The organism is Planococcus sp. NCCP-2050, assembly GCF_023708025.1.
Lineage (GTDB): Bacteria > Bacillota > Bacilli > Bacillales_A > Planococcaceae > Planococcus.
The window spans coordinates 1-57,671 of record NZ_BRCX01000001.1 but is presented as its reverse complement, the minus strand read 5'-3'; the positions used below and the strand labels follow the sequence as shown (position 1 = coordinate 57,671).

The following is a 57,671-nucleotide window of genomic DNA, read 5'->3' as shown; positions in this document are numbered from 1 at the left end:
TCTGTCCTGGAACCTGAAAGTTTACCTTTACGGCTTTCCTCTTTGGTAGCTGCATGCAGCATTCTCCAGAGATGCGTCCCGTACGAGTCTTTTTGCCTGAGAGATTCACGACATATTGTCATTTGCTCCTTCGGCGACGCTTTCGCGTTCTCTCCCCGTACAATCATCCGCCCAAATCAATTTGATTGGTCCAAAACGTTATACTGAATAGTACAACTTTGACTATATCCTAACATTGAAATGGCGTAAGCGCAAACTTTTTTCCATTGAGTTGTTAAAAACGAACATTTTAGATATAAACATTCGAATTATTCGCCTTTCAAGCGATTTGCTTGAAAGGCTGCATATTGCGTAATTTGCCGCAACGTACGAAATTCTGTGCGGATGGTGATGTGGGCAGCGGCTTTGTATGTCCGGTAACGCGATTTGAACATCGCTTCAATTTCTTCTCTTGTGGAATCCCTGACAACCGGACGGTTCGGATCTTTGTGAATCCGCCGCCAGATTTCCCGAAAAGGGGCATCCAAAAACAAGACGAGGCCGGTTTCCCGCATGATCTTGCGATTGCGTTCTCTCATAGCCACACCGCCGCCCGTCGAAATGATGCATCTGTTATGGTTGAAGTTCTGCAAAAACTCTGTTTCCAAATCCCTAAAATGCTCTTCTCCGTACTGGTCGAAGATTTCAGGAATCGTTTTTCCTGTTTGCCGTACAATTTCTTTATCCATGTCGTAGAAAGGCAGCTTCATTAAAAAGCTGAGCCTTCTGCCAACAGCGCTTTTGCCGCAGCCCATGAATCCGATCAAATAAATTCTTTTCATCCTACCACCCAATGCCACCCTACTGTTCAGGTATTTTATTTTTCTGAATTTCCATTAGTAGTTGTATAGTAGCATGTCTATGCATATTTTCCAATCCGTCATATGTTTTATAATGGACGGTATATAAAGAAAGACCATGGGAAAGCAGGATTAAAGCCGACATAAAAAACACAAGTGAAATCGGATACAATGCCCCTTTTTCATTTTTCAGCGTACGTGTAAACATATTCTACCTCCATCGAACGGCCATTTGCGAATTCTGCAAAAATCGTTAAGATTGTGCCTTCAATTTGAAAAGAGCAGGAATCCAATTTAGTAGCCATCACTTCATGCCCTTGCTTAAATTTCTGCTTTCGGATTAAATTCCCGTACAGTTCGATATCGTATTCCACTTCTTCCTGCATCACTCTTATTCCGCTGCCATTGTTGATCACTTTAATTGAATCGACTTTTGTTAAATAACTCTGCAGTTCGTAAGAAAACAAATGCCATTCCGCATTGCCGGCATCGGTTTCTTTTTCAAAAGCGATCATCAAACTGAAAAAAATGACGATCAATGGAAGAAACACCATCAGAATAACGAGCTCGAAAAGCGATCCGAGAAAAGTAAAGCCGTTTTCATTGAACCAATTTAATTTAAGCATACGGTCTGCTGTTGTTCTTTGTAATTTTCATAGCTGACGCATAAATCTCCTGAGAACTCCCATCGATAAAGGGTGCCGTCCACTTTTCTTTGGCCCGACACTGCCCCATTAGCTAGTTGTTTCGCCCCTTCATGCATCGTCTCATAAGCGATCATCTTTTCTTTTTTCAAATGCATGGCTTGCTGTGTGTATTGGAATGTCGGCAAGAGCGTTCCAAATACGATAAAAAACAGGAACAGGCTGAGCATCGTCTCCGCCCAGGAGACCCCTTTTTCATTCAGAAAAAACCACCCTCCCTTTGCCCAAATGGACGACTATGGATTTATCTCCCGCACTCGTTTCAAAATTCAACGTACCGGACCCGGAAATCGAACCGTTTCCGGTAAAGTGAATTTCTTTAAGGTTGCTGGATTTTTTCAATTGGATGCTTTTCGGCATTTTTCTCGACGAAAGCGCCCCTCTAAAAGTTTGCACAACTTCGCTTGAATGGCTGACTTCCCTGAAAACGACCGTGATCGGCATTTGGGAGCGGTAGCTTTCACTCTGGGCAAAGTAAATATCCTGCTGCAGCAATTCGAAATAACGCTGTTCATCCCTCTCTGTTTCAAACGCCCGGTAACTTGGAATCGCAATGCCTGTTACAGTCATTAGCACGAGCAGCACCAACAGCATTTCAATCAACGTAAAGCCCTGTTCGCCTTTGATTATGGCGTTCCTTTTTTAGATGTCGTCACGACGCCAGCCGTTGAAATGGAAACCGGGTCGCCGTTCGGGCAGCTTGTCTCGTTTTCTTTTAAATAGCCTTTTTCCACAAGGTTCGGCATTGTCGGCACCGCCTTCTCATCCATGCGGTAAGACTCGACTTGGCCTTGGACCATATGCACGTAAGCTTTGCAGCCTTTATCTTCAACCGCAGAAGTCTGCTTCGTTACATTCGGTATGGCAATTGCGATTAATACAGTGATGATCAGCATAACAATCAGCATTTCAATTAATGTAAACCCTTTTTGATTTTTTAATCGTTTCATTATTCTCCCCCTCAGATTGTATGGACTAAATTGTACATGGGCAGTAAAATCGCCAAATAAGCGCCGACAATGCAGCAAGCGATAATGACAAAAAAGGCAGGCTGAATAATTTTCAGCATTGCTTGGGATTTCTTCTCGATCCGCTCCATCAGCACTTCGCTATATAAAATCAATTCTTTCCCGAGATGTCCAGTCAATTCCCCGTGCTGGACGAATGACGCCATGTCGCCTGCAAAAAAGGACTGGCGGGAAAGCGCAACCGATAGATTTTGGCCGCTGATGATTTCTTCGCGGCAAGCATTGGCCATAAACTGGATGATCGAGTGGTAGGTCTGTTCTTGGAGCAATTGCAAGGATTGCTGCAAAGAGATGCCGCTATGCAATAAGGTTCCGAGTTCCCGGGCAAAGAGATGGGACCAGTAAAGCCTCATATAGCTTCGCAGCACAGGGAGTTTTAAGATCCAATGGATTTGGATCGGGACTTTCTGTTTGTTTAAGATCAGCCAAAAGCTGGCTGCCGCTAAACTAAACAAGGCAAAGATGCCGATGAAAACATCCGGCAAATTCAATAAATAAGTAGGCACTCCGGACGTTTCTTCGCCGGATTGCAGCGATTCCATGAGTTCCGTTAAATTTGGCACGTAGTTTGTCCGAAAAAACAAAAACAGCATAGAAGTGAAAAGCAGCAAAGACACCGGATAAATCAAGATATTCTTTAATTTTTTCTGAACTTGTTCCGTCCGTGAAAAACTTTTGGCGATGCTTTCAATCGACTCGGGCAAGCGGCCATGGAATTCAGCGATTTCCACCGGAAACAACACTTGATCTTTAAAGCCAAGAAATTTCAAAATTTCCGCCGCTGTACCTCCGCCTTTCAAAATGATGGTGATGCCAGATAGCGCCTCTTCCAGTTTTTTCGTATGCACCGGAAGCAGCAGCTGCAATGCCGTCGGCAGCAAATAGCCTTCTTTCATTAGCATGGACAGCCGGCTTAGGAAATGCTCCCGGTCATGAATAGGGATTGCTTTCGGCTTCAAGACCCGCTTCAATCGCACCGATCCTCACTCCTTCCCGGATCTGTCCGCCAAACGACAAATGTTCCGGTAGCCTATACAGTTTCTTTTCTTTTGCCGAATCCACGGCTTCGATCAGCCGTTCCCCATGTAAAATTTCATATAATGCACGATAGGACGTTTCTAGTTGATCCATTTCGCTGTAGACGGGAATGATTTTCTGCGCTGATATGGCAATCAGGGTCTGTGCCATATCTTCATAGGAAACGCCAAGGTCATAAAGGCGATGGAGGCATCCGACAGAGTGCCGGGCATGGATCGTCGATAGCACCAAATGGCCCGTCAAAGCCGCGCGAACGGCAATTTGCGCAGTTTCGGCATCGCGGATTTCGCCTATCATAATGATATCGGGATCATGCCTCAAAATTGCTTTCAGTCCTGCCGCATAACTTAGCCCCGCTTTTTCATTGACCTGGATTTGCAGAATCGACTGGTTTTTCCGCTCTACTGGATCTTCCAGCGTAATGATATTGCGGTTTAACTGCTCTGCACAGTGTTTCAAGAGCGAATACAAGGTGGTTGATTTTCCGCATCCGGTGGGACCCGTAAACAACAATAAGCCTTGGGGTGCGCCCGATAATTTCTCCAACAAATAAGCGGAGTCTCGAAATGCGGCAAGTGAATGGATTGAATCTGCTACATCATCTGCCATAATCCGGATCACAATGCTTTCTTTTGTTAAAACGGATGGTAAAGTTGATATTCTAAAATAATAAGGATGGTTTTCAATTGGAAGTTGGAATGAGCCTGTTTGAGGTTTTCGCTTTTCACTCATATCCAGAAGGGAAAGGTATTTAAAATACGCAATCATGCGATTGCCTAATTCAAGGGGGATTTTGGTTACTTGCTTTAAAGCTTGAAATGAACGGAATGAAATGGAATAACTATCTTGCTCAGGTTTTATATGGATATCGGTTGTGGCGCATTCCACTGCCTGGCTCAGCAGATCTGCACACCTGCGTTCGATTATCTCCTGCATAGCCACCTCCTATTAGTAGTTGAATAAAGGACGCCTCTCTATTCCCCCACAGTATAACCGCCTCAATTTGCTTTGGGAATACTTTCATTCAAAATAAATATTTGATCGCCCTATAGAGGTGAAATCTCATTTTTGAACATAGTTTAGCCGGTCTGGTTTTAGCAGTTTTCCTCTTTCCTTTTCCTCAGCAATTGCAATAAACCATTTCTTAAGGTAAGCTCACTTTCATAGCGACCAGGAAAAACATCGATTGTTTAGTCTGCTTGGCAACAATACACCTGTTTGTCACAAAGAAAGAACAACTCGCTGTTTACACAATCGCTTTGTTTCCTATATAATAAATAGGAGATTATTGTGTTGTGGCAAAGGAGGGATTACCCATGGATAAGATGTTCAAATTAATGGGATGGTGGACTGGGATATTCGCAGTTCTTTTTTACGTAGGTGATATGGTAGAAGTATCATTAATAATGGTAGCTAATACTGGATTTTTCGTTCTTCTTGGATTCTTAAACATTTCCGAACGCATGTACTTGTACATTTTCGGAGCTTACTTAACCGTATTCTTCGTAGGCTTCACTTACTACACAACGTTCATCCATATTCCCGGAGCTGGACATTAATCAAGAAATCAAAAAAGAAAAGCGGCCCATTGCGGCCGCTTTTTTAATCTCCTCTTTTCAACGCTGCTGTTGCAAAAAAGGATTCGACTTTTTTTCTTCAGATGGCGTCGTTTCCGGCCCATGTCCCGGATATAAGATCATATGCTCGGGCATCGTCAGTAAAGATTCTTTAATCGATTGCAGCAATTTCGCTTCAGAGCCATCGATTAAATCCGTTCTTCCGATGCTTCCCCGAAACAGCGTATCCCCCACAATCGCAAACCCTTCTTTTCCAAAAGAAAAAACGACACTTCCAGGCGAGTGGCCCGGTGTATGGAACAATTCCATTTTGAAGCTGCTGATTTCAAGCGACTTTTCCTGATCCAGTAATCTATCCGCTTCCCGCATCCGATAATCCGGCAAGGAAGGGTACTTTCCAGAGCCATTGAGATTTGGACGGCCAAGCCAGTCTTTTTCCAAGCGATGCAAGTAAACCGGAATGTCGAACTGGTCCCGCAAATCGTCAATCGCCCCAATATGGTCGAAATGGGCATGCGTTAATAAAATCGCAAGCGGCTTCAACTTTTTCTTTTTCAGGAATTCAACCACTCTTTTGCTTTCTTCCCCAGGATCAAAAATCAAGCACTCAGCCAAATCGTTGGAAATGATATAGCAATTCGTTTGTACTGGCCCTAATTCCATTTGATTGATTTTCAACATGTATATTTCACCTCTTTCAAATTATAGCATCTCAAGTGTTCAACGGAATGACAATATTATCTCTCGACAAACATCTTGTTATTCATTACAATAATAAGAGAACACGGCGGCACTGGCTGTTAATGTTGAAGGGAGTGTCATAGATGAACTTGCTTATGGTTATATTTGGGCTGATTGCTATTTTAGCAGCAGTAGGCACTGTACAAACCTTGAAAAACAAACAATTTTTAGGATTAATTTTCAACTTCGGTACGTTTGTAATTTTCGGCGGTTTCACGATCGCGACGATCATTACACAAGGATATCCACCAAGCCTACATTAATCCAAAAAAGCTGATGCCTTCATGGCATCAGCTTTTTTTATTGCTTTAAGAATAAAAGCGGATGCTCTAATAGCATCCGCTTTTCCTTATTGCTGGGGCACAGCTTCAATTGCTTCTTTTTCTTGCTGCTCTTTTTCTAATTTTTCCAGTTCTTTTTCTGAAAGGATCAATTGGCCATTGTCCTCATCGTAAAATCTAAGAAGATCTCCGTTGATAATCGACTCGGAATATTCAAGCTCAGTAAATGCAGGCTCGATATACGGTTCACAAGCTGCCTGGCCGATTTCTACGCCGGTTTCGCTATCATAACAAGTATTTCCTGCAAAAACGCTGTCTTTGGTAATGAAGCGTCCGTCGCGGAACACAACAAACTCTTCATGTTCTTCCGAGAATAGATCGCCGCCGAACTGGATGTCTTCCTTCGTTTCCACACCCATCAAATGCATAATGGTTGGGCGGATATCCACTTGTCCGCCGATTTCTTCATCGACATGCCCCTGACCATATCCTGGGATATGGATAAAGAAAGGCACTTTCTGCAGCTGCGCCGTCTCATATGGTGTAATTTCTTTTCCAAGATACTGCTCCATCGCGGCATTATGGTTTTCTGAAATTCCATAATGGTCACCGTACATCACAATAACCGAATTTTCATAGAGCCCTTGCTGTTTCAATTCATCGAATAATACTTTAACCGATTCATCTAAATAACGGGCCGTTTGGAAATATCGGTTTAAGGTGCCCGAATTGGAATCAAATTCATCAATCATTTTGTCTTCCTCATCCAAATAGAAAGGATGGTGGTTCGTCAAGGTCAATAAACGGGTGTAAAACGGCTCAGGCAATTTCGTCATATGCTCTACAGACTGCTCCATGAACGGGATGTCTTTCATCCCCCAGTTCACAGCTTCACCCTCACCGATTTCATAGCTGTCGATATCCAGGAATTCATCGATGTTCAATGATTCATACATCATATCGCGGTTCCAGAAACTCTTTGTGTTCGCGTGCTGGACGGAAGTATGATAGCCATTCTTTCCAAGGCTCTCCGCCATCGAATTATAGGAATTGCCGCTATGCGTAAAAAATACGGCTCCACCGCTTAGTGGGTAAAGCGAATTTTCAAGCAGGAATTCAGAATCGGAAGTTTTCCCAAGCCCTGTTTGGTGATAGAAATTCGGGAAGTAAATAGTATCTTCATCTTCTGTCAACTCATTCAGGAAAGGAGTAATCGTCTCTCCGTTCATTTCATTATTGATCGTAAATGACTGAAGCGACTCCAACGTTACGACGATAAGATTCCGGCCTTCAGCGAGCCCAAACATTTCCGGATTGGGCTCTGATTGGTTTGAACTTACATAGTTATTGATTTCAACGAGCTGCGATCCATCTGCGAGAGCGCGCTGCGCTTGTGATTTTGATTGGATATAAACATCGTAAATGTGGTAATTGTACATCCCGATATTTTTCACTAACATTTCACGGTCAAAACTGCGTGTCAATAATTGCGGCCGTTCTGCTTCCGCAAGGCCTAAATTGAAAAACATCACTGCAGCGGAAAGGATGAAATAGGCTTTTCGCTGTCCTTTGCGGAATGCAGCTGATTCCGATTTGATTTTTAAGAACTTGATCGCAAGTAAAATGACGATAACATCGATAAAATAACCAATGTCCGTCCAATAAACACTTTCTGCTGCACTCGCTCCTAAATCACCAAAATTATCTTTTTGGAATAAGACCGGAAGCGTGATGAAATCACTGAAAAACCGGTAGAAGGCAACATTGGCGTATAAGACGATAGACGAAATGACAGCGATTGCAAGAATGTACCGATTTTTGGCTTTATCGCTTTTAAAGAATAGCGATATCCCATATACAAACAGGAGCCAGCTAAGCGGATTGATAAAAAGGATAAATTCTTGCAAAGCATTATCGATTGTAATTGAAAAACTGGTTTTATAGATAATGTAGGTTTTTAGCCAAGTAACGATAATTGCGATTGCCAGGATCGAATGTCTGGGCCACTCTTTTTCCATCATCCCGCGCATCCTCCTTTTCACAGGGGTAATTTACATATTCTTAACCCTCCGTCCACCTCTACTTTAACATAAGAAGGTAAACTGGAAGTTTGCAGATTATAGCTTCAACATATTGAGTACCCTTATTCAGACGGATAAAACCTCAAATTGTTTCATTCTATGAACTATTTTCCCTCACTGCGCTTTTGCCGAAGGATCATCAAAGCCGTGGTATATTCTTTTGCAGTGATGAATTGCATGCGGTAAAGTTCCCGCACTTCGTCTTCCATCAACGCCAGATCCGCTTGAAAGTCAGCGGTGTAGATGATTGTGCCGTATCGCTTCAATAATTGCATCACATCGTATAAATTTTTCATTTTCTCCACCCTATCGTTTCGATCCATTCATTTTCCGTAATAATATGCTGCACAGGAATGTCATGGTTTTCTACAGGCATCGATTCCACCAATTGCATGTCGAAAACAAGTGAAGCCGTTTTACCTTCGTAAACAGAGAGATAACGGTCATAATAGCCGCCGCCAAAACCGATGCGATATCCGGATTTACTGAATACCACACCAGGGACAATCATTAAATCGATTTCATTCGGTGAAGCGTAGCGGCTTTTGTCAATCCGAGGCTCCAGCAATTTCATGTAGACATTTTCCAGTTCACTATAATCCGTCAAAATGTAAAAGTCCATTCCCCTCGTACTCGGAATGCATTTAGGAGCGGCCACTTTTTTGCCGATGCTCCAGCAATAATCGATCAATTGCGTTGTATCGACTTCCGGAAATGCCGAGATGGTCATTCCAATAGTTGCTGCATTCACAAAAATAGGGTCTTCAGCTAATCGCTGAATGATTTTTTCCGTTTTTTCTGTATGTACTTCTTCTGGCATCGCATTTAATTTTGCGAGCATTTCTTTTCTGCTGGTGGATTTGTCCATATCAAAACATCTCCTTATATAAAGAAAAAAGCCAAAACCCGTGTAGGTTTTGGCAGTCAATGAATTACTTCGTTTCACGGTGTAGAGTCATTTTCTTTTCACGTGAGCAATATTTTTTCATTTCAAGACGCTCAGGGTTGTTGCGCTTATTTTTAACAGTGCTGTAGTTACGTTCGCTACATTCTGTACAAGCTAAAGTGATGTTAACACGCATCGGTATCCCTCCTAATTCTTTCAAAGATCATTTGTTAATAAGCGGTTGATCTATACGACTTAACTATTATAGCATATTTAGGGGCAAAGTCTACTGAAAAAATTCATTATTTCTTCCGGAAATACAAGAAACTTCCCGGCAGTGAATGCTGCCGGGAAGCGGTTAGCTATTTAAGTCATAATGACGGCCTTTCACCAGATAAAATAATTGTTCTGCGATATTGGTCGCATGATCAGCTGAACGTTCCATATACCGGCTGACGAATGCCAATTGTGTGATTTGGCTGAGCTTTTCAGGATGCTCCCCGCCTGCATGCATCAATTTCCGGATGACATCGCCGTATAATTCATCGACTTGGTCGTCCAGTTCCGCAATCTCTTTTGCCTTCAAGACGTCTTCTTCCACAAAAGCATCGATTACTTGATAAAGCATAGCAACTGCCAAATCGTGCATCTGCTCGATCTGGCGAATCTGCGGAAGCAAATCCTCTTTGCCGATCCGGATGGTTTCTTTTGCAATATTCACCGCATAATCACCCACCCGCTCCATATCACTAGCCACTTTGATGGTTACAATCAGCCTACGCAAGTCGGTTGCTACCGGCGATTGTTTGGCAATCATCAAAATTACTTGATCGTTGATTTCTTCTTCTAATTTATTGATCTCGATATCATCTTCGATGACTTCAAGCGCCGCATCCACATCATGAGTCAATAGGGCTCTTACCGATTTGCTCAGTGCTTCAACTGCCATTTTGCTGATTCCAATCAGTTGGTCTTGTGCAGAATTTAATTCATAATCAAATTTTTCGCGTACTGACATATTCTATCCCCGCTCCTTTATCCGAATCGCCCTGAAATATAATCTTCCGTCCGTTTATCGGAAGGATTTGAGAAAATGACATCTGTATCATCATATTCGATTACTTCCCCGTTCAAGAAGAAAGCTGTCTTATCGGAAATACGCGCAGCCTGCTGCATATTATGTGTAACGATGATGATGCTATAGTCTTTTTTCAATTCCTGGACCAATTCCTCGATTTTCAATGTCGAGATCGGATCCAGTGCCGAAGTCGGTTCGTCCATCAGGATAACATCCGGTTCGATCGCAAGTGCCCGGGCGATGCAAATCCGCTGCTGCTGTCCGCCTGAAATACTGTAGGCATTTTCAGTTAGCCTGTCTTTCACCTCATCCCAAATGGCAGCTCCGCGCAAACTTTTCTCAACAATCTCATCAAGGATTTTTTTATTTTTAATGCCATGGATGCGAGGTCCATAAGCCACATTGTCATAGATCGATTTCGGGAAAGGATTCGGCTTCTGAAACACCATGCCTACTTTCGTGCGCAATTCTTCGACAGCGTAATTGGAATCGAAAATGTTCCGATCGCGGTAAAGGATCTCCCCGGATGTTTTTACAGTCGGCACCAACTCCACCATGCGGTTCAAGGTTTTGATGTACGTTGATTTTCCGCAGCCGGATGGCCCAATTATGGCTGTTACTTCATGTTCTTTAATATCGAGATCAATATTTTTCAAAGCATGCTTATCGCCGTACCAAAGATTCAGTTGCTTCGTTAAATACACCGATTTTTTTACATCCTGCTGTTCTTTAGGTTGCTGTTGTTTTTTGATTTTTACCGGACTGATAGTTGTCATTTGTGAAACCCCTCTCACATAAATAGCATTAATAGCGCTTCTGGAATTTGTTGCGGATAAGTGCAGCGATTGAATTCATCGTTAAAAGTACGGCCATCAGCACAATGATTCCAGCTGCGGCAACTGCTTGGAATTCTTGCTGCGGGCGGCTTGACCAATCATAGATTTGCATCGGCAAAGCTGTGAACGTATCCATTACACCGGAAGGCAAGAACTGGATGATCACCGGCACCCCGATAACAATCAATGGCGCTGTTTCGCCGATCGCTCGGGACAAAGCCAAAATGCTTCCCGTCAAGATTCCCGGGATGGCTGCGGGCAAAATGATTCTCACAATCGTTTGCCATTTGGTTGCGCCCATTCCAAGCGACGCGTCCCGGAGTTCATTTGGAACCGCACGGATCGCTTCTTGTGCAGCTACGATAATGACTGGCAATATCAGCAAGCTCATGGTGAATCCAGCTGCCAATACACTATTTCCAAGCGACAGAGCTCGGACAAAGATGGTTAAACCGAGCAACCCGAACACGACTGATGGCACTCCTGCCAAATTCGAGATATTGGTGCGGATAAATGCAGTCATCCGGTTTTTCTTTGCATACTCCTCTAAATAGATAGCTGAACCAACACCTAAAATGATGGAAGTCGGAGCCACTACAGCCATTAGCCAAAGTGAACCGATCAAAGCGGCTTTGATCCCCGCTTTTTCCGGGAACCGGGAAGCGAAGTTGTTCAAAAATTCCCACGAGAGATTGCCTGCGCCTTGGGTAATAATGCGATAAAGCAATATCGCCAATGCGAGCAAGGCAATTGTTGTCGCGAGCATGAAAAGGCCTTTAAACAGATAATTGACGATTTTTCTGCCGCCCATCCGTTTCACTACTAAGTCGTGGTCTACATATCTCATCTTAATACTCCTCCTTGAAACGTTTTGAAACATAAGTGGCAAGGATATTCATAAGCATCGTAAAGATGAATAAAGTAAAGCCGACGGCATAGATGGAGTAATAAATCGTCGTGCCATATCCTGCATCGCCTTTAGAAACTTGGACGATGTATGAGGTCATGGTTTGGATGGAACCCGTGAAATCCCCGTCAAACCTTGGCGTAGATCCTGCCGCTAGTGACACAATCATCGTTTCGCCGATTGCACGTGAAACGGCAAGCACCACGGATGCGACAATGCCGGATAAGGCTGCAGGCAAAATGACCTTGGTCGCCACTTCAAATTTTGTCGAACCCATTGCGAGAGCCCCGTCCCGGATCTGTCTTGGCACCGATGACATCGCGTCTTCAGATAAAGAAGCGATCATTGGGATGATCATGATGCCTACAACGATTCCCGGTGAAATCGCGTTGAAGATTTTGATTTCCGGAAATAAGCCTTGCAAGACAGGTGTCACAAATGTCAAAGCGAAGAATCCGTAGACAATGGTCGGAACTCCAGCTAGGATTTCCAGTACCGGCTTAACGATTCTTCTGACCGTTTCGCTTGCATATTCACTTAAATAGATAGCAGCCCCGATACCGATCGGCACCGCTACAATCACAGCAATCGCCGTGATTTTCAGCGTACCGACGATCAACGGCAAAATGCCGTACTGCGCTTCTTTATTCGAAAACGGCAGCCACGTTGTGCCGGTGATAAAATCGAAGAACGAAACACGCGAGAAGAACGTGAAGGTTTCTACAATCAAAGTCAGAACAATGCCGATTGTCGTCAGTACAGATACTGAAGCAATCAGGAATAATAGAATTGGAATGATTTTTTCAATGATCTTTTTACTTTTCTTGCCTTTCGACTGCGCGATCATTTCTTGCACAGATGGACGCATATGAAATCCCCTTTCAACCGCAAAAGGCGAGCAGTGGCTGCTCACCCTAAGACTAAATCTCAACCCGTATTATTTAAGTGCTTCCAGGTCAGCAAGGCCTTTATCGTATTCTTCTTGCGGAAGAGCTACATAGCCGACCGCTTCAGCCATAGCACCTGCATTTTCCAAAGTGTATTCCATGAAGTCATAAACAGCTGGATCTTCTGAAATGGCTTTATTGCTCGCATATGTGAACAACGGACGCGATAATGGTTCATACTCGCCTGATTCAATCGTTTCATTCGTTGGCTCTACTCCACCGATTTTCACGACTTTCAATGTATCTTTATTGGCTACATAATAAGCATATCCAAAGAATCCAATCGCATTCGGATCGCCTTGGATCCCCTGCACCAATACGTTGTCATCTTCTGAAAGCGTTGCAGCACTTACGATATCTTCATCTTCCAAAATGACTTCATTGAAATAATCAAATGTTCCTGAATCAGTTCCCGGGGCATAGAAGACCACTTCTTCATCCGGCCATTCAGGGTTGATATCCGACCATTTTTTCGTAGAGCCATCTTCAACCCACAGCTTTTTCAAGTCTTCTACAGTCAAATCTTCGACCCAGTCGTTATCTTGGCTGACAACTACTGATAAGCCGTCGTAAGCGAGTAGGAATTCAGTGTATTCAATGCCTGCTTCTTCTAAGCTGGCCGCTTCTTCTTCTTTAATCGGACGTGATGCATTTGAGAAATCCGTTTCACCTTGGATGAACTTTTCAAATCCGCCGCCAGTACCGGAAACTCCAACTGTTACTTGGACCTTCGGCTGGTCTCCTGCATATTCTTCAACAATTCCTTCCATGATAGGTGCAACTGTCGACGATCCATCACCCGAAACAGCGCCTTCTACTTCTGCTGACTCTTCACCTGCTGTATCAGATGTTGTTTCTTCAACGTCAGAACTTGAATCCGCAGATCCTTCTTCTCCGCCGCATGCCCCTAAAATTAACGCTGAACCTAGAATTGTCGATGCCATTGCGAACTTCCAATTTCTCATTTCTCATTTCCTCCTAAGGTTTGTGTTATTTACATTCTTAACTATAAAGACCGATTGTTGAGGAAGTATAAAGCGAATGTTAAGAAAATGTAAATCGGGTTTATTTCTATGCATGTTGGCTTACACATTGATTTAATGCAAAAAAAAAAAGCGATAGTCACAGGCTTAAAGCCCGTATCCATCGCTTTTGATCAATTTTCTTCCCCTTCTTCAACTGCTGTATCAGTGGCAGGTGATTTGATGACGGAAGGTGATTCATTTACTTCTTTGTTTTTCAGTTCGTAGTATTTATCCAGAGCGGCACGCGCAATCTCATTGCTCGCTGGCGGAACGTTGCGCGGATCGGTCGTAATATAAGGAATTACGACCGCGTATGCTACTTCAGGATTTTCAAAAGGTGCAAACCCGACATGCGTCGTATTGACCGAAGCTTTTGTATAGAACGGGCTTTCTTTGTCATCGTAATAATTAATTTCCGCTGTACCTGTCTTGCCGGCAGCAGAATATTTAAGGTCGTTAAAGTAACTGCGGGCAGTTCCGTTGCTACCTGTATAAACTTGGCGCATCCCTTGTTTCACCCGGTCGATTTCGGCCTGGCTATTGTTGATGCGATTTAAGATTTTCGGTTCAACCACAGTTTCGACTGCACCTAAGGTTTTGCCGTCGCTTGAAGGCTGGCGGATTTCTTTGACAACATGCGGCTGCATGCGGTAGCCGTCATTGGCGATTGTTGATACGTATTGAAGCAATTGGAGCGGCGTATAGGTATCATATTGTCCGATGGCAAAGTCAAGGAAAGTACCAGGCTCAGTCCGAATGAAACGGCCAGTAACCCCTTTTCCTTCATTCGGCAAATCAATGCCTGTGCGGACGCCAAGACCGAATTCCGCAAAGGAATTGCGCATCGTATCCCAATCTTCTTGCGCTACACTGAAGCCTCTATAGCGTTCATAGGCATTTCCGGAAATCGCCAGTGCAATTTTGAACATATAAACGTTGGACGAACGTTCCAGTGCAGTCTGGTCATTGACCGCTACCCTGTTGCCGATCGTTCTGTTGAAAAGGGAAGCTTTCATCAAGCCGCCAGGAAGCAGCATCGGCTCATCGATCATCGTTTGGCCCATTGCAATTGCATCATTGCTATAGCCAGCAAGCACGGTCGCCCCTTTGACGACCGAACCTGTCGGATAAGCTGCCGTAATGGTTCCGAATGAGTAATCGCGGACGATCCGTTTGCCGTCTTCATCCCGGTCCAATTGTTTGCCGACCAACGAAATGATTTCCCCTGTCCGCGGATCCATCATGACTAAGTAAGCGTCTTTCACCAATTGGGAGTTGGGGCCTGCTTTCAGCTCCAATAATTTCTTTTCAACAATATCTTCCATTGCATTCTGAATTTCCGAATCGATGGTAAGAACCACATCTTTCCCTGGCTCCCCTTCATCGACAGTCACCGTCTCAACAACACGCCCCCGGCCATCCGTCACGTTTTTCACGATGGATTTCTGGCCTTGCAACACATCTTCGTATTCCGCTTCCAGGAAACTGATGCCGACGCGGTCATTGCGGGAATAATCCCGTGCCAAATAGTAATCGATTTTATCTGCAGGCAGCCCTTGTTCAGGCGTTGTCGTATTACCTAAAATGGTCAAATCCGATGTTTTTACCCGTTTCCAGTCCGTAATCGTGTTGACTCCTTTTAAATCCGGATCGGTCAATCGTTCAGAGACTCGGGCAAACTCTTCATCGGTTACGCCTTCGTTTTTAATGATTTGAGGAGAAAGTGCATAGCCAGAAGTCATTTCACGATAGATCGCCAGTACTTCGAGTTGCTGGTCGGTCAGGCTTGCCAGCTCTTCGTCAGTGATTCTTTCGCGGATCAACGTGTCGATTTCACGCTGCTTTTCTTTTTCCTGAATGTCTTTATTGTTGATCTCAAGGCGTTCTTCATCCGTGACTTTTGCTGTCGCTTCTTCGGTATTCAATGAAATATAGAAATCCTGTTTATCGCGCAGCGTCACTTTTTTGGTGTCTTTTTCAATCAAAGATGCCAGTTTTTCTGCCACTCGCATCATTTCTTCTCTTTTGGTCGTCTGCATAGCCGTGTATGTAATGGCGTTGACAGGATTATTATCAACTTGAACGCGGCCTTCGCTATCAAAAATCCGTCCCCGCGGTACGCTGGTATTGACTGGAACTTCTTCTGTCCGGGCCAAAGCACGCGCGAAATCTTCGCCTTTAACAATCTGCAAATAGCCTAGCCGAAGAATCAATACAGAAAACAGCAAGAAAATGGAGAAAAAGAGGATATTCATCCGAAAGACGGTATGCGACTTCAGTTTCGCTTTCGCAAGCGATACACGCCTTTTCTGAGGGGTATTCATTTTTGTGCACTCCTTTCACCAAAATAGGCAATTGCTAGTATAGCATTTTACATAAAAAAACACACACTTTTTCTGACGAAAAAGTGTGTGTAAAGTTTCATTCGTTTTGAATTATTTTGCTGCTTCGTAGCGTTTTGAAACTTCATCCCAGTTTACTACGTTCCAGAATGCCGCCAAATAGTCAGGGCGTTTGTTCTGGTATTTCAAGTAGTAAGCATGCTCCCAAACGTCCACTCCAAGGATCGGCGTTTTGCCTTCCATCAATGGAGAGTCTTGGTTAGGAGTTGAAGTCACTTCCAACTCGCCGTTTGAAACTGCTAGCCAAGCCCAGCCTGAACCAAAGCGTGTTTTACCAGCATTTTCGAATTTTGTTTTGAACTCGTCAAAGCTGCCGAATTTAGCATCGATTGCTTCAGCAAGAGCACCTGATGGAGCGCCTGTGCCATTTGGCGTAAGCAATTGCCAGAACAATGAGTGGTTAGCGTGTCCGCCGCCATTGTTGCGCACTGCTGTACGGATGTCTTCAGGAACTGCGTTCAAGTCAGAGATCAATTCTTCCACTGATTTTGAAGCAAGGTCTTCGTGGCCTTCTAAAGCCGCATTTACGTTTGTTACATAAGTGTTATGGTGTTTCGTGTGGTGAATGTTCATCGTTTCTTTGTCGATGTGTGGTTCAAGTGCGTCATACGCGTAAGGTAATTCTGGTAATTCATAAGCCATGATTAAATTCCTCCTTGAGTCTATTGTTCTACTTTCTTAGCGTATCAAAGTTTTTCGAGCGATACAATTAAAATGCCCAGACAATTCATTTAATCAGTCTTTTGGCTGAATCAAATTACGATAAAGAACAGGATGACCATAATAATCTGGATGATCCCTTTAGTGAAGACCGACGTGATAAACCCGACGACCGAACCGATGCCCGACCTAACCGATTGTTTGATTGTCGATTTATTGAAAATCAATTCTGCAAGGATCGCCCCAAGGAAAGGACCGATTAAAATACCAGCAATCGGGATGACAAATGGGCCGATGATCAACCCGATTGTGCTGCCCCATAAGCCTGCTTTCGAACCGCCGAATTTCTTAACGCCAAAAGCATTGGCCAGCGCATCCGCACCGAAGAGCAAAATAACAAACAGGCTTTCAATCAGCCAGAACCACCACGGCAAATCGCTGAACTCGAAGAACAGCCCATAAACGACAAATCCGCCGAAGATAAATAGGACCGCTGGAATGATCGGATAAATCAAGCCGACGAATCCGACAGCGAAAAATAGCAAAATGACAATCCAAGCGAAAACTTCCATCTCTTCATCCTCCTAGTAAAAAACTCCTTTTCATCGTGCCCTACATTTTTTGAAATGTAAAGTAATGAAAAGGAGCCGTTTTATCTATTCTACTGTAATTAGCAGCAAGAGTTCCAGTTTAACTCCCAGGTTCTTGCTGCTTCCGGTTAAAGAGAAACGAATATCCGTTTCTCCGTCGCGTATTATCTTTTATGCACGATTCCCAAGGATGGCTTCAGCAATGTTTACCGAGTGATCGCCTACCCGCTCTAAATTGCTGACGATATCGACAAAGACGATTCCCGCTTGAGCTGAACATTTGCCTTCATTTAGGCGCATAATGTGCTTTTTGCGGAATTTTCGTTCCATCTTGTCAATCAGATCTTCTTGCTCAGCTACTTCACGCGCCAATTCATGGCTCGTTGTATCAAGAGCATCCAAGGCTTTTTTCACAGTGGCAATCGTTAATGTGAACATTTCACGCAAATCTTCCATTGCATCTTCCGTGATTTTCACTCGGTTATTTTCCTGATAATCGACCAATTCAATGATATTTTCAAAATGGTCGCCAATCCGTTCAATATCCCGGACCGTTTCCATCAGCATTGTATGGCGTGTCGAATCTGTAGCGGAAATCGATTCGGCAGAAATCAACACAAGGTAATCCGTAATTTTGCTGTCAAGATTATTGATGGCATCTTCAAGCTGATAAGCCATCTCCGCACTTTTCTTGCTTTTCGTTTTTAAGTATTCGTAAGTTTCTTCAAGACCCTGCACCGCATATCCGCCCATTCGCAAAACTTCTTCTTTCGCTTGGCCTAACGCAATCGAAGGAGATTGTTCGATAAAATGGACATCCAAATGCTTCGGCTTGAATTCGATCAAAACTTCTTCGCCCGGTATAAATTTCGTTACCAGATAAGCCCAGAAGCCGATCAATGGAAACTGAATAATTGTATTTGCGACGTTGAATGAACCGTGTGCAAAAGCAATCTGCATTTTCGCTTCCAAATTAAGTATGCCGGCTATCCATTCGACATATGCCGTAAATGGCACCAATAAAATCATGAAAATAACAGTACCGACAATATTGAACAAAACGTGAACCGCTGCCGCTCTTCTTGCAGCAATTGAAGTTCCCAATGCCGCGAGTACAGCCGTAATCGTCGTACCGATATTATCCCCGAACAAGACTGGCAGTGAGGCACCTAATGACAAGACGTTCTCTGCGTAGAGACCTTGCAAAATTGCAACAGTCGCACTTGAACTTTGTACGATCAAAGTAAATACCGTTCCGACAACTACTCCTAGAATCGGCAGATCACTTAAACTGATCGTCAAATCGATGAAAGCGGCAGATTCGCGCAAAGGCTTCATCCCGTCGCTCATCAATTCGAGACCGAAGAACAGCCCACCGAAACCAAAGACCACTTGGCCGAAATTCTGGATTTGATTTTTCTTAAAGAAAAAAATCAGTGCAGCACCGACCGCCATAATCGGCAATGCATATGCGCCTACATCCAGCCCGATGATGAAGGCCGTTACGGTTGTCCCGATATTGGCACCCATGATAACTCCGATAGCCTGTCTTAAAGTCATAAATCCTGCACTTACTAATCCGACAACAATAACGGTTGTACCCGAACTCGATTGAATCAGCACAGTAACGATAATCCCTACGAGGACTCCCATGAAAGGGTTAGTCGTAAAGCGGTCTAAAATTCCCCGCAATCTGTCGCCCGCAGCTTTTTGCAAGGCATCCCCCATATACTTAATAGAAAATAGGAATATTCCCAAACCGCCAAAGAAAGTAAAAAGCATTTCTTGCCAATTCGTTTCCACGATGTACATTCAACTCCTAAATTTACGATTTCACACCTAGTCTATTATGAAGAGTTCGATAAGGCATTGTAAATACCTTTAATTAAAATTTACATTCCCGTAACAAAGCACCCCAATTTCTACCTGCTCTCCATGTTAGGATATAATTATTAGCTGAAAGGAAGATGGATGTGAATCTTTATCAATTATTTAAAGCCAGTTTAATGGAACCAAAAAAGCAGGCAGCCGTCCGTATTATGACAATAGGAAAGATTATGCGCTTTGTTTTCTTGTTCATCCTGTTTATGACGGTGATTTCCTTCATTGAATTATCACTCGGCTTGAGCGATACGACCAGTGATGTGGATGGCCTTCTCCAGTTTGTCGAAGAAATCGAATTTCTGCTCTATCCTTTTGCTTTCGTATTTTTATTTGTTTCGACGACACTCTATCATTTTTTGAAAATCAGTTTTTTCGCTTTAGTAGGCTTGTTATTTATTAAAATGAAAAAACGCAAAGGCGAATATCGCCATCTTTGGCGCACCACTGCTTTAGCAGTCACAATTCCGACACTTGTGTCCTTTGCCTTCAGTTTTATCGGAGCTGATTTATGGGTTTCAGCCGGAACAAGTTTGTTGACGGTCCTCTATTTGTATTTGGCCACGAATTATTATCCAAAACAACCGGTTAAAAAAGCTTGAGATATGCTTTAAACCGAAATCTGCACAAGAACAGATCCCGATCTCGCAATGGAGTCTTGCCATTATTCAAAAAAATGGCAGCATAACCGTTCTTTCTTGTCTTTTCGGTTGTCAGACTGCTAAAATGGCAATAGGTAACTGAAACAAACTAGTCAACTAGTTGGAAAAAGCGGTAGGCCGAGTGAAGCCTATCCTGCTAAAAAGGAGAGAATTTTAATGAGTGAAAGCATTCACCGTACGAAAACACGCCCCGTTAAAGTTGGTGATCTGACGGTTGGCGGAAGCAATGAATTATTCATTCAAAGTATGGCAACAACAAAAACCCACGATGTGGAAGCGACAGTTGCAGAAATTCTGCGCCTTGAAGAAGCAGGCTGCCAAATTGTCCGCGTCGCTTGTCCTGATGAACGCGCAGCTTATTCAATCGGTGCAATCAAAGCACGCATCAATATCCCGCTTGTTGTTGATATTCATTTTGACTATAAATTGGCTTTGATCGCTATTGAACAAGGCGCTGACAAAATCCGCATCAACCCAGGCAATATCGGACGCCGCGAAAAAGTGGAAGCTGTTGTAAACGCAGCAAAAGCGAAAGGCATTCCGATCCGCATCGGGGTTAACGCCGGTTCTTTGGAACGCAAAATCCTTGAAAAATACGGCTACCCAACTGCAGATGGCATGGTTGAAAGTGCACTTCACCACATTAAGATCCTGGAAGACTTGGATTTCCATGACATTATCGTTTCGATGAAGGCATCAGATGTAAGTTTGGCGATTGAAGCTTATGAAAAAGCTTCGAAAGCTTTCGACTATCCGCTTCACCTCGGCATCACAGAATCCGGTACTTTGTTCTCTGGAACTGTGAAAAGTGCTGCCGGCATCGGGGCATTGCTTGCAAAAGGCATCGGCAATACTTTGCGCATCTCGCTAAGTGCTGACCCGGTTGAAGAAGTAAAAGTGGCCCGTGAATTATTGAAAGTCTTTGGCTTGTCTTCAAACGCTGCGACATTGATTTCTTGCCCGACTTGCGGACGCATTGAAATCGATTTGATCAAAATCGCAAATGAAGTGGAAGAATACATCTCCCACATCAAAGCTCCACTTAAAGTAGCAGTCCTTGGCTGTGCGGTAAACGGCCCAGGTGAAGCTCGTGAAGCCGATATCGGCATCGCTGGTGCCCGCGGCGAAGGTTTGCTGTTCATGAAAGGCAAAACGGTCCGTAAAGTACCGGAAGAAACAATGGTTGAAGAATTAAAAGTTGAAATCGACAAGCTCGCACAGGAATACTTTGAAAAGCAAGCTGCTGAAAAAGCGGAATTGGAACAACAACAAGTATAAGGTCGTGAAGCTATGAGAAGCCGTTTTGGCATTGACATCGATGGTACGGTGACATCACCTACCTCATTGATTCCACATATTAATGAAGCATTCAACAGCAACCTGACTTTGGATGATATAAAGGAATACGATTTGACTGCAGCTCTTCCCCACCTTCCAAAAGGTGAATTTTTTGACTGGTTCCGGGAAGCTGAACCGAAAATTTATGCCACTTCCCCTATTTCGGAAAACGCAAAGAATATTTTGGATAAATGGAAAGAGCAATACGAATTGTATTTCATCTCAGCACGCGGTGAAAATGTCCGCGATGTTACGTACGATTGGTTTGCAGAGCACGCCATTTCCTATGATCATATCGAATTGATCGGAACCCATAAGAAAATCGAAACAGCAAAACGCCATCAAGTGGATCTCTTCTTTGAAGACAAGCATGATAACGCTGTTGAAATTTCTGAGGAACTGGACATTCCCGTCATCTTATTCGACACCCCTTATAACCGATTGCCGACACCTAAAAATGTGGTCCGCGTTTATAACTGGCTAGAAGCCGAGCAATGGGTAGAAAAAGAATTTGCTCTTCAACAAACCATTCGCTCAAAATAAATGATAACCATCAGCGGTTCAGTTCCGCTGATGGTTTTTTATTTGGTCCTTTGCAGCCGAAGGAAGTTTATTTGCGCTTGGCGGCGGTTTATTTGCGCTTAAATTTTTTTATTTGCGTTCGGCGCCATGTTATTTGCATTCGTTGAATAAATGCATAAAAAAACGCAAGCGTCATCAGACCGCTTGCGTTTTCTTATTGTCCTGTTAGCAACAGCTCGTCCTTAAGCCTTTCGGAACTAGCAGGCCGTTTCCGCTTTTCTTCTTGTCCAGACTCCAGCGCCTAGCTTCTCGGGTCATAAGCCGTCTTGCCTGTGCGGCAAGAAGCGCCGCTTCGGCAATCCGTCTTATGCCTTTCGAAGCTGGACAGGCGCTTCCGCTTTTCTTACTGTCCGGACTCCAGCGCCTAGCTTCTCGGGTCATAAGCCATCTTGCCTGTGCGGCAAAAAGCGCCGCTTCGGCAATCCGTCTTATGCCTTTCGAAGCTGGACAGGCACTTCCGCTTTTCTTACTGGCATTCTGGGCATTTGCCGTAGATTTCGAATTTGTGGTTGGCAATTTCATAGGCCGGCAATGCCGCACCCAGCATATCCATCGGACAAACTGGAATTTCTTTGATCTTGCCGCAACCCATGCAAATGAAATGATGATGATGGTGCTCGCTTTCGCACTGCATGCGGAAATGGCGCTCCCCCGACAACTCTGTCTCTTCCAATATGCCAAGCGACACAAATGTCGCCAAGTTGCGGTACACAGTATCATAGCTCATGCTCGGATAATCTTTTTGCATGACGTCAAGCAAATCACGAGCCGTCAAATAGCGGTCATCGTCTGCAAATAACTCAAGGATTTGCGAACGTTTTGTCGTTTCCTTATAGCCGTTTTCTTTTAAAATGTCCCACGCTTTTGAGATGTTCATGCGACAGCCCCCTTCTTCATTGAAACAGAGATCTTTTTGAAGCCAATGACCAGCAATAACAAGAAAATTGAAGTGACAACAATAGTGCCTCCCGGCGCTAAATTAAAGTAAAATGCGGTGACCAACCCCGTAATGACGGAGAATTCACCGAAAAAGATGGACAGCAGAATGGTCTGTTTGAAGCTTTTCGCCACCCGCATTGCTGCAGCTACCGGAATCGTCATCAATGATGACACCAATAAAATCCCGACAATCCGCATCGAGCCCGCGATAACAAGCGCTGTGACAATCATAAATAGGAAATGAATCCACTTGGCCGGCAACCCGGAAGCTTTGGCGTATTCATCATCAAACGACAAAACAAATAATTCTTTGAAGAATAATAAGATAAATACCAAGACAACAATGGCAATTGCAGCCACAATCATCAGGTCTTCCCGGCTGACTGCCGAAACGGAACCGAATAGATAGCCGAATAAATCATTGGAAAAGCCTTGCGCCAGCGAAATGAAAATGGCCCCGAAGCCAATCCCCGCTGACATGATAATCGGAATCGCGAGTTCTTCGTAATGCTTATAGAGGCTTCTCAGACGTTCGATTAGAATCGATCCACCGACAGATGCGGCTATGCCCAGAAATAGCGGATTCAACAAAGCAAATGCGGCTACACTTTGGCTCAAAAACAAGCTTCCGGCTATTCCCGCTAAGGTTACGTGGCTCAGGGCATCCGCTATTAGCGAAAGACGGCGAACTACGATAAACACGCCTAGAAGCGGCGCAATCACGCCGATAATCAACCCAGCTGCAAAGGCGCTTTGCAGAAATTCATACGTTAATATAGCATCAATCATGGCTATGGCTTCCTCCGATATGGTGAATTTTACGGACAGAATGGCCGTACCAAGCTTCGCGCTGGGCGTCGCTCATTGTATGAAGCTGTTCTTTAAATCCGTGGAAATGGATGGTCTGGTTTAGACAAGCCACATGCGTGATGCGGTCCGTCACCGTATCCACATCATGGGTCACCAGCACCAACGTGATGTTTTGATCGCGGTTAAGCGAGGCCAGCATATTATAGAAAGACTGGACATTCTGGTGGTCGATGCCGACCGTCGGTTCATCCAGGATGAGCACTTTCGGCTTTGCAACCAAAGCTCTCGCGATAAAAACGCGCTGCTGCTGTCCGCCTGATAATTCACTGACGCTGCGGCCGCTAAAAGCTTCCATCCCGACCGACAGGAGCGCTTCTTTTACATCTTGTTTGTAATTTTTCGGAAGCCGGTGAAACAAGCCTGCTTTTTTTGCCAGCCCCCCAGCGACCACTTCTTCAACTGTTGCCGGAAAACCGGAATTGAAGGAATTGGATTTCTGGGAAACATAGCCGATCCACTCACGGTGCTTGAAGTTTTTTGAATCGACTCCGAAAAGTTCAATCTTCCCTTTTGTCGGCTTGATCAAGCCGAGCATGACTTTCAGCAAAGTGGATTTACCCGACCCATTCGGTCCGAGTATGGCCAGAAAATCGCCTTCTTCCACTTTCAAGGAGATATTCTCAAGTGCTTTTGTCTGTTCATACTCATAACTGATTTCTTTAATGTTGATTAATGGCGCGTCCATAGAGCCGCCTCTTTTCTAATTAATAATGATTACGATTTACATCATTAAATCAGTATAGATGACTCCAGCTCCCTTGTAAATAGATTGGGCTCAGAAAACCCCTCGCTTTCAACCATTTCAGTAAAAATAAAAACCGCAGGCTTGCCGGAACTTCCGGTTTTGCCTGCGGTTTCTAATTCATCTTTTAAAGCGGTGTTTTCATTTCTTCGATGACGCCGGGAGTGAAAATCCCATTTTTGAACATTTCGATTTCAAAAGCGTACGGCGGCTTTTTATTTTTTGCATCGCTTCCGACATACGGCGTTTCAAGAATTTTCGGCACATGCTTCAAGTCGCGGTGGTGCACAATGCCATTTAAAGCTTCAAATCCGATTTCTCCAAACCCAATGTTTTCATGGCGGTCTTTGCCGGCACCACGGACATTTTTGCTGTCATTGATATGAAGCACTTGCAAACGGTCGATTCCGACAATCCGATCGAATTTCTCAAGCACTCCGTCAAAATCTTCTTTAATGTTGTAGCCGGCATCATGCGTATGGCAAGTGTCGAAGCAAACCGACAAACGCTCATTATGGGTTACCCCGTTAATGATCGCCGCGATTTCTTCAAAACTGCGCCCGCATTCCGTCCCTTTGCCCGCCATCGTTTCAAGCGCGATATTGACAGCATAGTCTTCTGTCAGCACTTCGTTCAACCCTTCAATGATTTTCGCGATTCCCGCTTCTGCACCAGCTCCCACGTGAGCTCCGGGGTGAAGGACGATCTGCTTTGCGCCAAGCGCTGCCGTCCGCTCGATTTCTTTTTGGAGAAATTCAACACCCAGTTCAAAAGTTTCAGGTTTTACAGTATTCGCCAAATTAATAATATAAGGTGCATGAACCACGATATTGCTCAAATTATGGGCAGCCATATGGGCTTGTCCCGCTTCAATATTCAGATCTTCAATCGGTTTGCGCCGCGTATTCTGCGGTGCCCCTGTATAGATCATGAATGTGCTCGCTCCGTAGGAAGCCGCTTCTTCACTTGCTGCAAGAAGCATTTTCTTTCCGCTCATGGATACGTGTGAACCTATTAACATCTAAAAAATCTCCTTACTTTTTGCGGTTTTTGCGGCGTTCGACTTTCTTGATTTCGTCCATTTTCCATTTCATTTTCTTTTTGTACATCGGTTTCACAGCTTTTGGTTTATGGACCATGGTCTTCGCTTTCGCATCCGCTTCATTTGTCTGTCTAACCCGCGTTTTGCGGCTATGGCGGTCTTTCAAATCAACAAACTCGCCTTTTACGATATCTTTTTGCTGGAATGGAATGCCCATTTTCTCGACGCGGTTGATCGCATCTTCCTCTTCAGGATTAAAGATCGTGATGGCAATTCCTTTTAACCCGGCACGTGCCGTACGGCCGACGCGGTGAATAAAGAACTCTAGGTCTTCCGGCAGCTCATAATTGATGACATGGCTGACGCCTTGGATGTCAATTCCGCGCGCAGCGAGATCCGTTGCAACGATGTATTGATATTCCAAATCGCGGATTTGCTTCATCATTTTCACGCGTTCGCGAGGAGCCAAATCACCATGGACACGGCCAACACGGATGCCCGCTTTTGCCAGTTCATCCGCCACATAATCTGCATTCGTTTTCGTATTAACGAAAATAATGGCTAAATACGGATTGATGATGCCCATGATTTCTTTCAGGCGCTCCACTTTCCGTTTGCTTCGTGCAGGCACCAAGTAGAAGTCCAAGCCTTCAGCAGTCGGGCGTTTGTCGCCAATTTTAATATGGACAGGCGATTCCATGTATTTTTTAAGGAATGGCTTTAATTTTTCCGGAATGGTCGCAGAAAATACATACATCTCCAGTTTGTCTTGCATTTTGCCCGCCACTTGGTCGATTTCTTCGATAAAGCCAAGGTCGAAAGCCAGATCCGCTTCGTCGACTACAAGAATTTTTCCTGTATGGACCAGAAGCGCATTTTCATTCACCAAGTCTTTTAATCGTCCCGGTGTGCCGATGACGATATGCGGTTGAGTCTTCAGCTTATTAATCGAACGCTTTTTGTCCGTACCGCCGATAAAGCTTTTCACTTCGATATCGGAACCTTCTACCAGTTTCATCATTTCTGCATAGATTTGAGTGCCGAGTTCACGTGTTGGTGCACAGATGACTGCCTGGACTTCTTGGCGGCTTGTGTCGATGCGCTCTGCAATCGGAATGATGAAGCTATGGGTCTTCCCTGTTCCTGTATGGGATTGTCCGATGGCTGAGTTGCCTTTCAATATGTGGGGCATCATCTCTTTTTGGATCGGGGTCGGCTCTTTAAAACCGAGTTTTTCTACCGCTTCTAATAGGAACGGCTTGAATGGATAATCATTAAATTTTGTCATGGGATCATATTCCCTCCTTACGCTCTTGACATTATAGCATGAATTCGCTTTTTTCGTATTGCAACTTTTGTAAACGCAGGCCGTCTCGTTTATAATGAAGGTATGATTTTGAAAGGAGTGCGGTTATGAAGGTAATGAAAATATCGCCAAGAGGGTATTGTTACGGCGTAGTGGATGCAATGGTCATTGCGAAAAATGCTGCAATGGACGAAACTTTGCCCCGCCCTATTTATATATTAGGCATGATTGTCCACAATAAACATGTTACAGACGCATTTGAAGAAGACGGGATCATCACTTTGGATGGCAAAAACCGACTTGAAATTTTGGAGAAAGTAGAATCCGGCACAGTTATTTTTACCGCACACGGCGTTTCTCCACAAGTCCGTGAACTTGCCAGAAGAAAAGGCTTGGTGTCTATCGACGCAACTTGCCCTGATGTAACAGTTACGCACGATTTGATCCGGGAAAAGACGGCAGAAGGCTACCATATCATCTACATCGGGAAAAATGGCCATCCGGAACCTGAAGGGGCAATCGGTGTGGCGCCTGACTTGGTTCACTTGGTTGAAAGTGTTGAAGATGTCGACCAATTGCAATTAACAGCAGACAAAATCATCGTGACCAACCAGACGACGATGAGCCAGTGGGATGTCGTAGACATGATGAAGCGCCTGAAAGAGAAATACCCGCATTCAGAAGTCCATAAAGAAATATGCTTGGCTACACAAGTTCGCCAGGAAGCTGTAGCAACCCAAGCAGGCGAAGCGGATTTGCTGATTGTCATCGGCGATCCGATGAGCAACAACTCGAACCGCTTGGCTCAAGTTTCACAAGACATCGCTGGAACTCCGGCTTACCGCATTTCAGATCTTTCAGAACTGAAATTGGAATGGCTCGATGGTGTTGAAACAGTCGGCATCACTGCCGGTGCATCTACTCCGACTCCGATCGTCAAAGAAGTGATGAACTTCCTTGATAAATATGATCCGGAAAATCCGGAAACGCATGAATTGACACGCAGCGTACCATTAAATAAAATCTTGCCGAAGATCAAACATCCGAAACCTTCGGAACGCATTGAACCTTATCCAGTTGAATAGTTTGAAATGTCCTGTGGGCCATTAAAATAAACCGTGAGCTTTCTACAAAGTCTCACGGTTTTGCTTTACGTATGATTAAAGTGAGGTGAAACAACATGAAAAGAATTGCAATCATCGGCTCGGGAGGGTCTGGAAAATCCACTTTTGCACGCCACTTGGGTGAAAAATTGCAGCTAAACGTTTATCATCTTGACGCCATCCTTTGGAAACCGGACTGGACAGCCGTCTCTCGGGAGCAACAAGAAGCGATTCAGCTTCAAATGGTCAGTAAAGAGAATTGGATCATCGATGGCAATTACAATGGCACGCTGGATCTTCGCTTAAAAGCTGCTGATTGCATCATTTTTATGGATATGCCGCGGAAATTATGTGTTTACCGGATACTGAAGCGCAACTTCCTTTACCGGAACAAGCAGCGCCCTGATATGGCTGCAGGCTGCAAAGAACGCTTTGATTTGAATTTTTTGAAGTGGGTGTGGAATTATCCGCGTGATAAACGCCCGAACGTCTTGCTGAAATTGCAAAAACTTTCAAGTGAAAAAGAAATTGTTATTTTGACTTCCCCAAAAGAAGCAAAAGACTTTATCGAACAACTAAAAACAGAGAATCCAGTTACCGTTAAGTAAACTGGATTCTCTGTTTATTTGAATGTAAACGGTTCTGTGCTGACTTCGGATGGCAGGAATTCACATTGCCAGTTCTGCGTTTTTGACATGTGGTTGACCACGCCTTTGATCATCACTTTTTCAACATGGTGTCCAGGATCTACAACAGCAAGGCCTATTGCATCAGCGTCCTGCGCCACGTGGAAATAAAGATCCCCCGTGACATAGACATCGGCCCCTGCACGTTTTGCTGCATGGATGTATTTATTGCCATCGCCACCGAGTACCGCTACTTTTTTGACAGGTTTTGTGAGGTCGCCGACAATTCGTACAGCCGGAACATCGAGCCGCCCTTTTACGTGTTCCGCAAAATCCTCGAGGCTCATTTCTGCGTCAAGCAAGCCGACACGCCCTAAGCCCATTGGCAACTCTTTATTTTCCAATGTAAAAACATCGTATGCCACTTCTTCGTAGGGATGTGCCGCAATCATCGCTTTGATCGCACGGTCTTTTTCGTTTTTCCGGATGACCACTTCAATTTTCGATTCTGCCGTCATCTCCATTTTTCCCGCTTCGCCGATAAACGGATCTGCATCATCGGTTGGCCTGAAACGTCCCGTGCCGCTCAATGTATAGCTGCAATATTCATAGTCTCCGATAGCTCCGGCTCCTGCCTTTCCGAGTGCCACGCGAACTTCTTCTTCGTGGGTTTCCGGTACAAAAACGGCAATTTTAACTAACTCCGCTTCGTATGTAGGAACAAGAATTTTCGTATTCGTGAGCCCTAGCGCGTCCGCAAGCAAATCATTGACGCCGCCTTCTGCCACATCCAAATTGGTATGGGCCGCATACACGGCGATGTCATGTTTAATGAGCTTTTCCATTAAGCGCCCTTGCGGAAAATCGGTCTGCAGATTCTTGAGCGGTCGGAAAATCGGCGGGTGATGGGCAATGATCAACTCTGCACCTTTTGCAATCGCTTCATCCACGACTTCTTCGTTGACATCCAAAGTCACCAATACCCGTTCGATTTTCTTATTTAACGTTCCCACATGAAGCCCGATCGGGTCATCTTCCATCGCCAAGTATTTCGGCGACCATTTCTCAAACTCCTCGATGATCTGCTGTCCATTCGGTATTTTCACTGTTCAGCACCTCTTCTACTAGTTGGATTTTATGCACTAAATCATTTTTCCGCGAAAGGATCTCTACCGTTTGTTCAGTAGATTCCATAGAAGCCACAATTTTTTTCCATTGGGTACTTTCGCGCTGCCATTTTTCAATGAATATCGGAGAACGTTGTGTCATCAAATAAGGTCCCATCAAGAGTTCCGTTTCCGACAAGCCAGAAACTGCATCGGCAGGTTCCAACACTAAAATCTCATAAATTTTATCGTTTTCTTTTAAAATTTCTTCTGTTTGGATGATCCAGCTGTTTTGCTGAGCCCAGACGCGGATGGCTTTGGCATGGACATTCGGCTGAAGAATCAATCGTTCGACTCCTTCTAGCCGATCCATTCCTTCATTTAAAATGGAGGTAATCAACGGACCGCCCATTCCTGCGATGGTGACTGCTGTCACACCGTCTTCAGGATGGATGGCCAAAAGCCCGCTCGCTAACCTTACCGTAATCTGTCCATCAAGCTGCTCCAGGCGAACTTGTTTTTTTGCCGATTCAAAAGGACCTTTTACTACTTCCCCTGCAACCGCTTTTTTAACCATCCCATTTAATACCAAGAAACATGGCAAATAGGCATGGTCGCTGCCGATATCCGCAACGATGGCGCCTTTTGGTACATGGCTTGCCACCCGTTCTAAACGCAGCGATAATTGTTGAGCATTCATCCGTTATCCTCCTATCAACAAAAACCCCTTAGCTCAAGTAGAACTAAGGGGGTTTTCAAACTATTCGAGAGATAAAATCCACTCAGCCATAGCTGGAATATTCTCTTCTTCGATGAGTCCGCCTGGCATTGCGCCTTTACCATTTGCAATAATATCTTCGATTCCTGCTTGATCCAATTCAGTATCAATCAATGATGGACCTACTCCGCCTTCATAGCTTGAACCGTGGCATGATACACAGCTTTGCTGTGCTTGTGCTTCTGGATCGAATTCAGCAGAATCCGTGCTGCCGCCGTCGTTGCCTTGCTCTTCGCCGCCTGTGCCGCCTTCTTCTTCTGCGTGTTCTGCAGCAATCTCTTCTTGGTTATTGGCGCCTTCTAAAGATAAGAAGAAAATCAGACCAATACCGAACGCCATGATTAAGATATAAGGTACAATTGCATTTTTTTGCATCCGTTACCCCTCCCTCTATAAAGTTCTGCTTGATGATAGTGTTCGTATCATTCATTATTGTACTGTATTATTTGCAAAACGAAAAGTCTTATGGGAGAAGTTTTAAGTTATTGTGACAAATTCAGTAATTTAACAGCCGATTTGTCGTGCAATCACCATTTTTTGCACTTCAGATGTTCCTTCCCCGATTTCCAGCAATTTCGCATCGCGCATATAGCGCTCCACTTCATACTCTTTCATATAGCCGTAGCCGCCGTGGATTTGTATGGCTTCATCCGCCACTTCCATTGAAATTTCCGAAGCATAAAGCTTCGCCATCGAAGCTTCTTTCGTGAACGGGCGCCCTTGGTCTTTCAGCCATGCTGCTTTATATACCATATTCCGCGCCAATTCAATTTTGAGTGCCATATCAGCCAGCTTGAACTGAGTGATTTGAAATTCGGATAGACTCTTGCCGAATTGCTTGCGCTCTTTGGAATAATTTAATGCACGGTTAAACGCTGCCTGAGCGATTCCAACAGCCATTGCAGCGATGCCAATGCGCCCGCCATCCAAAGTCACCAGGAATTGCTTAAAGCCTTCTCCGCGCTTGCCAAGCAGGTTTTCTTTCGGTACGCGGACATTTTCCAGTACCAATTCCGTCGTGTTCGATGCATGAAGCCCCATTTTTTCATAATTGTCGATGATCGTGAAGCCTTCGGCATCAGTCGGTACGATGATGGCACTGATTTCTTTCTTGCCATTTTCCATTCCTGTAATCGCGGTAATTGCCAAATGCTTTGCATAGCTTGCATTCGTGATATAAACTTTCGAACCGTTGATGACCCAGTCATCACCGTCTTCAACTGCACGTGTTTCCGTGCCGCCTGCATCCGATCCTGCGTTCGGTTCCGTCAATCCGAAAGCACCGAACGATTCGCCTGAACAAATCGGAGCCAAGTATTTTTCTTTTTGTTCATCCGTTCCGAAAAGGTTCAGCGGTGCACCGCCAAGTGAAATATGCGCCGAGTACGTAATGCCTGTAGAAGCACAAGCACGGCTCAATTCTTCTGTTACAATAGCGAAACTTGTCGTATCTGCTCCTGCCCCGCCGTATTTCTCATCAAACGGCAATCCCATCATCCCCATGTCGGAAAGCTGTTTGAAAATTTCTTTCGGAAACTCATTTGTGCGGTCACGGTCGATTGCTCCAGGCGCCACCACTTTATCCGCAAATTCTTTAATCGTTTTCTTAATCATTTGCTGTTCTTGCGTCAGATCAAAATTCATCTCATTACATCCCCTTTGTTATGAATACGCTTACAACTTTCATTATATAGGAAAAATTTAGACAAACTCAACTCTAAAGGGGAAATTCATAAAAAAACAGACTGCCGAAAATTTCAGCAGTCTGCATTTTTTTATTCGAGGAAATCTTTCAAACGCTTGCTCCGTGATGGATGGCGCAGTTTGCGAAGCGCTTTAGCTTCGATTTGGCGAATCCGTTCACGTGTGACGCCGAAGACCTTTCCTACTTCTTCCAAAGTGCGCGTACGCCCGTCATCTAAGCCGAAGCGAAGGCGCAATACATTTTCTTCACGGTCAGTCAATGTATCCAAAACGTCTTCCAACTGCTCTTTCAACAATTCGTAGGCAGCATGGTCAGATGGTGATTGCGCATCCGAATCTTCGATGAAATCGCCCAAATGTGAATCATCTTCTTCACCAATCGGTGTTTCCAATGATACCGGCTCTTGAGCAATTTTCAGGATTTCACGGACTTTTTCTGGCAATAGGTCCATTTCTTCCCCGATTTCTTCCGGTGAAGGTTCACGGCCAAGATCCTGCAGCAGCTGGCGCTGAACGCGAATCAATTTATTGATGGTTTCCACCATATGCACCGGGATACGGATCGTACGCGCTTGGTCGGCAATCGCACGAGTGATCGCTTGGCGAATCCACCAAGTTGCATACGTACTGAATTTAAAGCCTTTCGAGTAGTCGAATTTCTCAACCGCTTTGATCAAGCCCATATTCCCTTCCTGGATCAAATCAAGGAAAAGCATGCCTCGTCCAACATAGCGTTTGGCAATACTGACAACAAGACGCAAGTTCGCTTCAGCTAATCGCTTTTTCGCTTCTTCGTCGCCTTGTTCGATCAATTTGGCCAACCTTACTTCTTCCTCCGCTTTTAAGAGGTCCACCCGGCCGATTTCTTTCAAGTACATTCTGACAGGGTCATTGATTTTGACGCCTGGCGGGACACTTAAATCATTCAAATCGAATTTCTCTTCAGTCGGCTTCATGAGACGGTCCAAATGCTCTTCATCATCTGATTTCCGTTCCAATTCAATGCCATGCCCCTCAAGTTGATCGATGAATTCTTCAACGGCATCCGATTCCATTTCAAAAACAGCTAATTTATCGGCAATCTGTTCATAGTTCAGTTCTCCCGTTTTTTTACCTGTTTCGATCAATTGTTTTTTCGCTTCTTCTACAGTCGCTTCAGGACCTTCTGTAGTGCTTAATGAGACATTGCTTGCTTCAACTTCGTTTGGACGTTCTGATTTCTCAGCCATACGATTTTCCTCCTTTAAAAAAACGGGATTAACCTATAATGATTTCTTCAAAGCAATCACTTCTTGTGCCAAAACCAAGGCACGCTTCATGTCATGCTGTTTTTCAGCTTCTTTTGACTGCTGAATTTTCAGCTTGATCTGCTGTTCAATCCGATGCTTCTGCAAATGTGTCAAGCAGTCGGCAATTTCTTCATCCGCATGTTCGGGATCGCGTTCAGTCAATGCTGTTTCCATAACGAGCTTCCGAAGTTCCGGGTCACGCAGCGTTTCCAAAAATTTATGGAAATCCGCTTTTTCCCATTCTTCATAAAATCCGAGCAATTGAACGTACAGCGCCGTAAATTCTTCGCTGACAAACGGCATGCCGCCGGGTGCCTGCGCTAACTTTTCCATGGTTCTGGCATTTGCTAGAGCATGGGAAAACAGCAGCCTTTCAGCACGGTGGAGAGAAGTCACCCGTTTTGGCTCCCGCTTCGGCGCTTTTTCTTGAACTGGCGCGCTTGGACGGCTGCGTTCAATTGTCTTGTTTTCAATTTTCCGGTATTGCTGAAGAATCGCTTCCTCTGACAGGCCGGTTTCATTAGACAATTGCTTGATGTAAAGATCACGTTCAATCGGCGACGACCGCCCTGCTAAGAGCTGCAGCACTTCTTGAATGTATTGCAGAAGGTCATTTTCGTATTGAAAACTTTTATGTCTGCGAGCATGCATCATCGCAAATGCAATAAATGCATGCGGTTTGCCGATGATTTGCTCTTTAAAAGCTTCATTGCCGTGTTCCCGGACAAAATCATCAGGATCCATCTTGCCTGGGAGTACAGCGACTTCCACTTTGAACTTTTCTTCATTTAATGCAATGGCTGCTCTTTTAGCAGCTTCCCATCCGGCATCATCCCCATCAAAACAGATGACAATTTCCTGGGCGAAACGCTTCATCGCTTTGATGTGCTGCGACGTAAGAGAAGTTCCCATTGTTGCAAGCGCATTATCCACGCCTGCTTTGCCGGCAGCAATAACATCCATAAACCCTTCAAACAAAACGATTTTCCGGTTTTTTCGGATTGCATTTCGGGCTAGATGCACATTATAAAGCACTTGGCTTTTCTGGAAAATCGGCGACTCAGGACTATTAAGGTACTTTGCCTCTTCCTTGCTCTTCACTAAAATCCTGCCGGAAAAAGCAATGACTTTACCTGATTCGTTCATAATTGGAAACATGATTCTACCGCGGAAACGATCAAAAAATCCATTTTTCTGCTCACGCTGGATACCGAGTCCGCTAGAGACCAATTCCTCTTCACTAAAGCCTTTTCGCTGCAATGCGGTGGCCATGTAATTCCATTCGGGCAATGACCAGCCAATCCGGTATTTTTCAATCATTTCCTTTGTGAATCCCCTGTTTTCCAGATAGTCGAGCGCTTCTTGCCCTTCTTCTGTATTGAGGAGGATATGGTGGTACATGTCTGCTGCAAATTCATGCATCAAAATAAGCTGATGGTCTGTTTTTGTAGGTGCTGGGCCGGAGTCGTTCGGGACCGTAATGTCTACGTCGATTCCTGCCCGGCTGCCGAGGCGAGCCAATGCGTCTTGGAATGTAATGTTTTCAATGTCCATTAGGAAAGTGATGACATTTCCGCCCGCTCCGCAGCCGAAGCAATGGAAAATCTGCTTGTCGGATGTTACCGAGAACGATGGCGTGCTTTCACCATGAAATGGACAGAGCCCGAACCAATTGCGCCCTCTTTTTGTTAATTGAACATATTCACCGACGACGTCTACAATATCCGTGGAAGTACGGATTTGTTCGATCACTTCTTCTGGAACTCGATTTGACACATTATCACCATCTTTTTTTGCTTAACATACTTAATTCGTGATATTTTAAGGAATTCCTTCATCTTTCATCAAAAAGATCGAGACAATTTATTGGCCATTATATTTGTTTTAGCCACAATTCTTCATTATAAAACGTTTTGGGCAAAAAATCCACAATTTAAATAGAAAAACCACCTGATAAGGAGGTTTTTCTTTAAAGTCCACTATTTCCCACTCAAATGGGCTCGATCGCCTACATGTGAATGGTCGCTATTATTTGCGTTTGCTCAAAATTAAATTAGCTGTTTCTTCTACAGCGCGGTTTGTGACATCGATCACTTCACAGCCGATTCTGCTGACAACTTTCTCGAAATGGGCAATCTCTTCGTGGATCCGATTGATTTTCGCATAATTTGCATCATCGCTTAATCCTAATGCAATCAACCGCTCTTTCCGGATGGAATTCAACTTCTCGGGAGAAATCACCAGTCCGTAGCATTTGGATGGATCGACTTTATAAAGTTCTTCAGGAGGATCCACTTCCGGCACGAGCGGTACGTTCGCCACTTTCAAGCGCTTATGCGCCAGATATTGCGATAACGGCGTTTTGGACGTTCTCGAAATTCCAACCAAAACGATATCGGCCATCAAGATCCCGCGCGGGTCACGTCCATCGTCGTATTTAACAGCAAATTCGATGGCTTCCACTTTTTTGAAATAATCATCATCCAACTTGCGGACCAAGCCCGCTTCTTCTAAAGGAATAGAATCCAGTTCATTTTCCAGCGCGTCCATCAGCGGACCCATTAAATCAACAGACGTTACATTGAATTTCGGCGTTTCCGATTGGATATACCGCCGCAATTCTTTCGACACTAATGTGTAGACGATAAATGCCTTCTGCTGCGCTGCCAATTTGATGATTTCCTCAAGATGCTCAACAGAATCAATATAGGGAAACCGCTTTAATACTGCATTTTGATCGGCATATAAATACTGGCTAATAGCCGCTTTAGCAACCAGTTCGCCTGTCTCTCCTACAGAATCAGAGACAATGAACATACGGAGTTGTTTCATTTCGTGCACCTCACAATTCGTGGTTTTCCGACAATGATAAAAACGCCCGGGTGATATTCGTTTTTGTCAACCGCCCGACGACTTTAAAGCCTTCCGGCTGTTCCTCTACGACCGGCAAAGCATCAATCTGCTGATTGATCAACCGGTGAGCTGCCTGGATCAGCGACTCATTTTTTACGCAATAGGTAATATTCGGCATTCTAGTCATAATAATATGTACCGGGATTGCAGTTAAATTTTGGCTGCCAAGGCTAGTCCGCAGCAAATCCTTGCGGGACAAGACACCCGTCAGAAACGAATTCTTGTCGACGACGAACAGGGTCCCGACATCGTCAAGGAACATTTGGCTGATCGCGTCATAAACACTGACATCTTCTCTGACCACAACCGGAATCGACTGAAAGTCTTTCACTTTCATATTGTTCATCGTATCCGTGATATCCTGGCCAGGTTTTTTTCCGGAATAGAAATAGCCGACACGCGGACGGGCATCTAAAAATCCAGCCATCGTCAAAATCGCCAAATCCGGCCTTAATGTAGCTCTTGTCAAATGCAGGCGTTCAGCAATTTGTTCGCCCGTTATCGGACCATTGCCTTTTACGATCTGCAGGATTTCCTCTTGTCTCTTATTGAGTTCGATCGGACTCACCGCCTCAAAATATGTTATACTCAATGATGATTATTATATACTAATGGATGCGATATTGCGAAGAAAACTTTCCCATGATACAATACTAAAGAATCGAATATTAGGCAATGATGGAGTTATAAGTACTGTCGCAATCAGCGAGCGGGGATAGTGGAAGCCTGCATAGATGGGAAAAGGCACTCTGGAGCCAGTTTCTTTTAAGAGGGCTGCTTTATTGCAGCCAATCGAGGTGGAACCGCGGGTCTTAACGTACTCGTCCTCGGACATTATGTCCGGGACGTGTACGATTTTTTATTTTATGGAGGTTTTTTTATGTCAATGGAAGAAATAGTATCATTAGCAAAACACAGAGGCTTTGTATTTCCGGGTTCTGAAATTTACGGTGGCCTTGCCAACACATGGGATTACGGTCCCCTTGGCGTAGAACTTAAAAACAATATCAAAAAAGCATGGTGGAAAAAATTCGTTCAGGAATCGGCGCACAACGTCGGCCTTGACGCTGCGATTTTGATGAACCCGAAAACTTGGGTGGCATCAGGGCATGTCGGCAACTTCAACGATCCGATGATCGATTGCAAGAGCTGCAAAACACGCCACCGTGCAGATAAATTGATTGAAGATGCTTTAGATGCAAAAGGCATCGAAATGATCGTAGACGGTCTGTCTTTTGAAAGAATGGCCGAATTGATCAAAGAACACGAAATCAAATGCCCGACTTGCGGCAAAGAAGATTTCACAGACATCCGCCAATTCAACTTGATGTTCAAAACTTTCCAAGGCGTAACGGAATCCTCAACGAATGAGATTTTCCTTCGTCCTGAAACAGCGCAAGGAATTTTTGTGAACTATAAAAATGTCCAGCGCTCCATGCGCAAAAAAATGCCGTTCGGTATTGCCCAAATCGGTAAAAGTTTCCGTAATGAAATCACACCCGGGAACTTCACATTCCGCACACGTGAATTTGAACAAATGGAGCTTGAATTCTTCTGCAAGCCTGGCGAAGACTTGGAATGGTACGCTTACTGGCGCGATTTCTGCAAAAACTGGCTGCTGAACCTGGATATGTCGGAAGACAATATGCGTCTTCGTGAGCACGACGAAGACGAATTGTCGCATTACTCCAATGCAACCGTCGACATCGAATACAAATTCCCATTCGGCTGGGGTGAGCTATGGGGCATCGCTGACCGTACAGATTTCGATTTGAAGCGCCATATGGAACATTCAGGCGAAGACTTCAATTACATCGATCCGATTACGAACGAGCGCTATGTGCCTTATTGCATCGAGCCATCCCTGGGTGCCGACCGCGTCACTTTGGCTTTCCTAGTAGATGCATTCCACGAAGAAGCGCTTGAAAACGACGACAAACGTACTGTCTTGAAGTTCCACCCGGCTCTTGCACCGTATAAAGCAGCCGTTCTTCCGCTATCGAAGAAATTGGCTGAAGGCGCAACGGAAGTATTTGCTGATTTGGCGAAGCATTTCATGGTCGACTACGACGAATCCCAATCAATCGGTAAACGCTACCGCCGCCAAGACGAAATCGGTACACCATTCTGTATCACTTACGACTTTGATTCAGTAGAAGACGGCCAAGTGACTGTCCGCCACCGCGATTCTATGGAACAAGTTCGTATGCCGATTGCCGAAGTACAGGCTTATATCGAAAAACACATTCAATTTTAATTAAGACCTTACAAAAAGGGAGACCCGCATTTCGATGCGGGTCTCCCTTTTTAGGTTCGGAAAGTAAATAAAAATAGAAATAAAGCTTTCCGATTCTGCAAAGAACCTACTTCCCCTTCAGTAAAAACATCAAAAAAAGACCTGCTCAGGTGATTTCATCCTGCTGCGGGTCTTGTTCTTCTTTTCGGGGTAAAAATTCAGGTGTCCGTTCCAACTGTTCCAAAAATTTACGTGATTTCAGGCGTATTCCCGCCTGTTCTTCGTAAATGGTGCGGACAATCCCTTTTAAAAGCGATTTCGATTCTTTTTTCAGTTTCAAGGATCCGACGCGTTCAATCGGGACAAAATAAAAAGTGCGGATCAATTTCACGAGTGCCGGGCTTAGCCGGATGATGTAACGGTCGACGTCAAAACAGCGATGGCACAGGAAGCCGAGTTCCTGGAACGAAAACGCGAACTCTCCTTCAGTCGCCCCGCAATTCGCACATTCGTGCAAAGTCGGCGTGAGTCCAGCTAGCGGAAGCATCTTCCATTCGACAAACAGCGAAATCGCTTCCGGATCATATCCTTCTTCAATTGCGTGAAGGGCCTGGTAAAGCATATCGTAGATCGACGGCTGCGGTTCATCTTGTTCCGTCAGCCGGTCGATCAATTCTGTAATATAACTGGCGTAGGCCGTTTTCATGATGTCTTCACGGATGTGGCGAAGCGACTCGAGCGGATCCCCGCTTTGAAGTGTGCCCATTCCACGCCCTTTGAAGACGGAATAGCTGCCATGGGTAAACTGTTGGGTCACGGCAGCTAAGCGGCTCGAAGGCTTTTTAGCCCCTCTGGCCATGCAGGTGATTTTGCCGGCTTCGCGGGTGAAAAGCGTAACGATTTTATTGTTTTCGCCATACGCCTGTGTCCGGATCACAATTCCCTCTAATTGATTCAGCATGGAACCGACTCCTTAATATTCGTCGTCTCTAAAACCGAAGTCGCGCAAATGCATTGCTTTGTTGCGCCAATCTTTTTGCACTTTCACCCAAAGTTCCAGATAGACTTTTGAGCCAAGGAGATTTTCGATATCCTTGCGAGCGCGTGAACCGATTTCCTTTAAAAGTACACCTTTTTTGCCGATGACAATCCCTTTTTGAGAATCGCGCTCGACCATGATTGTTGCCTCGACGCGGATCATGTTCTCATTTTCACTGTCCGGTGCAATTTTCTCGATGACCACAGCAATCGAATGCGGAATTTCTTCACGCGTCAAATGCAAGGCCTTCTCCCGGATCAATTCCGAAATGATGAAGCGTTCCGGGTGGTCTGTCACTTGGTCCGCCGGATAGTACTGCGGGCCTTCCGGAAGGTATTCGCTGATTTTCGAAAGCAGGTTTTCAACATTATTGCCCTGCAGCGCCGAAATCGGAATCGCTTCTTTAAAATCGAATTCCTTTTTAAAGGATTCGATCAACTTCGGCAATTCATCCGGGTGTACTTGATCAATTTTATTCAACACTAAAAAGACCGGTACATCGAGGCCTTTGATCATTTCAAGGACGAAGCGATCCTGTTTGCCAATCCGCTCATCTGCACTGGCAACGAATAGCAGCACATCCACTTCACGGAATGTGTTTTTCGCCACTTTCAGCATGAAATCCCCCAGCTTATGGCGCGGTTCGTTGATCCCTGGTGTATCGATGAAGATCATCTGACTGTCCGTGTTCGTCACGACGCCTTGCACTTTGTTGCGCGTCGTTTGAGGCTTGTCGCTCATGATCGCGATCTTCTGGCCGACAACCCGGTTTAAAAATGTTGATTTCCCGACATTCGGACGTCCGATGATTGAGATAAAGCCTGATTTGAATCCATTATTTCCCTGATGCATACTCTAAATCCTCCGTTGAAAATGCTCCGGGCAACAGTTCACTGACTGTTGTTTCCTGGACATCTCCATTTAAATTTGTTAAATAAACCGGCATGTTTGGCGAGCAGAATTCTGCAATCACTTGGCGGCATGCACCGCACGGCGACACCGGGCCTTTCGTATCTGCCACAACAGCCAGTGCAGTGAAGTTTCTTTCACCCTCGGATACCGCTTTGAACATCGCTGTGCGTTCTGCGCAATTTGTCATGGAATAGCCGGCATTTTCAATATTGCAGCCGTGGTAAACTTTGCCGTCAGCCGTAAGAAGCGCCGCCCCGACCTTAAACTTGGAATACGGCACATATGCCCGTTCGCGTGCAGTTTTTGATTCTGTCATCAATTGTTCTTTCTCCATTGCGAATCACCTCTATAAGTTATAGCCATTTGGGCAAGAATATTAGTAATCCAATTATAGCACTAGCTGCTGCAAATACCAAAACTGCACCTGCTGCCATATCTTTCGCTTGTTTAGCGAGGGGATGGACCTCAGGAGAAGCAAGATCCACGACGCGTTCCATTGCCGTATTGAGGAGCTCTAATGCCAGCATGCCGCCAATCAGCAAGATCACAATGAGCCATTCCGTTTTGGAGAGGCCGGTCAGCCATCCGGAAACGCCTACGACAACCGCTGCCATCAAATGAAAGCGGATATTCTGTTCTTTTCGGACAGCCGCAACAATCCCTTGTGCCGCAAAACTGAAAGATCGGAAAAACCTACTCAGCTTCATGTGAGTCACGGGTAATGCCAAGCGAAGATAAAATCGCTTCCTGTTTTCCGAACATTTCCTTTTCGTCCGTTTCGTTCATGTGGTCATATCCTAGGAGATGCAAGAATCCATGAACGGCAAGAAAGCCCAATTCGCGTTCAAACGAATGCCCGTAATCGGCAGCCTGTTCTTTTGTCCGGTCCAGTGAAATGATGATATCCCCTAGAACCCTCGTTTCAGGTGAACCGACGATTTCAAGTTCCCCTTCGCCCAATTCTTCCATCGCAAAAGAGATAACATCGGTTGGCGTGTCTTTGCCGCGGTATTCCTTATTGATCGCTTGGATCATATCGTTCGTCACAAAAGTCACCGATACTTCCGAATCCCCCACTTTTTCCTCTTCTGCTGCATGTTTCAGGATTTTCTCTACAAATTGCAGCTCCTGTTCTTTTAAAGTCGCTGTTTCATCAATTAAATCAATGGCTAACATATTTTTTCCTCCTCTCATTTTGGATCTTGCGGATACTCGATCCGTGAATGGAAAATCCCATTCAATGTTTCACACATTACGTGTTTAACGGTCTTCAACTCTTTCATCGTCAAATCACATTCATCAAATTGCCCATCTTTAAGTTTATCCTCAACTATTGCATCAACCAATTTTTTTATTTTTTCTGATGTTGGCTCTTTCATCGAACGGACTGCCGCTTCGATGCTGTCTGCCACGCTGATGATCGCAATTTCTTTTGTCTGTGGTTTTGGCCCGACATACCGGTAGTCCTCTTCACGGATCTCCGGATTTTCTTCTTTCGCTTTATAATAAAAAAACTTCAGTAAGCTAGTGCCGTGATGCTGTTCAGCGACATCGATGATTTCTTTCGGCATTTTATGCTTTCTCAAAAGATCCGCTCCTTGCGTGCCATGCGCCAAAATGATGTCGCGGCTCTTTTCAGGCGGAAGGGAATCGTGTGGATTTTTAATGCTCACTTGATTTTCGATAAAATACTGCGGACGGTTGGTTTTGCCGATATCGTGGTAATAGCAGCCCACTCTCGCCAAAAGTCCATTTGCACCGATCGCTTCACACGATGCATCCGCCAGATTCGCCACCATGACGCTGTGATGATAAGTCCCTGGCGTTTCAGTTAAAATTTTCTTCAATAACGGATGGTTCGGATTCGACAATTCGATCAAGCGCATGGTCGATAACAAGCCGAAAATCGACTCGAAAAACGGCAATAGTCCAATCGTCAAAGCCCCAGATAACAATCCCGAGATGACTGCGGCTGCAAAATAGAAGCCGATTTCGGTCCAATCATACTGGCTTTGGCCTACCAGCAGGTAGAAGCCAATAAAGAAGGCATTCACTACAGCTACAGTTAAGCTCGTCTGCAGCAAATGAGAACGGCGGTCTTGCTGTGCAATCAAATAAACGCCGGCAAGCCCTCCAAAAATGATATACAACGCAATATCCATCTGCAGCGTAGAGGCATTCTCTCCTTGCAGCATCATGCCTCCGACCGCGCCGATCAACAAGGTAACGTAGACAGCAATTCGTTCATTCAACAGCATACGAACGAGCATACCTGCTAAGGCAGTCGGGAAAAGAAAGGCAATCGTTACGTCAAAATTACCGCTGACCAGGCTCAATAGCTGCATTAAAGTCAACGAAATAAGAACAACCGCTAGAATAACAGAGAATTTGATAAGCTTCTGCTGCTTCGATGATTTCGAGCGAATCGTTAAAATGATGAGAATTCCCATCGTGATTACGACAAACAACAGCAACCCTGCTAGAGGCTTAAAATCTTCCTTTTCTTGCGTCATTCCTGCAAGTTCCAGTTGACGGTAAACTTCACGGTCAATCATTTGCCCTTCCTGCACCAATACTTGGCCTTGTAAAATACGAGTAGGCTCGACACTTGCCCGCGCAGATTCTGCTTGGGCTTCCGTTAATTCCTCGTCAATGACTTCGTTCGGCCCAATCGCAAAACGTCCAATTACGATGGCTGCCTGCAAAGCGGAAGCAGGAATTCTTGTACTTCCCCGGATTTCCTGTTCGATTTCATTTTGAACTCCAGCGACGTCTTCCTCTCTTAGCGGTTCGCTTAACCTGGATTTCACAAGTTCTGTCAGTTCTTGCTCCATTTTCGCTAAATTTTCATCCGGAACTAGAAGCAGAGCACGGAGCATTTCATCGGTTAAACGCAGACTGCTTTCAGTCGTATCCAATAATTGGATATTCCTTCTTACTTCTTCAATCATCTTGTTGATAGCTTGCGGCTTGAGCGTCTCTTCATTCTCAGGAATTTCTTTTACATCGGTTATATACCCGAAAATCGACTTGATCAGAGCAGCTTGGTTGTCAGCATTTTCTGCTGAAAATTGATAGCTCGGCCCTAGTTCAGCCGCAGCCCTTTGGCGTTCCAACTCTGTTTTCACTGGATCTTCCACGGTTTTAGCGGATCGTATAGTTTCTTCAGATAGCTGGAAAAGTTCAACTTTATATGTATCGCCGTTCACTGACGTGTATAGGAAAGCGTAAATAATTGCACCGATTAGAAAAATCAATGTGCCCGCAATTACTCGGTAGCCCATCATGTCATAGACTTGTTTCGCCCAACTGCGCATTGAAACACCTCTCTTCTTGTACTCTCATCATATCAATTTAAAGAAAGTATTTCATTGTCTATTTGTAATTTTTTGAAATTCGCTATGTATTATTACTACCCTTCTGAATTTATTATTCGCCTGCCTCTCCTCAAAAATACGAAAAACCGATGAGGAAAAGTTTGGCTTTTCCCCACCGGCTGTAAATAAAAACTTATTGAATGGCAATCAGGAAGGCTGATCTTCATAAGCTGCAATGATTTTTGCAACAAGCGGATGGCGCACGACATCTCCGCGTTCTAAGTACTGGAAATGGAGACCCCGGACTTTAGATAAAGTCGTTTCTGCCGCTATTAATCCAGATTCTGCCCCTCTCGGCAAATCAATCTGGGTTTTGTCGCCTGTAATGATCATTTTTGAACCAAATCCGAGGCGGGTCAGGAACATCTTCATTTGGGCTTTTGTCGTATTCTGTGCTTCATCGAGGATGACGAATGCCTCGTCAAGCGTCCGCCCTCTCATGTAGGCGAGAGGAGCGATTTCAATGGTCCCTCGCTCGATAAAACGGTTTGTCTGTTCCAGTCCGAGAACATCGTGAAGTGCATCGTATAAAGGACGCAAATAAGGATCCACTTTTTCCTTTAAATCGCCCGGCAGAAACCCGAGGCTTTCTCCAGCTTCCACAGCTGGACGGGTGAGAATGATTTTTTTGACATGGCCATTTTTTAATGCCTGGACCGCCATAACCACGGCCAGGTAAGTTTTGCCTGTTCCTGCAGGGCCGATGCCAAAAACTAGGTCATTGCTCCGCACGGCTTGGATGTAATGCCGTTGTCCGATTGTTTTTGCACGTATCGCTTTTCCGCCGGCATTCCTCGCAACTTCTTCATCATATAGTTCTGCAAAATATTCAATCGTGCCAGCGCGGGCCATCTCAATTGCTGAGACAATATCGCGTTGGTCAATATTGATATTTTTGCGGATGACTTTCAATAATTGTTCGATCAGTAATTTCCCTATCTGCTTGCCTTCTTCAGAGCCTGATAATTTAATAACGTCTCCACGCGTGATGATTTGAATTTGAAATGCTTCTTCGATTAAAGTCATGTGACTATCAGAAATCCCGAGCAGCTGCACCGCTTCATTTGGATCTTTCACATGCAGTTCTAATAGTTGGTTTTCTGTCATGTAGACGCTCCTTGGAATCGAATATTTAGTACAATTTCACTGTATCATTATTCATTTGGAATTGTAAAACATTTTAATCATTTTTGTTTACATAATAATATTATAAGTAAAATTAAACCGATCAGAAGAATCTGATCGGTTTAAAATCATCTTTTCGATTTAGGCGGCATTAGCACTTCCGCTAAAATGATGCCTTTTCGGATATCGTCGGCATCCAGCGGGAAGATGTCTTCCTCTTGTTTTGCTTTCGCAACAATGCTTGGACGAGCATTTTGATGTGCAGAAAGCCTGCCGGTAGGCTGCCGTCCTTGAATTTCACGCTGTATTTCTTGGCGAGTTTCGCGAAGAGGCGTCCGGTCTATTGCTTTTTCGACTCTCTGCTGCACCTGTTTCGCTTTTTCCGGCTGTTCTTTCATTTGAGTCTGCAAATCGCCATAGATTTCCCTGGCATAATCTTCAACTCGCTTAAATGCTTTCTGTCCGGTTTCACGCGTTTGGGTTTGCCGAGTTTGACGGGTCTGAGGGCTCTTTGGAACCGGCGGGCTTGCCGGATCCTTGTCTTCGCCGCCTTTTTTATTGCCAAATATCGCTCCGAGCGCCATCACCACAAGTGCGAAGATAAAACCTTCCATTCAATAACCTCCCTTGCTATCGACGGTTATTGTTTATCGTCGGATTTTTCCATGCCGGTTTTGGCAATCGAATCACGCATGCCAGTATCCGCTTGGACGTTCTTATAATTTACATAATCCATGACGCCGATATTGCCAGTACGAAGCGCTTCAGACATTGCAAGCGGCACTTCCGCTTCCGCTTCGACAACTTTCGATCTCATTTCAACAACTTTCGCTTTCATTTCCTGTTCGCTTGCTACAGCCATTGCGCGGCGTTCTTCCGCTTTTGCCTGTGCAATTTTCTTATCTGCTTCCGCTTGTTCCGTTTGAAGTTCGGCACCAATGTTCTTGCCGATATCAACGTCCGCGATATCAATGGATAAGATTTCAAATGCCGTACCAGAATCCAAACCTTTCGCTAAAACAGTCTGCGAAATCAAATCAGGATTTTCCAATACCTTTTTATGGCTTGTGCTTGAACCGAGTGTCGAGACAATCCCTTCACCTACACGGGCAACGATCGTTTCTTCACCTGCACCACCGACTAAGCGATCGATGTTGGCACGAACTGTAATACGCGCTTTTGCTTTTACTTCGATCCCGTCCATTGCCACACCTGCAATAAATGGTGTTTCAATAACTTTCGGGTTAACGGACATTTGAACCGCTTCTAAAACGTCACGGCCTGCCAAGTCAATGGCTGCTGCACGTTCAAATGGAAGTTCGATGTTAGCACGGTGTGCTGCAATCAATGCATTTACGACGCGGTCAACGTTACCGCCTGCTAAGTAATGGCTTTCCAATTGGTTGATTGATACAGTCAATCCCGCTTTTGAGGCTTTAATCAATGGATTAACGATGCGCGACGGAATAACGCGGCGCAATCTCATTCCGATTAACGTAAAAATGCTGACTTTAACGCCTGCTGCCAGCGCAGAAATCCATAATGTAATCGGAACAAACGTGAAGAATATTGCCAAAACGATGATGACACCGATTATTGCTGCGGCTAAACCTATAAGACCTAATTCCATGCTTTTATTCCTCCTCCTCTTTTTCCACTTCTCGAACTACGATCCGTGAACCTTCGACTTTGATGATTTTCACTTCTTTTCCCGCATCGATAAACCGCCCGTCAGAAACGGCGTCTATACGCTCATCCATCAACTTAATCGTACCCGACGGACGCAATGCAGTGGCAGTCTTGGCAGTTTGGCCAACCAATTCATAGCGGTTCACATTCGATACATATCCGCTTTCCGTATTGGTTGAATCCGTCAAGACCACTCGTTTGAACAAATGAAGCCTCTTGCCAAAAAATTTCACAATAATCACCATCCCTGCAGTTGCTACAATCAATGCGATCAAAATGGCGATGGCAGTGGTTTTAAGGTCTCCACCTGCCAATAATATACTGCCAAGAATAGCTAACAACCCGAGAAAACCAATCAGCCCGATCGGTATTATCAGTTCAACTAAAAGGAGAGTGACGCCAAGAATCAACAGAAACAAAGTATCCCAGCCGGCCAGATCAGCTGCCCAGTGGCCGTAAAAGTAAACGGCCAACGCGGTAAACCCGATCAATCCCGGTACGCCCATACCCGGAGTAAACATTTCCAGAAGAATGCCAAGCGCTGCAATAGACAACAGGACCGGCACCACAATCGGATGAGTGATGAATTCTATCAATTGGCTGCCGAATGTTCCGCTCGCTTCAGCAGATTCTGCCGCCAATGCATTAGGCATGAGAAGTACTGACAACGCAAATAGAATCATAAGTGCAGAAAAAATCCTAAACGGATGCAAACGAATCTCTCCTTTCGTTTTACTGCTACCTTTTATACGGACCAAAAGAGAAAAGGTTTCATTTTTTGTAGCTAATTACATTATAAATGAATAATTTTGAAACACGAAGGAATGCGCTTACAAATATAGAAAAGCGGAAGCGGACGGTTAACTTCGGCAGGCATACCTCTGGCACTGTTAAAAAGGTTCTCCGTCAAATGTTGGGGTGAGATGAATTTCTCCTCACCCTAACCTACGTGAACTCCCAACTTCTTGTACTTGTGTGTCAGTAATATTTTCGCGCGGGCACGTCCGAAGTTTTGGAAACCGAACGAAACCGTCTTTCCGTGAAGCCTCAGGAGAGGCCTCAAACTATTCGGTATTAGCACCGGTTTCCCGGAGTTATCCCGATCTGCAGGGCAGGTTGCCCACGTGTTACTCACCCGTCCGCCGCTAAACGCTTGGAGCAAGCTCCAAGTGTTCCGCTCGACTTGCATGTATTAGGCACGCCGCCAGCGTTCGTCCTGAGCCAGGATCAAACTCTCCATTATAGAGTAGTATTGATTGCTCAATGCTGGCGTATCGCCGTCTCCGAAAAGACGCACGATTCGCTTTGATCTGGCTAAGCCTGATCAGTAGTTTGTGGCGCGGGACCCGAAGGTCCGTTGCCGATATTGTTGACGTTTTGCTGTTCAGTTTTCAAGGTTCATGTTGTCGTTGCTTTTTCTCAGCAACTTTATTAGTATAGCTCAATTCAAATTCGATGTCAACAGTTTTATAAAATTTATAATTCCGTTTCAATCAAGTTGTTTTGAGGACGCTTATTAATATACCAAGTAAACCAGCAATAGTCAATAGTTTTGAGAAAAAACTTCTGCAAAGAGTAAAATCTTTTTCTCCAAGGAAACTTCTACTAATAGAACCCGCTCTAGTTACCGATCAGCAAGCAACAAATTGTTCGCCCACTCTTTATTAAGAACAAACTTATGAATGCCTCTTTTCATTTCTTCATTATCTTGCAGCTGCTAAACAGTTTCATTGGTTTAATTTTAGCCAAGAAAAAATCCCACTGGCAATCCAGTGGGATAAAAATTACTCTTCGTCTTCTTCTATTACTTCTTCAACTTCAATATTCTCATCAGCTACTACATCGTCCGCTTCTGTATACACATCCGCTTCAGCGCTTTCTTCAATCAAAGTTGCCTCGATATTTTCATCTGGATTCTCGGATTCTTCGGGCAGATCGATATCTTTCTTCACTTTAGCAACAGTAGCAACGGTTTCGTCTTCAGACAAGCGAATCAACCGGACGCCTTGAGTGCTTCTTCCAGTGGTAGAGATATCATTCACATCCATACGGATCAAAATGCCGTTGATCGTAATAAGCATGATATCTTCCGTGCCATTCACGGTACGAACAGCAACCAATGGGCCATTCTTATCGGTGATTTGGCAAGTTTTGATTCCCATGCCGCCTCTGGATTGAACACGGTACTCCGCTTCTTTCGTTTGTTTCCCGTATCCTTTTTCCGTAATGACAAGAATGTTATCGCCTGGCTCAAGAATCTCCATGCCGACTACATTGTCGCCTTCGCGTAAACGGATGCCCCGTACGCCGCTTGCAGTCCGTCCCATGCTGCGAATATCTGTTTCAGGGAATCGGATTAAGGCGCCATCGCGCGTACCAATGACAATCTCTTTGGATCCGTCTGTCAGTTTAACCGAAATCAACTCATCTTCTTCACGCAAGCTGATGGCAATCAAACCGTTTTGACGGATGTTTGCGTAATTCGAAACCGGCGTCCGTTTGCTCACGCCTTCACGTGTAGTAAAGAAGAAGAATGCATCTTCCTTAAATTCTTCTACTCGGATCACCGCTGTAACTTTCTCGTTCTTCTCGATTTCCAACAAGTTTACTAGAGGAAGGCCTTTAGCTGTCCGTCCGTATTCTGGAATATGATATCCCTTCTTACGATAAACTTTCCCTTTATTGGTAAAGAATAAGATGGTGTCGTGGGTAGATGTATATAGAAGGTGTTCAACAAAGTCATCTTCGTTGGTTCCCATTCCTTGTACGCCGCGGCCGCCGCGTTTTTGGCTGCGGTAGGTGTTCGCAGGCAACCGTTTAATATACCCATTGTGAGTCAGTGTTAAAACGGAATCTTCCCGAGGGATCAAATCTTCATCTTCAAACATTTCTGTTCCGCCTGAAGTGATTTCGGTTCTGCGTTTATCGCTGAAGCGCTCTTTCACTTCGAGCAATTCTTCGCGGATGATTTCAAGGATGCGATGTTCATTCGCCAAGATTTCACGAAGCTCATCGATCAGTTTTACCAATCCTAGATATTCTTCTTCAATTTTATCGCGCTCGAGTCCCGTTAAACGCTGCAAACGCATGTCTAAGATCGCTTGAGATTGGCGCTCAGATAAATTGAAGTTGCTCATCAAGCCATTGCGGGCTTCTTCCGTAGTTTGTGATCCACGGATCAATGCAATGATGGCGTCGATATGGTCTAACGCAATACGCAAACCTTCAAGGATATGTGCGCGGTCTTCCGCTTTCGTCAAATCAAATTGAGTTCTGCGGCGGATGACGACTTTCTGATGTTCTAAGTAATGATAAAGAACTTCTTTCAATCCAAGAACTTTCGGATGGCCATCGACAAGGGCCAGCATATTGATCCCGAAGCTTGTTTGCATCGCAGTCTGTTTGTACAGATTGTTCAATAGCACACTTGCACTTGCATCTCGGCGGACTTCGATGACGATGCGCATTCCGTTGCGGTCAGATTCATCGCGTAAATCCGTAATGCCGTCAATTTTCTTGTCACGCACAAGTTCTGCAATTTTTTCGATTAAGCGGGCTTTATTCACCTGGTAAGGAAGTTCGTTTACAATAATGACTTCTTTGCCGTTCGCTTTTGTTTCAATATCGATAACAGAACGGATCATGATCGAGCCGCGGCCTGTTTCATAAGCTCGGCGGATTCCGCTTCGCCCTAGAATAATCCCGCCAGTCGGGAAATCCGGCCCTGGGATGAATTCCATCAATTCTTCCGTTGTAACGGCTGGATTTTCAGCCAATGCCAACACGCCATCAATAGTTTCGCCCAAGTGATGCGGCGGAATATTGGTTGCCATCCCGACGGCAATCCCCGAAGTTCCGTTCACCAATAAATTCGGGAATCGGCTCGGTAAAACAATCGGTTCTTTTTCTTGACCGTCGTAGTTGTCGCGATAATCAATCGTATTCTTATTCAAGTCACGCAATAATTCCATGGAAATTTTTGACATCTTTGACTCAGTGTAACGCATGGCTGCTGCTGCATCCCCGTCCACCGATCCGAAGTTTCCGTGGCCGTCTACCAGCATATAACGATAACTGAAATCCTGCGCCATCCGTACCATGGTTTCGTAAACAGCCGTATCCCCATGGGGATGGTATTTACCAATAACATCTCCGACGATACGCGCTGATTTTTTATAGGCTTTGTCTGATGTAATCCCTAAATCATGCATTGCATAAAGGATGCGGCGATGAACAGGTTTTAGCCCATCTCGCACATCCGGTAAAGCGCGGGAAACGATGACACTCATTGCATAATCCAAGAATGAAGTCCGCATTTCCGTGCTTATATTTATTTCTTCAACACCACTGCTAGGCCGTTCAGCCATATCCGCAGCCTCCTCTCAACTCTACATCACTTAAACGTCCAGATTTTTAACGTATTTCGCGTTTTCTTCGATAAAGTTCCGGCGTGGTTCAACATCATCGCCCATTAGAATATGGAAAGTTTCATCTGCCACCATTGCATCCGTCAACGTAACTTGAAGCAATGTACGGACATCCGGATCCATTGTGGTATCCCATAGCTGGGTTGCATTCATTTCCCCAAGTCCTTTATAGCGCTGGACATTCGGTTTCGGTGTGCTCGATAGATTCTCAAGCGCCGTCTTCAACTGGGCATCGGTATAAACGTATTCCACATGCTTGCCTTGCTTAATTTGGAATAAAGGCGGCTGCGCGATATAAATATAGCCAGCTTCAAGCAATGGGCGCATATAACGGAAGAAGAACGTCAGCAGCAATGTGCGGATATGGGCCCCATCAACATCGGCATCTGTCATGATGACGACTTTGTGGTAGCGGGCTTTATCCAAATTGAACTCTTCGCCGATTCCTGTCCCAAGTGCTGTGATGATATTGCGAATTTCAGCATTTGTCAGGATTCTGTCGAGGCGTGCTTTTTCAACGTTAAGAATCTTTCCGCGCAGAGGCAAAATCGCTTGGAAATGACGGTCGCGTCCTGATTTTGCCGATCCGCCTGCCGAATCGCCCTCTACGATATAGATTTCACTGATTTTTGGATCGCGTGAAGAACAGTCAGCCAATTTACCCGGCAAGCTGGATACTTCAAGGACCGATTTGCGGCGCGTGAATTCACGTGCTTTTTTAGCCGCCATGCGGGCATGGGAAGCCATGATCCCTTTTTCCACGATTTTGCGTGAAACAGATGGATTTTCCAAAAGGAAGCGCTCAAAACCAGCTGAGAACAAGTTATTGACGATTGGACTGACTTCCGTATTGCCAAGTTTTGTTTTCGTTTGCCCTTCAAATTGCGGATCTGGGTGTTTAACAGAAATGATCGCTGTCAGTCCTTCACGTACGTCATCTCCTGTTAAATTCGGATCCTGTTCTTTCAACATGCCATTTTTGCGGCCGTAATCGTTGATCACACGCGTCAAAGCAGTTTTAAAACCGGATTCATGCGTTCCGCCTTCATGTGTATTGATGTTATTAGCGAATGAAAAGATATTCGCTGCGTATCCGGCGTTGTATTGCATCGCTACTTCAATAGAAATGCCGTCTTTTTCAGACTCCACAAAAATCGCTTCTTCATGAAGCGGATCTTTTGTTTTGTTCAGATGTTCGACATACGATTTGATACCGCCTTCGAAATGATAAACCTTTTCTTTTTCTTCGCCTTCGCGCTCGTCCCGGATTACAATCCGTAAACCGCGATTCAAATAGGCAAGTTCGCGCAAACGATGATCCAGAATATCAAATTCATAGACAGTCGTTTCCTTGAAAATTTCTGCATCTGCTTTAAAGCGGATTGTTGTTCCAGTATGGGTAGATTCGCCGATTACTTTTAGTTCTTCCGTAACCGCGCCTCGTTCAAACTTTATATAATGCTTTTTTTGGTCAAGGTTGACATAAACCTCAGTAACTTCAGATAAAGCGTTGACGACTGAAGCCCCAACACCATGAAGTCCGCCGGATACCTTGTATCCGCCGCCGCCGAATTTACCGCCTGCGTGCAAGACCGTCATAATGACTTCTACTGCCGGACGGCCCATTTTTTCTTGCATACCGACAGGGATTCCGCGCCCATTGTCTTCTACACGGATCCAGTTGTCCTTTTCGATTGTCACTTGGATTTCGTCGCAATAGCCAGCCAGTGCTTCGTCTATACTATTGTCCACGATCTCCCAAACCAAATGGTGAAGCCCTTTTGAACTTGTCGAACCGATATACATTCCGGGTCTTTTGCGGACAGCTTCTAATCCTTCAAGAACTTGAATCTGATTTGCATCATAAGATTGTTTAAGTTCATTTTCTTCCATTGCCATTCCGTTCACCTGCTCTTCCCTACAACATTCTATTTCCAAATTGGCTTGCTATAAATTTGTTCATTAAGATGCTTAACAATTGCTTGCGCCTTCAAAGGCGAACCATAGACGAATTCGTCGGTAACCACATAAGACTTTACATGTTCTATAGGCACGAGCAGCCGCACAAAAGCAGCCGGCACGTAATTTTCATAATGAATGACAGCGATGATTTCCTTCATACGGATGCTTTGCTCTTTACTGATTGAAATGTAAATGAGCGTTCACTCCTTAACGGTTCCTTTCGATACTTCAAAAAGCAAGGCATTCTGGATCGTTTCATGATGGATGCCTTCAACGCTGGTAGTGGTTACAAAAGTTTGGACCGACCCTTTGATGGTATTCAATAAATGGGATTGCCGATAATCATCGAGCTCCGATAACACATCATCCAATAAAAGGACAGGAGCCTCGCCGACTTCTTGTTTAATCAATTCGATTTCTGCAAGTTTCAGCGACAACGCTGTTGTGCGCTGTTGGCCTTGAGAACCGTAGGTCTGGACATCATAGCCATTTACAAAAAACTGCAATTCATCCCGGTGCGGACCGACAAGCGTTGAACCGCGTTCGATTTCCCGTTTCCGTAATTCTGCCAGTTTCTGCTCTAAAAAAGACGCCATCTCTTCAGGCGTCCATTCGGGCTTTAAACCGCTGATCGGTTGATAGCGGATTTGAAGTTGTTCCAACCCGCGGGAAATGCCGTGATGGATCGGTTCTGCCCATTTTTGCAATAAATCCATGAACTGATACCTTTTTCGGATGATTTTAACGGCAGCTTCAATAAACTGCTCTGTATAAACGTCAAACATCACATCGTTAATCGATTGTTTGCCGTAATGCTGCTTTAAAATATGATTTCTTTGCTTTAAAAGCTTTTGATAAATCAATAGATCATGCAAATAGACAGGAGAAATCTGGCCAATTTCCATATCGATGAATCGCCGCCGTACTTGAGGGCTGCCTTTGACCAAATTGAGATCTTCAGGAGCAAACATGACCACATTCAACTGACCGATATAATCACTAAGCCGCCGCTGCTCTAAATGATTGACTTTCGCCTTTTTGCCTTTTTTTGACAAAGTTATTTCTAAAGGCAATTTACCGTATTTACGGTGCACATCAGCCTTTATTTTACCATATTCGGCGTCCCAGCGTATCAATTCTTTGTCATTTGACGTACGGTGAGATTTTGCCATGGATAAAACATACAGCGATTCCATAATATTGGTTTTGCCTTGGGCGTTTTCACCGATGAATACATTGATCTCCGGTGAAAACGACAAATCCAGGCTTTCATAGTTGCGGTAATTTAACAGTTCGAGACGGTCAATCCGCATCGAAGCTCATGCCTTCAGCAACAACGATACGAAACTCCCCAACTTCCGGAATTGCCACAGTATCTTCTGGACGAAGTTTCCGGCCTCTGCGATCTTCCGCTTCGCCGTTCACAAACACTTCATGTTCACTTAAAAACCATTTCGCCATTCCACCCGAACTGATTGTATCGGTCATTTTCAATAATTGGCCTAATGTGATGTATTCTGTTTCGATTCCTATTTCCTTCAAAATGCACTCATCCTTCGATTCGTAGTCTATCCCTCTATTTTACCCTAAATAGGGTAAAAAGTAAAAAGGATAGCCTATATGGCTATCCTCGAGGGTGCTTTTCAATTTTAGTAGGTCCGGACAGGAAGAATCAGCTGCAAAATTGAGTCGTCTAATGCCGACTTCAAAATAAATGGACGCATTGCTCCAGTGAATTGGATCAAGACATCTTGTCCATCGATCGCTTTCAAGGCATCCATCATGAATTTCGCACTGAATGAGATTTTCAACTCTTCCCCTTCAATGCTTTGCGCTTGAAGCTGCTCTTCAACTTTCCCTACTTCTGGTGAATTAGAAGAAACTTCCACTTCATTGCCAGCGTTGGTAGAGAAACGGACCACATTATTGCGCTCTTCGCGTGCCAATAAAGAAGCACGGTCAATCGCTTGCAATAGCGAACGTCCATTTACGACAACTTCCGTTTTGTATTCAGAAGGAATCAGGCGTGAAGTATCCGGATAATTTCCTTCTAATAAACGTGAGAAAAATAAAATATGTTTGGATTTGAACAGGACTTGCTGGTTTGTCATAACGATCTCAACCGGTTCTGACGTATCATCAAGAATTTTGTTCAACTCATTTAAGCTCTTGCCGGGAATGACGACACTGTATTCACCTTCCGGAAGCGTTTCTAATTTGGTTTTGCGGCGTGCCAAACGGTGGCTGTCAGTTGCTACACATACCAATTCTCCGTCTTTCACTTCCCAATGGACACCAGTTAACACTGGGCGAGTTTCAGAACTTGAAACTGCAAAAACGGTTTCTCTGTTGATGGTTTTCAACAGATCTGCAGGAATTGAAAACAGACGGTCGTCTTGAATATCCGGTAATTGTGGATAATCCATCGCATCCAAGCCGATTAAGTGGAATTCGGATTTACCAGAACGGATATGCGTTTGGAAATTTCCTGTAATCTCCACTTCTACTTCATTCGTTGGCAGCTTCCGGATGATTTCACCGAATACCTTCGCTTGAAGAACAATGCTTCCTCCTTGAGAAACTCCAATGATCTGCTCGCCATCTTCTTCTGCTGGAATAAACGTTTGGATCGTGATGTCTGAATCACTTCCTGTCAAACGCATTCCTTCTGATGAGACATCCATTTTGATCCCTGTCAAAATCGGAATCGTTGTTTTTGAACTGACTGCTTTCATTACATCATTTAAACCTTCGACTAAACGTTCACGCTTTATCTCAAATTTCATTATGGAACCTCGCTTATATATATATTTTATTTAGATCTTTAAAGTAATAATAGTAGTAGGGGCTGTGAATATGTGGATAACCCTGAAATAGTGAATAAAAGCAGTTTATCCACATGTAGATAGAATGTGCATAAACTGCTTTGTAACTTATCGGGTTATCCACAAGCGAATCACCCTTTGCCTAGCGCGCTTCTGATATCTTTTACATCTTGCTGGAGCTGCTGATTGTCTTTCAGCATTGTTGAAATCTTTTCATGTGCATGAATCACCGTTGTATGATCTCGTCCACCGAATTCTTCTCCGATTTTAGGCAGAGAAAAATCTGTCATTTCCCTTGATAAATACATGGCGACTTGACGTGGATAGGCAATATCTTTTGTCCGGCGCTTCGTTTTAAAATCTTCTAATTTCACATTGAACTGGCTGCCGACAGCATTCTGGATGTCCAAAATCGTGATGACTTTCGGTTTCGAATTCGGCATGATGTCTTTTAATGCTTCAGCCGCAAGTTCAGCACTCATATCCCGATTGATCAAGGAAGAGTAAGCGACTACGCGGATTAAAGCCCCTTCAAGTTCACGGATATTCGAGTCGATCGAATTAGCGATATACGTCATGACGTCGTTTGGAATGTCCAAACCGTCGGCTTTCGCTTTTTTGCGAAGAATCGCAATCCGCGTCTCCAGATCCGGAGGTGTGATATCTGTAATAAGTCCCCATTCAAAGCGGGATCTCAGGCGATCTTCCAAAGTTGGAATTTCTTTTGGAGGCCGGTCACTTGAGATGATAATTTGCTTCGATTCTTCGTGGAGCGTGTTGAAAGTATGGAAGAATTCTTCTTGTGTTTGCTCTTTGCCTGCCAAGAATTGAATATCATCGATCAAAAGAATATCGACGCTCCGGTATTTATTGCGGAAATCTACGGTCTGGTTATCACGGATCGAGTTGATGAACTCATTCGTGAATTTTTCAGATGACAAATAAACCACTTTGGCATCCGGGTTGTGTTCGAGGACGTAATGTCCGATTGCATGCATTAAATGTGTCTTGCCTAGACCTACTCCCCCATAGATAAACAGCGGATTATACGCTTTCGCCGGCGCTTCGGCCACGGCGAGTGATGCAGCATGAGCAAAGCGGTTGCCGGATCCAATGACAAACGTATCGAATGTGTATTTTGGATTCAACATACCAGGAAGAAATTCCTGATGCTCATTCTGACCGGGTTTAACGCGAGGTGCAGGAAGTTGAAAATCATCCATATCTTGATCTTTGGGCACGACAAATTTTATCAGCAGATCGTCACCAGTAAGGTCTGATAATATTCCAGTAATTAAATGCACGTAATGGTTTTCCAACCAATCACGTGCAAACGAATTAGGCGCTGAAATTGTGACTGTCTCATTCTGATAAGATAAAAGTTTTGTCGATTTCAACCAAGTTTCAAAACTCGGTTTGGAGATTTTAGTTTCAACTTGGGCTAAGACACTTGACCATAATTCGTCTAAGTGTTCCAATAGCTCTTCTCCTTTATATGTAAAATATTTTTTAAGTATATCATACACAAAACCACAGCCTGTGGATAAAGTTTGCAAACAAGCTGTGAAATAACTGTCC

The 57,671-nt window shown here is 44.5% G+C and carries 58 protein-coding genes, 2 riboswitches and 1 other annotated feature (1 of these 61 running past the window's edge); of the genes, 8 read left to right on the top strand and 50 right to left on the bottom strand.

The window, feature by feature from the left end; genetic code table 11:
• A riboswitch (glycine riboswitch) is annotated at positions 1-73 on the bottom strand (it extends 3 nt beyond the left edge of the window).
• Between the two features lies 1 nt (position 74).
• A riboswitch (glycine riboswitch) is annotated at positions 75-167 on the bottom strand.
• A gap of 141 nt (positions 168-308) precedes the next feature.
• From NFU07_RS00290 to comGA, 7 genes are all read right to left on the bottom strand, one after another.
• Positions 309-821, bottom strand: a complete 513-nt coding sequence (locus NFU07_RS00290; RefSeq protein ID WP_251472901.1) for a shikimate kinase — start codon at positions 819-821, stop codon at positions 309-311.
• 200 nt (positions 822-1,021) lie between these two features.
• Positions 1,022-1,465: a competence type IV pilus minor pilin ComGF gene (gene comGF, locus NFU07_RS00285; RefSeq protein WP_251472898.1), complete on the bottom strand. Its 444-nt coding sequence runs from the start codon at positions 1,463-1,465 to the stop codon at positions 1,022-1,024.
• On the bottom strand, positions 1,453-1,713 hold the full coding sequence (locus NFU07_RS00280) for a hypothetical protein (protein WP_251472895.1): 261 nt from the start codon (positions 1,711-1,713) through the stop codon (positions 1,453-1,455). The genes comGF and NFU07_RS00280 overlap by 13 nt, the downstream gene beginning before the upstream one ends.
• Before the next feature lie 25 nt (positions 1,714-1,738).
• Entirely contained in the window at positions 1,739-2,170 is a 432-nt protein-coding gene (gene comGD, locus NFU07_RS00275) for a competence type IV pilus minor pilin ComGD (protein ID WP_285835944.1), read from the bottom strand.
• Positions 2,170-2,493 carry a competence type IV pilus major pilin ComGC gene (comGC, locus tag NFU07_RS00270; RefSeq protein WP_235199081.1) on the bottom strand — a complete coding sequence of 108 codons (324 nt, stop codon included), beginning with the start codon at positions 2,491-2,493 and terminating at the stop codon, positions 2,170-2,172. Before comGC ends, comGD begins: the two co-directional genes overlap by 1 nt.
• 11 nt (positions 2,494-2,504) lie before the next feature.
• Positions 2,505-3,548 (bottom strand): competence type IV pilus assembly protein ComGB, encoded by a 1,044-nt coding sequence (gene comGB / locus NFU07_RS00265; RefSeq protein WP_251472890.1) that lies wholly within the window; start codon positions 3,546-3,548, stop codon positions 2,505-2,507.
• A complete protein-coding gene (gene comGA / locus NFU07_RS00260) occupies positions 3,502-4,545 on the bottom strand; it encodes a competence type IV pilus ATPase ComGA (protein ID WP_251472888.1) in 1,044 nt (347 codons plus the stop codon). Before comGA ends, comGB begins: the two co-directional genes overlap by 47 nt.
• Positions 4,546-4,925: 380 nt before the next feature.
• Between comGA and NFU07_RS00255 the strand changes: the two genes are divergently transcribed.
• A complete protein-coding gene (locus NFU07_RS00255; protein ID WP_052651758.1) occupies positions 4,926-5,168 on the top strand; it encodes a DUF2626 domain-containing protein in 243 nt (80 codons plus the stop codon).
• Positions 5,169-5,225: 57 nt separating this feature from the next.
• Here the strand turns inward: NFU07_RS00255 and NFU07_RS00250 are convergent, their stop codons facing one another.
• Positions 5,226-5,867: an MBL fold metallo-hydrolase gene (locus tag NFU07_RS00250; protein WP_251472886.1), complete on the bottom strand. Its 642-nt coding sequence runs from the start codon at positions 5,865-5,867 to the stop codon at positions 5,226-5,228.
• A gap of 143 nt (positions 5,868-6,010) precedes the next feature.
• On the opposite strand from NFU07_RS00250, the gene NFU07_RS00245 reads away from it, so the two are divergent.
• Positions 6,011-6,190: a DUF2759 domain-containing protein gene (locus tag NFU07_RS00245; protein ID WP_052651760.1), complete on the top strand. Its 180-nt coding sequence runs from the start codon at positions 6,011-6,013 to the stop codon at positions 6,188-6,190.
• Positions 6,191-6,276: 86 nt separating this feature from the next.
• On the opposite strand, the gene NFU07_RS00240 is transcribed toward NFU07_RS00245, so the two are convergent.
• The 13 genes from NFU07_RS00240 to NFU07_RS00180 all read right to left on the bottom strand — a co-directional run bounded on the left by NFU07_RS00240 (position 6,277) and on the right by NFU07_RS00180 (position 19,423).
• Positions 6,277-8,229: an LTA synthase family protein gene (locus NFU07_RS00240; protein WP_251472884.1), complete on the bottom strand. Its 1,953-nt coding sequence runs from the start codon at positions 8,227-8,229 to the stop codon at positions 6,277-6,279.
• A 164-nt stretch (positions 8,230-8,393) separates the two neighbouring features.
• A complete protein-coding gene (locus NFU07_RS00235) occupies positions 8,394-8,585 on the bottom strand; it encodes a YqgQ family protein (RefSeq protein WP_052651762.1) in 192 nt (63 codons plus the stop codon).
• Positions 8,582-9,157: a 5-formyltetrahydrofolate cyclo-ligase gene (locus tag NFU07_RS00230; RefSeq protein WP_251472873.1), complete on the bottom strand. Its 576-nt coding sequence runs from the start codon at positions 9,155-9,157 to the stop codon at positions 8,582-8,584. Before NFU07_RS00230 ends, NFU07_RS00235 begins: the two co-directional genes overlap by 4 nt.
• Before the next feature lie 64 nt (positions 9,158-9,221).
• Positions 9,222-9,371 (bottom strand): 50S ribosomal protein L33, encoded by a 150-nt coding sequence (gene rpmG / locus NFU07_RS00225; RefSeq protein WP_036809376.1) that lies wholly within the window; start codon positions 9,369-9,371, stop codon positions 9,222-9,224.
• Between the two features lie 162 nt (positions 9,372-9,533).
• Positions 9,534-10,193, bottom strand: coding sequence for a phosphate signaling complex protein PhoU (gene phoU / locus NFU07_RS00220; RefSeq protein ID WP_251472870.1), 660 nt, complete (start codon positions 10,191-10,193; stop codon positions 9,534-9,536).
• Between the two features lie 17 nt (positions 10,194-10,210).
• Complete coding sequence (gene pstB, locus NFU07_RS00215) at positions 10,211-11,029, bottom strand: phosphate ABC transporter ATP-binding protein PstB (RefSeq protein ID WP_251472867.1); 819 nt, start codon at positions 11,027-11,029, stop codon at positions 10,211-10,213.
• A gap of 28 nt (positions 11,030-11,057) precedes the next feature.
• Positions 11,058-11,936 (bottom strand): phosphate ABC transporter permease PstA, encoded by an 879-nt coding sequence (gene pstA / locus NFU07_RS00210; protein ID WP_251472854.1) that lies wholly within the window; start codon positions 11,934-11,936, stop codon positions 11,058-11,060.
• A gap of 1 nt (position 11,937) precedes the next feature.
• Positions 11,938-12,864, bottom strand: a complete 927-nt coding sequence (gene pstC, locus NFU07_RS00205) for a phosphate ABC transporter permease subunit PstC (protein WP_251472852.1) — start codon at positions 12,862-12,864, stop codon at positions 11,938-11,940.
• A gap of 69 nt (positions 12,865-12,933) precedes the next feature.
• Positions 12,934-13,908, bottom strand: coding sequence for a PstS family phosphate ABC transporter substrate-binding protein (locus NFU07_RS00200; protein ID WP_251472850.1), 975 nt, complete (start codon positions 13,906-13,908; stop codon positions 12,934-12,936).
• Between the two features lie 191 nt (positions 13,909-14,099).
• Positions 14,100-16,292: a peptidoglycan D,D-transpeptidase FtsI family protein gene (locus NFU07_RS00195; RefSeq protein ID WP_251472848.1), complete on the bottom strand. Its 2,193-nt coding sequence runs from the start codon at positions 16,290-16,292 to the stop codon at positions 14,100-14,102.
• A gap of 111 nt (positions 16,293-16,403) precedes the next feature.
• Positions 16,404-17,012, bottom strand: coding sequence for a superoxide dismutase (locus tag NFU07_RS00190; RefSeq protein WP_235199071.1), 609 nt, complete (start codon positions 17,010-17,012; stop codon positions 16,404-16,406).
• 110 nt (positions 17,013-17,122) lie between these two features.
• Positions 17,123-17,602, bottom strand: a complete 480-nt coding sequence (locus tag NFU07_RS00185) for a DUF456 domain-containing protein (RefSeq protein WP_251472846.1) — start codon at positions 17,600-17,602, stop codon at positions 17,123-17,125.
• 189 nt (positions 17,603-17,791) lie between these two features.
• Positions 17,792-19,423 carry a Na/Pi cotransporter family protein gene (locus NFU07_RS00180; protein WP_251472844.1) on the bottom strand — a complete coding sequence of 544 codons (1,632 nt, stop codon included), beginning with the start codon at positions 19,421-19,423 and terminating at the stop codon, positions 17,792-17,794.
• A 170-nt stretch (positions 19,424-19,593) separates the two neighbouring features.
• On the opposite strand from NFU07_RS00180, the gene NFU07_RS00175 reads away from it, so the two are divergent.
• The 3 genes from NFU07_RS00175 to NFU07_RS00165 all read left to right on the top strand — a co-directional run bounded on the left by NFU07_RS00175 (position 19,594) and on the right by NFU07_RS00165 (position 22,044).
• The gene (locus tag NFU07_RS00175; RefSeq protein WP_251472842.1) at positions 19,594-20,103 is read left to right on the top strand and encodes a DUF1189 family protein; all 510 of its coding nucleotides are present in this window, start codon (positions 19,594-19,596) and stop codon (positions 20,101-20,103) included.
• Positions 20,104-20,319: 216 nt separating this feature from the next.
• Positions 20,320-21,441, top strand: a complete 1,122-nt coding sequence (gene ispG, locus NFU07_RS00170; RefSeq protein WP_052651773.1) for a flavodoxin-dependent (E)-4-hydroxy-3-methylbut-2-enyl-diphosphate synthase — start codon at positions 20,320-20,322, stop codon at positions 21,439-21,441.
• Between the two features lie 12 nt (positions 21,442-21,453).
• Positions 21,454-22,044 (top strand): hypothetical protein, encoded by a 591-nt coding sequence (locus NFU07_RS00165; RefSeq protein ID WP_251472840.1) that lies wholly within the window; start codon positions 21,454-21,456, stop codon positions 22,042-22,044.
• A 505-nt stretch (positions 22,045-22,549) separates the two neighbouring features.
• On the opposite strand, the gene NFU07_RS00160 is transcribed toward NFU07_RS00165, so the two are convergent.
• The 5 genes from NFU07_RS00160 to NFU07_RS00140 form a co-directional block, all read right to left on the bottom strand.
• Positions 22,550-22,960 carry a Fur family transcriptional regulator gene (locus NFU07_RS00160; RefSeq protein ID WP_251472838.1) on the bottom strand — a complete coding sequence of 137 codons (411 nt, stop codon included), beginning with the start codon at positions 22,958-22,960 and terminating at the stop codon, positions 22,550-22,552.
• On the bottom strand, positions 22,957-23,811 hold the full coding sequence (locus NFU07_RS00155; protein ID WP_251472835.1) for a metal ABC transporter permease: 855 nt from the start codon (positions 23,809-23,811) through the stop codon (positions 22,957-22,959). Before NFU07_RS00155 ends, NFU07_RS00160 begins: the two co-directional genes overlap by 4 nt.
• Complete coding sequence (locus NFU07_RS00150) at positions 23,804-24,577, bottom strand: metal ABC transporter ATP-binding protein (RefSeq protein WP_251472833.1); 774 nt, start codon at positions 24,575-24,577, stop codon at positions 23,804-23,806. Before NFU07_RS00150 ends, NFU07_RS00155 begins: the two co-directional genes overlap by 8 nt.
• Before the next feature lie 184 nt (positions 24,578-24,761).
• Positions 24,762-25,655, bottom strand: a complete 894-nt coding sequence (locus NFU07_RS00145) for a deoxyribonuclease IV (protein WP_251472830.1) — start codon at positions 25,653-25,655, stop codon at positions 24,762-24,764.
• Between the two features lie 13 nt (positions 25,656-25,668).
• Positions 25,669-26,964 (bottom strand): DEAD/DEAH box helicase, encoded by a 1,296-nt coding sequence (locus NFU07_RS00140; protein ID WP_251472827.1) that lies wholly within the window; start codon positions 26,962-26,964, stop codon positions 25,669-25,671.
• A gap of 125 nt (positions 26,965-27,089) precedes the next feature.
• Between NFU07_RS00140 and NFU07_RS00135 the strand changes: the two genes are divergently transcribed.
• Positions 27,090-28,067, top strand: coding sequence for a 4-hydroxy-3-methylbut-2-enyl diphosphate reductase (locus tag NFU07_RS00135; RefSeq protein ID WP_235199060.1), 978 nt, complete (start codon positions 27,090-27,092; stop codon positions 28,065-28,067).
• A 95-nt stretch (positions 28,068-28,162) separates the two neighbouring features.
• On the top strand, positions 28,163-28,693 hold the full coding sequence (locus tag NFU07_RS00130) for a DNA topology modulation protein (protein ID WP_251472824.1): 531 nt from the start codon (positions 28,163-28,165) through the stop codon (positions 28,691-28,693).
• Between the two features lie 14 nt (positions 28,694-28,707).
• On the opposite strand, the gene NFU07_RS00125 is transcribed toward NFU07_RS00130, so the two are convergent.
• The 8 genes from NFU07_RS00125 to ccpN all read right to left on the bottom strand — a co-directional run bounded on the left by NFU07_RS00125 (position 28,708) and on the right by ccpN (position 37,069).
• The gene (locus tag NFU07_RS00125; RefSeq protein ID WP_251472820.1) at positions 28,708-29,817 is read right to left on the bottom strand and encodes a Nif3-like dinuclear metal center hexameric protein; all 1,110 of its coding nucleotides are present in this window, start codon (positions 29,815-29,817) and stop codon (positions 28,708-28,710) included.
• Positions 29,777-30,517, bottom strand: coding sequence for a tRNA (adenine(22)-N(1))-methyltransferase (locus tag NFU07_RS00120; RefSeq protein WP_251472804.1), 741 nt, complete (start codon positions 30,515-30,517; stop codon positions 29,777-29,779). Before NFU07_RS00120 ends, NFU07_RS00125 begins: the two co-directional genes overlap by 41 nt.
• 60 nt (positions 30,518-30,577) lie before the next feature.
• Complete coding sequence (gene cccA / locus NFU07_RS00115; RefSeq protein ID WP_251472801.1) at positions 30,578-30,970, bottom strand: cytochrome c550; 393 nt, start codon at positions 30,968-30,970, stop codon at positions 30,578-30,580.
• Between the two features lie 129 nt (positions 30,971-31,099).
• On the bottom strand, positions 31,100-32,239 hold the full coding sequence (locus tag NFU07_RS00110; protein ID WP_251472798.1) for an acyl-CoA dehydrogenase: 1,140 nt from the start codon (positions 32,237-32,239) through the stop codon (positions 31,100-31,102).
• A 131-nt stretch (positions 32,240-32,370) separates the two neighbouring features.
• Positions 32,371-33,528 carry an RNA polymerase sigma factor RpoD gene (rpoD, locus tag NFU07_RS00105; RefSeq protein WP_235199055.1) on the bottom strand — a complete coding sequence of 386 codons (1,158 nt, stop codon included), beginning with the start codon at positions 33,526-33,528 and terminating at the stop codon, positions 32,371-32,373.
• A gap of 33 nt (positions 33,529-33,561) precedes the next feature.
• Entirely contained in the window at positions 33,562-35,364 is a 1,803-nt protein-coding gene (dnaG, locus tag NFU07_RS00100) for a DNA primase (RefSeq protein ID WP_251472796.1), read from the bottom strand.
• Between the two features lie 252 nt (positions 35,365-35,616).
• Positions 35,617-36,420, bottom strand: coding sequence for a pyruvate, water dikinase regulatory protein (locus NFU07_RS00095; RefSeq protein WP_251472793.1), 804 nt, complete (start codon positions 36,418-36,420; stop codon positions 35,617-35,619).
• A gap of 10 nt (positions 36,421-36,430) precedes the next feature.
• Positions 36,431-37,069, bottom strand: a complete 639-nt coding sequence (ccpN, locus tag NFU07_RS00090) for a transcriptional regulator CcpN (RefSeq protein ID WP_251472790.1) — start codon at positions 37,067-37,069, stop codon at positions 36,431-36,433.
• A 312-nt stretch (positions 37,070-37,381) separates the two neighbouring features.
• Here ccpN and NFU07_RS00085 point away from each other — a divergent pair, with 312 nt between their 5' ends.
• A complete protein-coding gene (locus tag NFU07_RS00085) occupies positions 37,382-38,758 on the top strand; it encodes a glycine--tRNA ligase (RefSeq protein WP_251472787.1) in 1,377 nt (458 codons plus the stop codon).
• 145 nt (positions 38,759-38,903) lie between these two features.
• Here NFU07_RS00085 and recO read toward each other — a convergent pair whose 3' ends face one another.
• From recO to dnaA, 16 genes are all read right to left on the bottom strand, one after another.
• The gene (gene recO / locus NFU07_RS00080) at positions 38,904-39,698 is read right to left on the bottom strand and encodes a DNA repair protein RecO (RefSeq protein WP_251472778.1); all 795 of its coding nucleotides are present in this window, start codon (positions 39,696-39,698) and stop codon (positions 38,904-38,906) included.
• Positions 39,699-39,710: 12 nt separating this feature from the next.
• Positions 39,711-40,628: a GTPase Era gene (gene era, locus NFU07_RS00075; RefSeq protein ID WP_251472774.1), complete on the bottom strand. Its 918-nt coding sequence runs from the start codon at positions 40,626-40,628 to the stop codon at positions 39,711-39,713.
• Positions 40,612-41,022, bottom strand: a complete 411-nt coding sequence (locus NFU07_RS00070) for a cytidine deaminase (RefSeq protein ID WP_251472772.1) — start codon at positions 41,020-41,022, stop codon at positions 40,612-40,614. Before NFU07_RS00070 ends, era begins: the two co-directional genes overlap by 17 nt.
• Positions 41,023-41,041: 19 nt before the next feature.
• Positions 41,042-41,395: a diacylglycerol kinase family protein gene (locus NFU07_RS00065; protein ID WP_251472770.1), complete on the bottom strand. Its 354-nt coding sequence runs from the start codon at positions 41,393-41,395 to the stop codon at positions 41,042-41,044.
• A complete protein-coding gene (gene ybeY / locus NFU07_RS00060; protein ID WP_251472768.1) occupies positions 41,382-41,864 on the bottom strand; it encodes an rRNA maturation RNase YbeY in 483 nt (160 codons plus the stop codon). Before ybeY ends, NFU07_RS00065 begins: the two co-directional genes overlap by 14 nt.
• Positions 41,865-41,878: 14 nt before the next feature.
• Complete coding sequence (locus NFU07_RS00055; protein ID WP_251472756.1) at positions 41,879-44,005, bottom strand: HD family phosphohydrolase; 2,127 nt, start codon at positions 44,003-44,005, stop codon at positions 41,879-41,881.
• 207 nt (positions 44,006-44,212) lie between these two features.
• Positions 44,213-45,172 (bottom strand): PhoH family protein, encoded by a 960-nt coding sequence (locus NFU07_RS00050; RefSeq protein WP_251472753.1) that lies wholly within the window; start codon positions 45,170-45,172, stop codon positions 44,213-44,215.
• 146 nt (positions 45,173-45,318) lie between these two features.
• Positions 45,319-45,804, bottom strand: a complete 486-nt coding sequence (locus NFU07_RS00045; protein ID WP_251472750.1) for a hypothetical protein — start codon at positions 45,802-45,804, stop codon at positions 45,319-45,321.
• 26 nt (positions 45,805-45,830) lie between these two features.
• Positions 45,831-46,820, bottom strand: coding sequence for a flotillin-like protein FloA (floA, locus tag NFU07_RS00040; RefSeq protein ID WP_251472747.1), 990 nt, complete (start codon positions 46,818-46,820; stop codon positions 45,831-45,833).
• A gap of 4 nt (positions 46,821-46,824) precedes the next feature.
• Positions 46,825-47,592, bottom strand: coding sequence for an NfeD family protein (locus NFU07_RS00035; RefSeq protein ID WP_251472745.1), 768 nt, complete (start codon positions 47,590-47,592; stop codon positions 46,825-46,827).
• Between the two features lie 232 nt (positions 47,593-47,824).
• Positions 47,825-48,069: a sequence feature (16S ribosomal RNA rRNA prediction is too short), on the bottom strand.
• 594 nt (positions 48,070-48,663) lie between these two features.
• Positions 48,664-51,246 carry a DNA gyrase subunit A gene (gyrA, locus tag NFU07_RS00030; RefSeq protein ID WP_251472742.1) on the bottom strand — a complete coding sequence of 861 codons (2,583 nt, stop codon included), beginning with the start codon at positions 51,244-51,246 and terminating at the stop codon, positions 48,664-48,666.
• A gap of 30 nt (positions 51,247-51,276) precedes the next feature.
• Positions 51,277-53,205, bottom strand: coding sequence for a DNA topoisomerase (ATP-hydrolyzing) subunit B (gene gyrB, locus NFU07_RS00025; protein ID WP_397443684.1), 1,929 nt, complete (start codon positions 53,203-53,205; stop codon positions 51,277-51,279).
• Positions 53,206-53,468: 263 nt separating this feature from the next.
• Positions 53,469-54,581, bottom strand: a complete 1,113-nt coding sequence (recF, locus tag NFU07_RS00020) for a DNA replication/repair protein RecF (RefSeq protein ID WP_251472739.1) — start codon at positions 54,579-54,581, stop codon at positions 53,469-53,471.
• The gene (gene yaaA / locus NFU07_RS00015; protein WP_052649554.1) at positions 54,571-54,810 is read right to left on the bottom strand and encodes a S4 domain-containing protein YaaA; all 240 of its coding nucleotides are present in this window, start codon (positions 54,808-54,810) and stop codon (positions 54,571-54,573) included. The genes recF and yaaA overlap by 11 nt, the downstream gene beginning before the upstream one ends.
• Positions 54,811-54,917: 107 nt before the next feature.
• On the bottom strand, positions 54,918-56,054 hold the full coding sequence (gene dnaN / locus NFU07_RS00010; protein WP_235197741.1) for a DNA polymerase III subunit beta: 1,137 nt from the start codon (positions 56,052-56,054) through the stop codon (positions 54,918-54,920).
• A 170-nt stretch (positions 56,055-56,224) separates the two neighbouring features.
• Positions 56,225-57,571 carry a chromosomal replication initiator protein DnaA gene (gene dnaA / locus NFU07_RS00005; protein WP_235197740.1) on the bottom strand — a complete coding sequence of 449 codons (1,347 nt, stop codon included), beginning with the start codon at positions 57,569-57,571 and terminating at the stop codon, positions 56,225-56,227.
• Positions 57,572-57,671 lie beyond the last annotated feature (100 nt).

What these genes read in the sequence shown, in the direction of transcription:
- NFU07_RS00290 (WP_251472901.1), bottom strand. Translation starts at nt 821, where the DNA reads ATGAAAAGAATTTATTTGATCGGATTCATGGGCTGCGGCAAAAGCGCT.
- comGF (WP_251472898.1), bottom strand. Translation starts at nt 1,465, where the DNA reads ATGCTTAAATTAAATTGGTTCAATGAAAACGGCTTTACTTTTCTCGGA.
- NFU07_RS00280 (WP_251472895.1), bottom strand. Translation starts at nt 1,713, where the DNA reads ATGCTCAGCCTGTTCCTGTTTTTTATCGTATTTGGAACGCTCTTGCCG.
- comGC (WP_235199081.1), bottom strand. Translation starts at nt 2,493, where the DNA reads ATGAAACGATTAAAAAATCAAAAAGGGTTTACATTAATTGAAATGCTG.
- comGA (WP_251472888.1), bottom strand. Translation starts at nt 4,545, where the DNA reads ATGCAGGAGATAATCGAACGCAGGTGTGCAGATCTGCTGAGCCAGGCA.
- NFU07_RS00255 (WP_052651758.1), top strand. Translation starts at nt 4,926, where the DNA reads ATGGATAAGATGTTCAAATTAATGGGATGGTGGACTGGGATATTCGCA.
- NFU07_RS00250 (WP_251472886.1), bottom strand. Translation starts at nt 5,867, where the DNA reads ATGTTGAAAATCAATCAAATGGAATTAGGGCCAGTACAAACGAATTGC.
- NFU07_RS00245 (WP_052651760.1), top strand. Translation starts at nt 6,011, where the DNA reads ATGAACTTGCTTATGGTTATATTTGGGCTGATTGCTATTTTAGCAGCA.
- NFU07_RS00240 (WP_251472884.1), bottom strand. Translation starts at nt 8,229, where the DNA reads ATGATGGAAAAAGAGTGGCCCAGACATTCGATCCTGGCAATCGCAATT.
- NFU07_RS00235 (WP_052651762.1), bottom strand. Translation starts at nt 8,585, where the DNA reads ATGAAAAATTTATACGATGTGATGCAATTATTGAAGCGATACGGCACA.
- NFU07_RS00230 (WP_251472873.1), bottom strand. Translation starts at nt 9,157, where the DNA reads ATGGACAAATCCACCAGCAGAAAAGAAATGCTCGCAAAATTAAATGCG.
- rpmG (WP_036809376.1), bottom strand. Translation starts at nt 9,371, where the DNA reads ATGCGTGTTAACATCACTTTAGCTTGTACAGAATGTAGCGAACGTAAC.
- phoU (WP_251472870.1), bottom strand. Translation starts at nt 10,193, where the DNA reads ATGTCAGTACGCGAAAAATTTGATTATGAATTAAATTCTGCACAAGAC.
- pstB (WP_251472867.1), bottom strand. Translation starts at nt 11,029, where the DNA reads ATGACAACTATCAGTCCGGTAAAAATCAAAAAACAACAGCAACCTAAA.
- pstA (WP_251472854.1), bottom strand. Translation starts at nt 11,936, where the DNA reads ATGAGATATGTAGACCACGACTTAGTAGTGAAACGGATGGGCGGCAGA.
- pstC (WP_251472852.1), bottom strand. Translation starts at nt 12,864, where the DNA reads ATGCGTCCATCTGTGCAAGAAATGATCGCGCAGTCGAAAGGCAAGAAA.
- NFU07_RS00200 (WP_251472850.1), bottom strand. Translation starts at nt 13,908, where the DNA reads ATGAGAAATTGGAAGTTCGCAATGGCATCGACAATTCTAGGTTCAGCG.
- NFU07_RS00195 (WP_251472848.1), bottom strand. Translation starts at nt 16,292, where the DNA reads ATGAATACCCCTCAGAAAAGGCGTGTATCGCTTGCGAAAGCGAAACTG.
- NFU07_RS00190 (WP_235199071.1), bottom strand. Translation starts at nt 17,012, where the DNA reads ATGGCTTATGAATTACCAGAATTACCTTACGCGTATGACGCACTTGAA.
- NFU07_RS00185 (WP_251472846.1), bottom strand. Translation starts at nt 17,602, where the DNA reads ATGGAAGTTTTCGCTTGGATTGTCATTTTGCTATTTTTCGCTGTCGGA.
- ispG (WP_052651773.1), top strand. Translation starts at nt 20,320, where the DNA reads ATGAGTGAAAGCATTCACCGTACGAAAACACGCCCCGTTAAAGTTGGT.
- NFU07_RS00165 (WP_251472840.1), top strand. Translation starts at nt 21,454, where the DNA reads ATGAGAAGCCGTTTTGGCATTGACATCGATGGTACGGTGACATCACCT.
- NFU07_RS00160 (WP_251472838.1), bottom strand. Translation starts at nt 22,960, where the DNA reads ATGAACATCTCAAAAGCGTGGGACATTTTAAAAGAAAACGGCTATAAG.
- NFU07_RS00155 (WP_251472835.1), bottom strand. Translation starts at nt 23,811, where the DNA reads ATGATTGATGCTATATTAACGTATGAATTTCTGCAAAGCGCCTTTGCA.
- NFU07_RS00150 (WP_251472833.1), bottom strand. Translation starts at nt 24,577, where the DNA reads ATGGACGCGCCATTAATCAACATTAAAGAAATCAGTTATGAGTATGAA.
- NFU07_RS00145 (WP_251472830.1), bottom strand. Translation starts at nt 25,655, where the DNA reads ATGTTAATAGGTTCACACGTATCCATGAGCGGAAAGAAAATGCTTCTT.
- NFU07_RS00140 (WP_251472827.1), bottom strand. Translation starts at nt 26,964, where the DNA reads ATGACAAAATTTAATGATTATCCATTCAAGCCGTTCCTATTAGAAGCG.
- NFU07_RS00135 (WP_235199060.1), top strand. Translation starts at nt 27,090, where the DNA reads ATGAAGGTAATGAAAATATCGCCAAGAGGGTATTGTTACGGCGTAGTG.
- NFU07_RS00130 (WP_251472824.1), top strand. Translation starts at nt 28,163, where the DNA reads ATGAAAAGAATTGCAATCATCGGCTCGGGAGGGTCTGGAAAATCCACT.
- NFU07_RS00120 (WP_251472804.1), bottom strand. Translation starts at nt 30,517, where the DNA reads ATGAATGCTCAACAATTATCGCTGCGTTTAGAACGGGTGGCAAGCCAT.
- cccA (WP_251472801.1), bottom strand. Translation starts at nt 30,970, where the DNA reads ATGCAAAAAAATGCAATTGTACCTTATATCTTAATCATGGCGTTCGGT.
- NFU07_RS00110 (WP_251472798.1), bottom strand. Translation starts at nt 32,239, where the DNA reads ATGAATTTTGATCTGACGCAAGAACAGCAAATGATTAAGAAAACGATT.
- rpoD (WP_235199055.1), bottom strand. Translation starts at nt 33,528, where the DNA reads ATGGCTGAGAAATCAGAACGTCCAAACGAAGTTGAAGCAAGCAATGTC.
- NFU07_RS00095 (WP_251472793.1), bottom strand. Translation starts at nt 36,420, where the DNA reads ATGAAACAACTCCGTATGTTCATTGTCTCTGATTCTGTAGGAGAGACA.
- NFU07_RS00085 (WP_251472787.1), top strand. Translation starts at nt 37,382, where the DNA reads ATGTCAATGGAAGAAATAGTATCATTAGCAAAACACAGAGGCTTTGTA.
- recO (WP_251472778.1), bottom strand. Translation starts at nt 39,698, where the DNA reads ATGCTGAATCAATTAGAGGGAATTGTGATCCGGACACAGGCGTATGGC.
- era (WP_251472774.1), bottom strand. Translation starts at nt 40,628, where the DNA reads ATGCATCAGGGAAATAATGGATTCAAATCAGGCTTTATCTCAATCATC.
- NFU07_RS00070 (WP_251472772.1), bottom strand. Translation starts at nt 41,022, where the DNA reads ATGGAGAAAGAACAATTGATGACAGAATCAAAAACTGCACGCGAACGG.
- NFU07_RS00065 (WP_251472770.1), bottom strand. Translation starts at nt 41,395, where the DNA reads ATGAAGCTGAGTAGGTTTTTCCGATCTTTCAGTTTTGCGGCACAAGGG.
- ybeY (WP_251472768.1), bottom strand. Translation starts at nt 41,864, where the DNA reads ATGTTAGCCATTGATTTAATTGATGAAACAGCGACTTTAAAAGAACAG.
- NFU07_RS00055 (WP_251472756.1), bottom strand. Translation starts at nt 44,005, where the DNA reads ATGCGCAGTTGGGCGAAACAAGTCTATGACATGATGGGCTACCGAGTA.
- NFU07_RS00050 (WP_251472753.1), bottom strand. Translation starts at nt 45,172, where the DNA reads ATGACAGAAAACCAACTATTAGAACTGCATGTGAAAGATCCAAATGAA.
- NFU07_RS00045 (WP_251472750.1), bottom strand. Translation starts at nt 45,804, where the DNA reads ATGGAAGGTTTTATCTTCGCACTTGTGGTGATGGCGCTCGGAGCGATA.
- floA (WP_251472747.1), bottom strand. Translation starts at nt 46,820, where the DNA reads ATGGAATTAGGTCTTATAGGTTTAGCCGCAGCAATAATCGGTGTCATC.
- gyrA (WP_251472742.1), bottom strand. Translation starts at nt 51,246, where the DNA reads ATGGCTGAACGGCCTAGCAGTGGTGTTGAAGAAATAAATATAAGCACG.
- gyrB (WP_397443684.1), bottom strand. Translation starts at nt 53,205, where the DNA reads ATGGCAATGGAAGAAAATGAACTTAAACAATCTTATGATGCAAATCAG.
- recF (WP_251472739.1), bottom strand. Translation starts at nt 54,581, where the DNA reads ATGCGGATTGACCGTCTCGAACTGTTAAATTACCGCAACTATGAAAGC.
- dnaN (WP_235197741.1), bottom strand. Translation starts at nt 56,054, where the DNA reads ATGAAATTTGAGATAAAGCGTGAACGTTTAGTCGAAGGTTTAAATGAT.